45 protein-coding genes (1 of these 45 running past the window's edge) are annotated in these 57,101 nt (G+C 68.4%); 34 read left to right on the top strand and 11 right to left on the bottom strand.

The annotated features are described in order from the left end of the window. From ACE3QP_RS06220 to ACE3QP_RS06140, 17 genes are all read left to right on the top strand, one after another. On the top strand, window positions 1–5,962 hold a 5,962-nt coding region (locus ACE3QP_RS06220), incomplete at its 5' end, for a hypothetical protein (RefSeq protein ID WP_374434468.1). Between the two features lie 199 nt (window positions 5,963–6,161). Further along, a complete protein-coding gene (locus tag ACE3QP_RS06215) occupies window positions 6,162–6,464 on the top strand; it encodes a hypothetical protein (RefSeq protein WP_198111796.1) in 303 nt (100 codons plus the stop codon). Window positions 6,465–6,519: 55 nt separating this feature from the next. Next, complete coding sequence (locus ACE3QP_RS06210) at window positions 6,520–7,056, top strand: hypothetical protein (RefSeq protein WP_374434466.1); 537 nt, start codon at window positions 6,520–6,522, stop codon at window positions 7,054–7,056. Between the two features lie 93 nt (window positions 7,057–7,149). Further along, a complete protein-coding gene (locus ACE3QP_RS06205) occupies window positions 7,150–7,830 on the top strand; it encodes a hypothetical protein (RefSeq protein ID WP_198111794.1) in 681 nt (226 codons plus the stop codon). Beyond that, window positions 7,827–9,617: a type I secretion system permease/ATPase gene (locus tag ACE3QP_RS06200; RefSeq protein WP_374434464.1), complete on the top strand. Its 1,791-nt coding sequence runs from the start codon at window positions 7,827–7,829 to the stop codon at window positions 9,615–9,617. Before ACE3QP_RS06205 ends, ACE3QP_RS06200 begins: the two co-directional genes overlap by 4 nt. Continuing rightward, window positions 9,614–11,359 carry a type I secretion system permease/ATPase gene (locus tag ACE3QP_RS06195; RefSeq protein ID WP_374434462.1) on the top strand — a complete coding sequence of 582 codons (1,746 nt, stop codon included), beginning with the start codon at window positions 9,614–9,616 and terminating at the stop codon, window positions 11,357–11,359. Before ACE3QP_RS06200 ends, ACE3QP_RS06195 begins: the two co-directional genes overlap by 4 nt. Before the next feature lie 5 nt (window positions 11,360–11,364). Next, entirely contained in the window at window positions 11,365–12,714 is a 1,350-nt protein-coding gene (locus ACE3QP_RS06190; protein ID WP_374434460.1) for an HlyD family type I secretion periplasmic adaptor subunit, read from the top strand. 2 nt (window positions 12,715–12,716) lie between these two features. Then, a complete protein-coding gene (locus tag ACE3QP_RS06185) occupies window positions 12,717–14,081 on the top strand; it encodes a TolC family outer membrane protein (RefSeq protein WP_374434458.1) in 1,365 nt (454 codons plus the stop codon). Then, window positions 14,078–14,956, top strand: coding sequence for a peptidylprolyl isomerase (locus ACE3QP_RS06180; RefSeq protein WP_374434456.1), 879 nt, complete (start codon window positions 14,078–14,080; stop codon window positions 14,954–14,956). The genes ACE3QP_RS06185 and ACE3QP_RS06180 overlap by 4 nt, the downstream gene beginning before the upstream one ends. A gap of 5 nt (window positions 14,957–14,961) precedes the next feature. Next, a complete protein-coding gene (locus ACE3QP_RS06175) occupies window positions 14,962–15,756 on the top strand; it encodes an ABC transporter permease (RefSeq protein ID WP_374434455.1) in 795 nt (264 codons plus the stop codon). 2 nt (window positions 15,757–15,758) lie between these two features. Continuing rightward, on the top strand, window positions 15,759–17,015 hold the full coding sequence (locus ACE3QP_RS06170; protein WP_374434452.1) for a polysaccharide ABC transporter ATP-binding protein: 1,257 nt from the start codon (window positions 15,759–15,761) through the stop codon (window positions 17,013–17,015). Beyond that, window positions 17,006–17,992: a hypothetical protein gene (locus ACE3QP_RS06165; protein WP_374434450.1), complete on the top strand. Its 987-nt coding sequence runs from the start codon at window positions 17,006–17,008 to the stop codon at window positions 17,990–17,992. The genes ACE3QP_RS06170 and ACE3QP_RS06165 overlap by 10 nt, the downstream gene beginning before the upstream one ends. Further along, window positions 17,992–19,203 (top strand): glycosyltransferase family 4 protein, encoded by a 1,212-nt coding sequence (locus ACE3QP_RS06160; RefSeq protein WP_374434448.1) that lies wholly within the window; start codon window positions 17,992–17,994, stop codon window positions 19,201–19,203. The genes ACE3QP_RS06165 and ACE3QP_RS06160 overlap by 1 nt, the downstream gene beginning before the upstream one ends. Next, window positions 19,190–20,989 carry a PIG-L family deacetylase gene (locus ACE3QP_RS06155; RefSeq protein ID WP_374434447.1) on the top strand — a complete coding sequence of 600 codons (1,800 nt, stop codon included), beginning with the start codon at window positions 19,190–19,192 and terminating at the stop codon, window positions 20,987–20,989. The genes ACE3QP_RS06160 and ACE3QP_RS06155 overlap by 14 nt, the downstream gene beginning before the upstream one ends. A 6-nt stretch (window positions 20,990–20,995) precedes the next feature. After that, window positions 20,996–23,542: a glycosyltransferase gene (locus ACE3QP_RS06150; RefSeq protein WP_374434445.1), complete on the top strand. Its 2,547-nt coding sequence runs from the start codon at window positions 20,996–20,998 to the stop codon at window positions 23,540–23,542. Between the two features lie 4 nt (window positions 23,543–23,546). Then, window positions 23,547–26,084, top strand: a complete 2,538-nt coding sequence (locus tag ACE3QP_RS06145) for a glycosyltransferase (protein ID WP_374434443.1) — start codon at window positions 23,547–23,549, stop codon at window positions 26,082–26,084. Further along, window positions 26,084–27,325 carry a glycosyltransferase gene (locus ACE3QP_RS06140; protein ID WP_374434441.1) on the top strand — a complete coding sequence of 414 codons (1,242 nt, stop codon included), beginning with the start codon at window positions 26,084–26,086 and terminating at the stop codon, window positions 27,323–27,325. Before ACE3QP_RS06145 ends, ACE3QP_RS06140 begins: the two co-directional genes overlap by 1 nt. Here ACE3QP_RS06140 and ACE3QP_RS06135 read toward each other — a convergent pair. From ACE3QP_RS06135 to ACE3QP_RS06095, 9 genes are all read right to left on the bottom strand, one after another. Further along, window positions 27,304–28,503, bottom strand: coding sequence for an O-antigen ligase family protein (locus tag ACE3QP_RS06135; protein WP_374434440.1), 1,200 nt, complete (start codon window positions 28,501–28,503; stop codon window positions 27,304–27,306). The two genes, ACE3QP_RS06140 and ACE3QP_RS06135, sit on opposite strands and share 22 nt — an antisense overlap. After that, complete coding sequence (locus ACE3QP_RS06130) at window positions 28,500–29,414, bottom strand: hypothetical protein (RefSeq protein WP_374434438.1); 915 nt, start codon at window positions 29,412–29,414, stop codon at window positions 28,500–28,502. Before ACE3QP_RS06130 ends, ACE3QP_RS06135 begins: the two co-directional genes overlap by 4 nt. Window positions 29,415–29,418: 4 nt before the next feature. Continuing rightward, window positions 29,419–30,465, bottom strand: coding sequence for a glycosyltransferase family 2 protein (locus tag ACE3QP_RS06125; protein ID WP_310739923.1), 1,047 nt, complete (start codon window positions 30,463–30,465; stop codon window positions 29,419–29,421). 176 nt (window positions 30,466–30,641) lie between these two features. Next, window positions 30,642–31,730, bottom strand: a complete 1,089-nt coding sequence (locus ACE3QP_RS06120) for a glycosyltransferase family 4 protein (RefSeq protein ID WP_374434436.1) — start codon at window positions 31,728–31,730, stop codon at window positions 30,642–30,644. Then, window positions 31,727–33,631, bottom strand: a complete 1,905-nt coding sequence (gene asnB, locus ACE3QP_RS06115; RefSeq protein WP_374434434.1) for an asparagine synthase (glutamine-hydrolyzing) — start codon at window positions 33,629–33,631, stop codon at window positions 31,727–31,729. The genes ACE3QP_RS06120 and asnB overlap by 4 nt, the downstream gene beginning before the upstream one ends. Before the next feature lie 3 nt (window positions 33,632–33,634). Next, window positions 33,635–34,756 carry a glycosyltransferase gene (locus ACE3QP_RS06110; protein WP_374434432.1) on the bottom strand — a complete coding sequence of 374 codons (1,122 nt, stop codon included), beginning with the start codon at window positions 34,754–34,756 and terminating at the stop codon, window positions 33,635–33,637. Beyond that, a complete protein-coding gene (locus ACE3QP_RS06105) occupies window positions 34,743–35,768 on the bottom strand; it encodes a glycosyltransferase family 4 protein (RefSeq protein ID WP_374434430.1) in 1,026 nt (341 codons plus the stop codon). The genes ACE3QP_RS06110 and ACE3QP_RS06105 overlap by 14 nt, the downstream gene beginning before the upstream one ends. After that, complete coding sequence (locus ACE3QP_RS06100; RefSeq protein ID WP_374434428.1) at window positions 35,756–36,997, bottom strand: hypothetical protein; 1,242 nt, start codon at window positions 36,995–36,997, stop codon at window positions 35,756–35,758. The genes ACE3QP_RS06105 and ACE3QP_RS06100 overlap by 13 nt, the downstream gene beginning before the upstream one ends. Before the next feature lie 16 nt (window positions 36,998–37,013). Continuing rightward, window positions 37,014–38,384: a polysaccharide biosynthesis C-terminal domain-containing protein gene (locus ACE3QP_RS06095; RefSeq protein WP_374434427.1), complete on the bottom strand. Its 1,371-nt coding sequence runs from the start codon at window positions 38,382–38,384 to the stop codon at window positions 37,014–37,016. Between the two features lie 132 nt (window positions 38,385–38,516). Between ACE3QP_RS06095 and ACE3QP_RS06090 the strand changes: the two genes are divergently transcribed. From ACE3QP_RS06090 to ACE3QP_RS06075, 4 genes are read left to right on the top strand one after another with little or no spacing between them, the layout of a single operon-like run. After that, window positions 38,517–40,349 carry an SLBB domain-containing protein gene (locus tag ACE3QP_RS06090; protein ID WP_374434425.1) on the top strand — a complete coding sequence of 611 codons (1,833 nt, stop codon included), beginning with the start codon at window positions 38,517–38,519 and terminating at the stop codon, window positions 40,347–40,349. Next, window positions 40,346–41,392, top strand: a complete 1,047-nt coding sequence (locus tag ACE3QP_RS06085; RefSeq protein ID WP_374434423.1) for a Wzz/FepE/Etk N-terminal domain-containing protein — start codon at window positions 40,346–40,348, stop codon at window positions 41,390–41,392. The genes ACE3QP_RS06090 and ACE3QP_RS06085 overlap by 4 nt, the downstream gene beginning before the upstream one ends. Window positions 41,393–41,395: 3 nt before the next feature. Then, a complete protein-coding gene (locus ACE3QP_RS06080; RefSeq protein WP_374434421.1) occupies window positions 41,396–42,508 on the top strand; it encodes a glycosyltransferase in 1,113 nt (370 codons plus the stop codon). Between the two features lie 28 nt (window positions 42,509–42,536). Then, entirely contained in the window at window positions 42,537–44,036 is a 1,500-nt protein-coding gene (locus tag ACE3QP_RS06075) for a DEAD/DEAH box helicase (protein WP_374434419.1), read from the top strand. Here ACE3QP_RS06075 and ACE3QP_RS06070 read toward each other — a convergent pair. Both ACE3QP_RS06070 and ACE3QP_RS06065 read right to left on the bottom strand, forming a co-directional pair. Beyond that, the gene (locus tag ACE3QP_RS06070) at window positions 44,000–44,761 is read right to left on the bottom strand and encodes an SAM-dependent methyltransferase (protein ID WP_374434418.1); all 762 of its coding nucleotides are present in this window, start codon (window positions 44,759–44,761) and stop codon (window positions 44,000–44,002) included. The genes ACE3QP_RS06075 and ACE3QP_RS06070 overlap by 37 nt on opposite strands. After that, the gene (locus ACE3QP_RS06065; protein WP_374434416.1) at window positions 44,758–45,342 is read right to left on the bottom strand and encodes a Maf family nucleotide pyrophosphatase; all 585 of its coding nucleotides are present in this window, start codon (window positions 45,340–45,342) and stop codon (window positions 44,758–44,760) included. The genes ACE3QP_RS06070 and ACE3QP_RS06065 overlap by 4 nt, the downstream gene beginning before the upstream one ends. Window positions 45,343–45,378: 36 nt before the next feature. Here ACE3QP_RS06065 and ACE3QP_RS06060 point away from each other — a divergent pair, with 36 nt between their 5' ends. The 13 genes from ACE3QP_RS06060 to ACE3QP_RS06000 form a co-directional block, all read left to right on the top strand. Next, window positions 45,379–45,930 carry a DUF177 domain-containing protein gene (locus tag ACE3QP_RS06060; RefSeq protein WP_374434414.1) on the top strand — a complete coding sequence of 184 codons (552 nt, stop codon included), beginning with the start codon at window positions 45,379–45,381 and terminating at the stop codon, window positions 45,928–45,930. A 177-nt stretch (window positions 45,931–46,107) separates the two neighbouring features. Continuing rightward, entirely contained in the window at window positions 46,108–46,293 is a 186-nt protein-coding gene (rpmF, locus tag ACE3QP_RS06055; protein WP_198111764.1) for a 50S ribosomal protein L32, read from the top strand. Between the two features lie 127 nt (window positions 46,294–46,420). After that, window positions 46,421–47,476 (top strand): phosphate acyltransferase PlsX, encoded by a 1,056-nt coding sequence (gene plsX, locus ACE3QP_RS06050; protein WP_374434411.1) that lies wholly within the window; start codon window positions 46,421–46,423, stop codon window positions 47,474–47,476. 11 nt (window positions 47,477–47,487) lie between these two features. Beyond that, on the top strand, window positions 47,488–48,465 hold the full coding sequence (locus ACE3QP_RS06045; RefSeq protein WP_374434475.1) for a beta-ketoacyl-ACP synthase III: 978 nt from the start codon (window positions 47,488–47,490) through the stop codon (window positions 48,463–48,465). 20 nt (window positions 48,466–48,485) lie between these two features. Continuing rightward, the gene (gene fabD, locus ACE3QP_RS06040) at window positions 48,486–49,448 is read left to right on the top strand and encodes an ACP S-malonyltransferase (RefSeq protein WP_374434410.1); all 963 of its coding nucleotides are present in this window, start codon (window positions 48,486–48,488) and stop codon (window positions 49,446–49,448) included. Next, window positions 49,445–50,185 carry a 3-oxoacyl-ACP reductase FabG gene (gene fabG / locus ACE3QP_RS06035; RefSeq protein WP_374434408.1) on the top strand — a complete coding sequence of 247 codons (741 nt, stop codon included), beginning with the start codon at window positions 49,445–49,447 and terminating at the stop codon, window positions 50,183–50,185. Before fabD ends, fabG begins: the two co-directional genes overlap by 4 nt. A gap of 116 nt (window positions 50,186–50,301) precedes the next feature. Beyond that, on the top strand, window positions 50,302–50,541 hold the full coding sequence (gene acpP / locus ACE3QP_RS06030; RefSeq protein WP_058936430.1) for an acyl carrier protein: 240 nt from the start codon (window positions 50,302–50,304) through the stop codon (window positions 50,539–50,541). Window positions 50,542–50,632: 91 nt separating this feature from the next. Then, window positions 50,633–51,877, top strand: a complete 1,245-nt coding sequence (gene fabF / locus ACE3QP_RS06025; RefSeq protein WP_374434406.1) for a beta-ketoacyl-ACP synthase II — start codon at window positions 50,633–50,635, stop codon at window positions 51,875–51,877. Between the two features lie 9 nt (window positions 51,878–51,886). Further along, window positions 51,887–52,210: a hypothetical protein gene (locus ACE3QP_RS06020; protein WP_374434404.1), complete on the top strand. Its 324-nt coding sequence runs from the start codon at window positions 51,887–51,889 to the stop codon at window positions 52,208–52,210. Between the two features lie 105 nt (window positions 52,211–52,315). Beyond that, the gene (locus ACE3QP_RS06015; RefSeq protein WP_374434402.1) at window positions 52,316–53,734 is read left to right on the top strand and encodes a DegQ family serine endoprotease; all 1,419 of its coding nucleotides are present in this window, start codon (window positions 52,316–52,318) and stop codon (window positions 53,732–53,734) included. A gap of 344 nt (window positions 53,735–54,078) precedes the next feature. Next, on the top strand, window positions 54,079–55,887 hold the full coding sequence (gene lepA / locus ACE3QP_RS06010; protein WP_374434399.1) for a translation elongation factor 4: 1,809 nt from the start codon (window positions 54,079–54,081) through the stop codon (window positions 55,885–55,887). Window positions 55,888–55,904: 17 nt separating this feature from the next. Further along, window positions 55,905–56,879 (top strand): signal peptidase I, encoded by a 975-nt coding sequence (gene lepB / locus ACE3QP_RS06005; RefSeq protein WP_374434398.1) that lies wholly within the window; start codon window positions 55,905–55,907, stop codon window positions 56,877–56,879. A gap of 53 nt (window positions 56,880–56,932) precedes the next feature. Then, window positions 56,933–57,101, top strand: partial view of a DUF4845 domain-containing protein gene (locus ACE3QP_RS06000; RefSeq protein ID WP_374434396.1) — the start only. 188 nt of this gene lie beyond the right edge of the window; only the first 169 of its 357 coding nucleotides appear in the window; its start codon is at window positions 56,933–56,935; its stop codon lies beyond the right edge, outside the window.

Below are 57,101 nucleotides of genomic sequence, written 5' to 3'. Positions count from 1 at the left end.
CTACGGCTTCGGCGCTTCCGCCCAGCTGTGGATCTCGGGTAGCAATGTCGACAACATCATCATCGGTGGCTACGACAACGACTACATCGAAGGTCGTGACGGCAGCGACTTGCTGATGGGTGGCAATCTCAATAACCTGCGCAACCCCAACCTCATCAACATCTGGAACAACGGCCGTGATGAGCTGGTCGGTGGCGCTGGTGGCGACAACATCGTCTTCGAAACCGACGGCGGCATCTACGAAGCCGGTACCGTCCAAGACGCCGATGACGGCGAAGACGACACCCTGTGGCTGACCAAGAACGCCTTCGGCACCAAGACCGCTTCGGACGTGACCACTGACGGCACGGTTCGCATCGATCTGGCCGTGGGTCTCAGCGGTGGTCTGGCCAATGCGGCTGGTTATGGTGGCGCCGACAAGAACTATGTCGACGGCAGCTACACCTCCGACCAGACCAACTACAAGGCCGGCTTCAGCCGTGCCCAGGTGCAGGATTTCAACAGCGTGATCGCTACCGGTCTCGGCGCTGTGGACTATCTGGCTGCGGGTGCCAACGATCCGGAACTGCAGTTCAACAACCAGCAGAACCATCTGGCCTTCATCGGCAACCTGGACCTGCGTGGTAACGGCAGCGACAACGTGCTGTACGCCACCGCTGGCGCCGACGTGCTGGAAGGCCGTGCCGGTGACGACGCCCTGTCTGGCGGCGACGGCAACGACGACTTCTACTTCTTCCTGCAAGGCGAAGAAGGCGACGGCGTGGACGTGATCCACCGCCAGACCGACGACGGCCACAACCTGTGGACCGGCGACTACGAGCGTGACTTCAACATCGGCGGCACCAGCACCACCGGCCCGTCGAAGCTGATCGTTGACCTGGGTACCACCAATCTGGCCTCGGCCGATGTGGCCCTGACCTCGTTCACCATCAAGATCGGTGGCACCTCGTTCGCGGTGACCAACACCACCGCCCTGCTGGCCGCCAACAGCGCCGCCGAAGTGGCTGCCCTGGTGAATAGCGCCTACCAAGCCATCGATGCCAAGGTCACCGCCGTGGCCGTCGGCAACACCATCGTCGTGACCGACACCGGTGGCCGTGACATCTCCGACACCGTGGCCGAAGGCTACGCCGTCGGTGGCGTGGTGTCGAACGGTGCCTTCTCGGCCCTGGCGACCTACCAGGCTCCGGGCACCCAGACGACCAAGGACCGCCTGATCTACAAGGCCTACGAAGACCGTCTGGACAACGAAGGTGTGGACGACGACTCCTTCATCGGCAGCACCATCACCCTGGGTTCCGACGCTTACGCCGAAGACCTGGTGATCTGGTTCGGTGACGAAGACGGCAACGGCAAGGCCACCACCCGCATCGCTGAAGACCAGTCCTACGCCCTGACCTTCACCAACCTGACCACGCAAGACAAGGTCACGGTGGAAGTGAACGGCGTCAAGTACTCGCTGCAAGTCGGCGTGGACTTGGACGGCAACATCATCGGGGGCGAAGACGGCGTGGGTGACACCCAAGCCGCCATCCAGGCCGCCTTCCTGACCCGCCTGACCGCCTTCATCAACAGCTTCATGGACGATGACACGTCCGCCGGCGCTGTCGATGCATCGCTGGCTGGCAGCACCATCACCCTGACGCAGCGCACCTATAACGGCGAGCAGACCGTGTTCATGACCCGCCCGGTCGTGACCCTGCAGAACCTGTCGGGTGGCGAGCCCGCCAAGGTTTCCGTTGCCAACACCTCGCAGCACGAGCTGGAACTGCTGGACTTCGACGGCCGCAATGGCGAGCTGAACGAGACCAACGTCCTGTTCGTGGGCCAGGAGTTCGTGAACCGTTCGGAACTGTCGACCGCGCTGAACGCCGGCGGCACCCAGACCGGTTACGAGGCTGTGCTGATCGACGTCGGTGCGGACAACCTGCAAGACGTGGTCTTCGGCACCACCACCGCCATCCCGAACAACACCGCCACCAATGACAACCTCGCCAATGAAGGCGCGGTCGGCAAGGGCTGGTCGGTGCACGGTGATGACTTCATGCTCGGCGGCGCTGGCATCGACACCATCAGCGGTGGCACCGGTGACGACCGCATCGAAGGCTCGATCGGTGGCAATGGCACCACCACCTGGGACGTGCTGGACGGCGGCAAGAACTTCTACTCGGTCCAGGTGCTGGGCGAAGCGCAAGCTCGCGTCTACATCCTGAACAAGTGGGAAGCTGCCAACCCCAGCAAGGTCACCGCGCTGAACAGCATCGGCACCATCACCGCCATCACCCTGCTGAACCAGAACGAAGATGGTTTCGGCGTGATGTCCGGTGTGTTCGACGACACCCTGCAGTTCTCGCAGAGCCGCTTCACCGCTGGCAAGACCAACTTCACCATCACCCTCGACAACTTCACCCTGACCGGTGGCGTGGTTGAGCTGCGCAACGACGGCGCGGGTACCGTGATGGTCGATCTGGACGGTGACGCCACCACCACGGCCGACCGCAGCTGGACGAAGTTCACCAACTTCGAAAACATCCGCACCGTGTCGGGCGTGGGCAATGCTGTGGCCGGCGACGGTCAGGGCACTGACACCCTGGACGTGCAAGCCCTGTCCTCGGCCACCACCGGCGCCAATGGCATCTCGTACAACCTGACCAATGACAACCTCGGCGGCGCCGGTGGTGACAAGGGTTCGGTGATGTACAGCGCCAACGCGCACGCCAGCCTGACCCGTCCGGCCGCCACGGACTTCGAGTCCCTGGTGATCAAGGTTGACGGCGTGGAGAACGTCATCGGTGGCACCGGCGACGACCTGCTGCTGATCGACGAAACGGAAGCCGCCAAGAACAACACCTTCACCGGTGCTCTGGGTGACGACCGCGTCGAGTACCAGAACGCGTTCGCTGGTGAAGCCACTCCTGGCGTTGCCGAGCCGACCGTCACCATCAAGGTTGACAACGTGGCTGCCTCGCTGGGCGGCACCGACACCGTCACCATGACCGGTGGCCGCGTGGGCACGACCGTGGCGACCGACACGCTGAATGGCGTGGAGTTCATCACCCTGGCTCAGCGCACCGCTGCTGGCGTTCGCGAGAACGACGTGCTGGACGTGACGGCCATGACCGCTGGCGCCATCGTGAACTACAACGACGGCACCGTGCGCGCTCTGGACAACTCGCTGCACGTGACGGTTGAAGGCATCGACGAGATCGAAAACATCTGGGCCGATGGCAATGACACCGTGATCGTGGCCGATGCCAACATCATGAGCGGCAACCAGCGCGAAGACACCGCCAACGCCACCGCGTCGACGGATCTGGCCCTGGCCACCTTCATCGACTTCGACACGCTGAACAGCAACAACAGCCGCAAGTCCTTCATCAGCCAGTCGGCTGCTGAAATCGACAACGTCGTCAACCAGAACCAGTTCAAGTTCAACCTGAGCAAGACCGGTTCCGGCGTTGACACCGACACCGTCGACTACAGCACCGCCAACGACAACATCGCTGTCGTGGTTGAGTTGGATGCCACCAAGCCGAACCAGTTCGTCATGGTGGACGGTGATGGCGCGACCTTCTACAGCGGCGGCGCCGGCGATCTGGAAAACGCAACCGACCGCGTGGACCAACTGGTCAGCGTGGAGCGCATCGTCGCCTCGCTGGGCGAGTCGGTGCTGGACCTGACCAGCTCGACCAAGGGCCTGGAAATCAAGTGGAGCGCGTTTGACGTCGCCAACCAAGTGGCTTCCCTGGACCGCGATGTGTACAGCGTGCGCATCTCCGACCTGACCTCGGCCAGCCCGCTGCAGCGCACCTTCGTCGAATACCGCGACGCCGGCCTGAGCGGCACGGTGACCCAGGGTCAAGCGACCTGGAACCGTATCGAAGGTAGCGACAACGCGGAAGTTGTGGTGATGAACAGCGCCCATGCCATGGACGCCGACACCTTCAACCTGCGCGGTGGTGCCAACCAGGTCAAGTACAACGAACTGACCAAGTCGATCACCCTGACCCTGTCGGTGTCCGACTTCGTGGCCGCCACCCCGACCACGACCGGCCTGATCACCGGCACGGTGCAATTCCAAGACGGCACCGGTGCCGGCGTGGAAGGCCCGTACATCGCTGGTTCGCAGACCCACACGATCCGCAGCTACACCGCCAACAACGGTATCGCTGCCGGTTCGCTGCGCGTCGCCGCTTCGCAAGACGCGGAAGACACGCTGAAGATCAACGGTTTGGATTCGAAGGTGTTCCTGCTGTCCGAAGCCGGTACCGTCGACAACCAGATCACGGTCAAGCTGGGTAGCGGCACTGCGGCGAACTCGGTCGTCCTGACCGGTTTCGAACTGGTGTCGGATGCCGATTCGAACGACGTCTACGACTTCGGTTCGCTGATCAATGCGGCCTCGGGTCTGAACTTCGTCGACAGCGGCGTGAACGACCATGACACCGTCAAGGTCGGCAACGACGCCGTGGGCTTCGACGGTACCGACGCCCTGGGCGGCGGTGCAGTCAACGCTGCTGCCACGGAAATCAGCCTGCAGGCCATCCGCGACAACGGCGCCCTGGCCGCCACCGGTTTCGACTTCGACGTGCTGGACATCACCAAGGTGACGGACAACACCGTGACGACGATCTCGGGCGCGACCTCGGGTCTGACCGACTGGACCACTGACGAACTCGTGTTCGGCAAGATCCAGAACATCACCTCGGCGCTCGACTTCGAAGCCGTGGTGCTGACCGAAGCCACCATCACCGAAAACGGCACGACCTTCACCCTGAACACCACCACGAATGCGCTGGTGGCCGGTGCGAAGAGCGTGGCGCTGACGGACGGTGCCAACACCCTGAGCTTCGGCGGCACGGTGCTGGAGCAAGCTGCTGCCCCGAATCATCTGCGTGCCGCGACCGATCTGAACGCCACCAGTGGCGTGACGGTCAACGTGGTGGGCGATGAAGATGTCAACATCACCGGCGGCAATGGCAACGACACCATCACCACCAAGGGTGGCGATGACGTCCTGCGCGGCGGTTCGGGCAACGACACCCTGAACGGTGGCTTCACCGCCGCTGTGGGTGCCAAGTTGGTGGTCACGCTGACCGGCGGCGCTTCGGCGTTCACGGCCAACGGTGACAACATCACCATCGCCGGTGCCACCCTGACCGCTGCTGCCGCTCCGGCCGCGTTTGATCCCTCGGTGATCTCCAACCAGATCCTGACGGGTTCGGATTCCGACCAAGTGGGTGCTGCCTTCGCTTCGCTGTCGCTGTCGACCTGGGTCACGGCTCTGCAAGGCGCTGGTGCCACCGCTGCTGAAGCCGGTGCCTTGGCTTCGGTGACCTACGACGGTGTGGCGAACACCCTGACCTTCCAGTTCAACAACTCGGCTGCCGGTTCGACCCTGGTGGCTGCTGATGTGGACTCGGCAGACCTGACCGGTGGCACGATCACCGCTGTGGAAGCCTTCACGGCCTTCACCGCTGCGATCGAGTCGCAGGACCAGTACGTGTTCGAAGCCACGGCTGCGCTGAACGGTGTTGACACCATCAACAACTTCAACAACGCCAACGCTGCGACCGACGACACGCTGGACTTCCGCGCCTTCCTGGGCGGTGCTTCCAGCCTGGGTGCTGCTGCCAACTTCGTGACGACCGGTCTGGACCTGTCGGGCGCCGCGAACGTGGGTGTGGTGTGGAACAAGGCCTCGCTGAGCGCCAGCGACATTGCCACGGCTGCTGCCGCCGGCAAGATCGCTGTCGAGAACAACGGCAAGGCCGTGGTTCTGGTGAGCGCTGACGCCGACGGTGCTTCCGACGCGACGAACGACGCCTACAAGGTGTACTACATCGAGGACACCAACACCGGCGCCGGTCAGACCTGGGTGGTCACCCTGGTTGCGACGATCAACAGCAACACCGAGTTGAACGCCGCTGACCTGGTGGACGGCACGGACGGCTTCATCTAAGCCAGTCTGCGCAGGGGGAGCGGCTTCGGCCGGTCCTTCAGGCAAGATAGTTCTGAAACCGCCGGGGCAACCCGGCGGTTTTTTCCTTTTTGTGAGACGGGCCCTGGTTCCCGCTCCTGCAGAATGCGCCGCCCTCAAGCGGTGAGTTGACCCGCTGGCAGCCCAATCGGCCCTGCCGGCCTACAAGGTAGAAATAGCAATGGCAAACAAGCAAATCGTTTTCGCCGACCGTCTGGTGGGCCTCTCTCTCCAGAACGGGCTGGTCCGCATGGACCTGGCCGTGAACGCCGGCCAGGTCAAGAACAAGGAAGGCAAGACCGGCCAACGCATGGAAGTCACCACGCAATTGGTGCTGCCGCTGGATGCGTTCGCCAATGCCGTGGCCATGCAGCAGAACGCCCTTAAGCAGGTGGTCAGCCGCGCCCAGCAGGGTGCCGGCAAGGACAAGCCGGAAGCCAAGACCGAGGCTGAGGCTGAGAAGCCTGCCAAGGCCAAGAAGTAATCCGAAGTCAACCGACTGCTGCGCCCCGCCCAACCAGGCGGGGCGCTTTGCCTTCATGCTCAAGCACATCCGACTGCGCTACGACCCGATTGCCGACCGTCTGCTCCTGGATCTCCAGATGGCGACGCCCCAGGGCGGGCTGGAAAGCCATCTGCTGCACTTGACCCGGCGCATCGTTCACCGCTGGCGAGGCGAGCTTCAGGCCATGGTGGATATGTCAGCCGAACTGCCGCAGCGCATGGACCCGGCGGCACGCGCGGCCATTTCGCAGGCCCACCACCAGGCGATGTCTGCGCAGGTGAATGCCAGGACGGAGCCGGCTCCCCCCGCTGAGGCGGAAGTGCAAGGGGAGCCCCCGCGCCTCGTCACACGCATCGGCTGTGGCCGGCACAAGCTGGACGGTCGATGGGTGCTGCAGTTCGAGTGCCAGACAGGTGCACCGCTCACCTTGGTGCTGGGCACCAAGACGCTGCACGGGTTGGTGGACGCACTGTCGCGCCGCGTCCAATCGGCCCAATGGGGCCTGCCGGCCGTCGCCACCGAACGGCAAGCCGTCAGCGCACCGCCTCCGACCGGCGGCGCATTGCACTGAATTCCTGAACAGGGGAGGGCGCGGCCCCTTCAGTTGCAGATACAAACTGAGCTGGACATTTCATATAGGACACCTATATGATCCTGCTCCTATATGAAAAGCCGAATCCGTCTGCAGCTACAAACCAGTGCGTCGCAACACGCGCGCCTGGTGGCCTTGCAGCAGGCGTTCGCGCAGGCCTGTAACGAGCTGGCGCCGATCGTGCAGCAGACGGCCTGTTGGAACCGGGTCGCCCTGCACCACATGGTCTACAAGGCCATGCGCGCGAAGTTCCCCGAACTGGGTTCGCAGATGGTCTGCAATGCCATCTACTCGGTTTCGCGCTCCTGCCGCCTTGTGTACCAACACCCCGGCAGCCCCTTCAATCTCCAGCGCCTGGGCGGCAAGCCCCTGCCGAGGGTGCACTTTCTGCCGCAGTCCCCGGTCTATTTCGATCGCCACACCCTCAGCCTGAAGGGCGGGCAAGTTTCCATGTTCACGCTAGACGGGCGCATGCGCTTCAGCCTGGCGCTCAGTGACGCCGACGAGCGGCGCTTCCGCACCGAAAAGTTGTGCGAAATCGTTCTCAACCAGCAAGGCGGGCAGTTCTGGCTCACCTTCCAGCTCGACGACGGGCAGGCGCCCGAGCTGGGTTCGGCTGAAGAGGAGCTGGACGCCACCCCGGCCGCCCGCGGCAGTGAACTGCCTGAATACATGCTGGTAATCGACGACGCGCCGCACGCCGCCATGCCGACTTCGGTGCCGGCTGTCTCTCTCACCATGACCTCACCATGAGCCTTCCGCAAAAGTCTTCAGCCCCGCCCTCCGAGGCCCCCGTGAAAGACGCCCTGCGCGAGCAACGGCCGTACTTCGCTCAGGCGGCGCGCCTGAGCGCCGTCATTGGCGTGTTCGCCCTGGCGCCGTCCTGGTTCATGTTCGAGGTCTATGGCCGCGTGATGGACAGCCGCAGCTATGCCACGCTGGGCTGGCTGCTGCTTGCTGTCGCCGGCGTGTATGTCGTCATGGAGCTGCTCGAGGTTGCCCGTTCCCGGGCGCTGTTTGCAGCCGCCGAGCGCTTTGACGCGCAGTTGCGCGAACGGGCCTTCAACGCCACCTTCGACGCCAATCTGCGTCGCATGCCCGGTGGCACGCCCCAGGTTCTGGCCGACCTGCGTGCGATCAAGGACTTCATCCCCTCCCTGGTGGTGACGGCCCTCATGGACCTTCCGGCCGCCGTGCTCTGCCTGGTACTGCTGTTCGCGATGAGCCCCTGGCTGGGGGTTCTGGCGGTGGTGGGCATGCTGTTGCAGGCCCTGCTGGGTTGGGTGACGGAGCGCCGCACCATGCCGTTGCTGTCGGAGGCGACGACCGCCTCCATCGAAGCGCAGAACTATGCCGCCGGAGCGATGCGGGGTGCGCAGGTCATTGAGTCCATGGGCATGCTGCGCGCCGTCCATGGCCGATTCATGGAGCGCCAGAAGCGCTTCATCACGCGCCAGGCAGCGGCTTCGGATACCGCGGGCCTGACTTCCATGGCCGCCAAGCTGGTGCAGACCATTCAGGGCTCCCTGCTGCTGGGCGCCGCCTGCTACCTGACGCTGCACAACGGCATCTGGGGCGGGGCCAGCATGATGATCATCGCGTCCATCCTGGGCGGACGGGCGCTGGGTCCGTCGGTGCAGCTGGTGTCGAACTGGCGCGCGGTGGTGAACGTTCGTGACGCCTACAAGCGCTTGAACAGCCTGCTCGTGAAGCTGCCGCCGACAGAGCCGGGCATGCCCCTGCCAGCGCCCAAGGGCGTGCTGACCGTGGAGCAGGTCGTGGCCGCCCCCCCGGGCAGCGCCGTGCCCGTGCTCAAGGGCGTGAGCCTGGTGGCCGTGCCGGGTGAGGTGACGATGATCATCGGCCCTTCGGCTTCCGGCAAGACGACGCTGGCGCGCTTGATCATGGGCCTCTGGCCGGCGTCGGCCGGCAAAGTGCGCCTGGATGGCGCGGACGTCCACGCCTGGCACAAGTCCCAACTCGGACCGTACCTGGGCTACCTGCCGCAGGGAGTGGAGCTGTTCGATGGCACGGTGGCGGAGAACATTGCCCGCTTCGGCAAAGTGGACATGGAAGAAGTGCGGGCGGTTTCGGATCGCGTCGGCATCACCGCGATGATCGAGGCACTTCCAGAGGGCTTCGACACGCGCATCGGCGAGGAAGGCGCCGTCCTCTCCGGGGGGCAGCGCCAGCGTCTGGGCTTGGCCCGAGCGCTTTATGGCAACCCCAAACTCGTGGTCCTGGATGAACCCAATGCCAGCTTGGACGAAGCCGGCGAGAAGTCCTTGCTGGCTTTGCTGATGAACCTGAAGCAGCAAGGCACCACGGTGCTGGCCATTACGCACCGCACCACGCTGCTGCCCGCGGCAGACAAGTTGCTGGTGCTGAATGAAGGTCAGGCGGCGATGTTCGGGCCTCGGGACGAAGTGCTCGCAGCGCTGAAGAAGGCCAACGAGCAGGCGCGCGGCCAGGCCGCGCAACAAGCGCAACAACGCATGCAGGCCGCCCAGCCGGCCGCGATCACGGGGAGCCCCGCATGAATACCGCTGTCGTGAGCGCCGGCGCACCGGCGCCGCAGTCCACGGTCCAAAGCCCGAAGCTCGGCTTCTTTGAGCGCAGCGAGCTTGGGCGCGCGCTATGGCGCTTTCGCCGCGAATTGCTGTGGGTCTGCATCTTCAGCTTTTTCGCCAATCTGCTGTCGCTGACGTCCACCGTGTACATGCTGCAGGTGTACGACCGCGTCATGCTGAGCGGCAATGAGCTGACGCTGGCGGCCCTGAGCCTGCTTGCCCTGCTGTTCTACTTCGTCATGGGTTTCGCAGAGTGGCTGCGCTCGCGCTTGCTGGTGCGGGCTGGAGCCCTGTTCGATGACCGCCTCAACACGCGCGTCTTCAATGCCAGCTTTGAGGCCCGGCTGCGCGGCATGGCCAAGAACCCTCTGCAGGCCCTCGGGGATCTGACCAATCTGCGCCAGTTCATTACCGGCAGCGGTGTATTCGCGGTCATGGATCTGCCCTGGATGCTGGTCTACGTGGCGGTGCTGTTCCTGATGCATCGGTGGCTGGGCTGGGCGGCGCTGGCCTTTTGCGTGCTGCAGCTGGCGATGGCCCTGGTGAGTCATCGCCTGGTCTCGTCGCGCCACAAGAAGGCCCAGGAACTCAGCCTGGAGACGAACGGATTTCTGCAAGCCAAGCTGCGCAATGCCGAGACGGTCGAAGCGCTGGGCATGCTGGGCAATCTGCGCCGTCAGTGGCTGTCGCTGTACGAGCGACAACTCCAGGGGCAGGCGGATGCCCAAGAGCTGCAGCGGCGCATTCAGGCGGTGACCAAGTTCGTGCAGTACTTTCAGCAATCGCTCATCCTGGCCATTGGCGCCGTGCTGGCCCTTCAAGGCAGCATCAGTGCCGGCGCCATGATTGCCTCCAATGCACTGATGACCAATGCGCTGCGCCCGATCAGCATGGTGGTGGGGCTGTGGAAGCAGTACGTTGAGACGGCAGCCGCCTATCGCCGCCTGGAGCAGGTGCTGGCCGATAACCCGGTACGCGAATCGGCGCCGGGAGACCGCAGCCTGCACGGCCAGATCAGCCTGCGCGACCTGAGCGCCAATGCACCCGGTCGCAAGACGCCGATCCTCAAGAACCTGACCATCGATTTCAATCCGGGAGAGGTGGTGGCCATCGTCGGTCCCTCAGGCGCCGGCAAGTCCACTTTGGCCCGCTGCTTGCTCGGCATCTGGCCGGACACGACCGGCGAAGTGCTGCTGGATCAGCGTCCGATTGCCCAATGGTCACGCGAAGACCTGGGGCCGCAGGTGGGTTACCTGCCCCAGGATATCGAAATGTTCGAGGGCACGATTGCCGAGAACATCGCGCGCTTCGAGAAGGTCGACCCGCAACAGATCATCGAAGCGGCGCAGCGCACCGGCATTCACGACATGATTCTGCGCCTGCCCAAGGGCTACGACACCCCGATGGGCGAGGCCGGCGGTCTGCTCTCGGGAGGTCAGCGTCAGCGCATCGGCCTGGCTCGAGCGGTGATCGGTGATCCGGCCATCGTGGTGCTGGATGAACCCAATGCCAATCTGGACGACGTGGGCGAGGCCGCGCTGATCCGGGCTGTCAAGGACCTGAAGGCGCGCGGAAAGACCGTCTTCATGATCGTGCATCAGCAACACATCCTGGCCGCGGCTGACCGCGTGCTCATTCTCGAAAACGGCCAGATCAGCCGTTTCCTCCCGGTGGTCCATCAGCCCGCCCCGCAGAACAACCCGCAAGCCTGAGCATCATGAGCATCAACACCACCGCTGTGGCGGCCAACGCCGCGGACGTTGAAGACGTCGAACTGAAAACCGATACCCGACCGGTCATCCGACTGGGCTTCTGGACCCTCATCGTGGGCTTCGGCCTGTTCCTGGCCTGGGCCGCCTGGGCTCCGCTGGGCGAAGGCGTGGCCGCACAGGCGCAGGTTTCGGTGGAGACGCGCCGCAAGACCATCCAGCACCAGTCTGGCGGCGTGATCCGCGAGCTCAAGGTCAAGGAAGGGCAGGAGGTCAAGGCCGGCGACGTGTTGCTGGAACTCGACGATGGCGCGACCCGCGCCGGCTTCGAGGCGATCCGCCAGAACTACTACGCCCAGCGCGCCCACGAGGGTCGGCTGATGGCCGAGCTGTCTGGCGCGGCCACCATCCAGTTCCACCCTGACTTGCAGAACGCAGCCAAGGATCCGGTGGCTGCGCAGCACATGGCCGTGCAACAGAAGCTGTTCAGCGCTCGCCGTGCGGCGCAGGCGGCTGAGGTGGCTGCTGCGGAACAGGCGATTGCCGGTTTGCAGGGCCAGTTGGCCGGCGTGCAGCAAATGCTGGTGACACGCAAGCAGCAGGCCGAGATTCAGGCGCGCCAATTGGGGAACATCCGTGCCTTGGCCGAGGAGGGCTTTGCGCCGCGCAACCAGGCTCTTCAACTGGAGCAGACGCAGGCCGAGCTGCGCGCCTCGATGACCGAGATGGAATCGCAAATCCAGCGCTTGCACAGCGCGATTGCCGAAACGCGTTTGCGCATTGCCCAACGACAGCAGGAGTATTTGAAGGAATCTTCGAGCCTGCTGGCCGATGTGCGCCGCGAGGTGCAGGCCAATCAGGAGCGCATGGCAGCGGCGTCCAACGAGTTGGGCCGCACGCAGATCAAGGCACCGGTGGCGGGTCAGATCGTTGCCTTGGCGGTGGCGGGCCCGGGTGGTGTGGTGACGCCCGGACAGCGCCTGATGGATGTGCTGCCGCGCGGCGAGGCCCTGCTGCTGGATGCGCGTATCTCGCCCCAGGTGATCGACCGCGTCAAGGCCGGCGATCTGGTCGAGGTGCGTTTCAGCGCCTTTGCGAACTCGCCGCAATTGGTCGTGCACGGCAAGCTGGCCTCACTCTCGGGTGATGCGCTGACCGAGCAGACGGGCAATGGACTCATGACGTACTACTTGGCCCGAATCGAGCTGACGCCCGAAGGCATGAAAGCGCTGGGCGATCGCCAGGTACAACCCGGCATGCAGGCCGAGGTGCTGATCAAGACCGGTGAGCGTTCGCTGCTGACCTACCTGCTGCATCCGCTGTTGAAGCGTGTGGCGGCCTCGATGACCGAGGAATGAGCATGAAGCGCCTTTTTCGCAGTGCCATGGCTGTGGCGGCCTGGCTGGCCCTTTCGCCAGCGGCCCAGGCCATGAGTTTTGGCGAGGCCTTCACCGCCGCACGCCAGAACGATGCCCAGTACCGAGCCGCCGGGCATGAGTTGGAAGCTAACCGATTGGCCGTGCCGGTGGCGCGCGCGGCTCTGATGCCGAACGTGAGCATCAATGCCTCACAGCAGGAGGTCGAAGGCTGGCGCAAGTCCCGCAACGCGAACAACCAGGACATGCGACTGCGACTGGAATACACGTCGCCACAGGCTTCGGTCGGCATGCGCATGCCCATCATCAACCGCGAGCTGGGGCTGCGGGTGGAGCAGGCGGGTGCCCAGGCGGAGTACGCCGAGTACCAGTACCAACTGCGTGGCAACGACCTGGTGGACCGGTTGGCCAACGCCTACCTGACTGTGCTGTTGGTCGAGCAGACCAAGCTCCACGTGGACAAGCTCGTGGAGGCCCTCGCTCAGCAGGTAGCTCAGGCCCAGCAGCGCTTGGCACGTGGTGAGGGCACGCGGGTTGAAGTGGCGCGCGGCCAGGCTGAGTTGGACCTGGCCAAGGTGCGCGTGCTGGAGACGGACGACCAGGTGCTGCTGGCGCGCCGCCAACTGCAACGCCTCACGGGCCAACCGCTGACCCAGGCGCTGCAGATGCCCGCGGCGGTGGATCCGCCACCGCTGGAACCGCAGGGCCTGTTCGCCTGGCTGGAGCTGGCCAACCGCCAGAACCCCGCATTGAAGGCGCGCGAGCAAAGCCTGGAAGTGGCCAAGCTCGGTGTGAAGCGCAACCGCGCCGCCCATTTGCCGCGCCTGGATCTGGTGGCCAGCTACTCGCAGAACGAAAACGAGTCGGTCAGCAATCTGGGTCAGAGCACCACGCAACGCGCCATCGGGGTGCAGCTGAACATTCCGATCTACTCGGGTGGCGGCGTCGAGGCCAGCGTGCGCCAGGCCGTGGCCGATCGCTCGCGCGCTGAAGAGGAGATTCGGTTGGAGCGCGAGAACGTCGAGATCGAGGTGCAGCGCCAGTACCAGCTGACGCAGAACGGTGTGGAGCGCATCAAGGCGCAGGAACGCGCCGTGGCTTCGGCGGAACTCGCCGTGACGGGCATGCGCCGTGCGCTGGAGGGCGGCGTGGGTACGACGGGCGACTTGGCCGATGCGCTGTCACGCAGCTATGCGGCGCAGCGCGAGCTCGCCCAGGCCCGCATTGATTACTTGCTGGCCCGCACCCGCTTGATGCTCAGTGCCGGCTTCGGCATGAGCGAAGTGGCCCAAGAACTTGACCGCCTGCTGGCCCTGGCGCCGGCGGCTTCCACGACGGCTGAGAAATGACGATGCGTCCGATCCTGAACCTTCTTCTGGGTGGCCTGCTGCTGGGCCTGAGCGCCTGTGGCGGCGGTGGCGGCTCCGCGGGTGGCGGCGGCCGCCCCTCGGTCACCAACATCAGCGCCAACCCGGTGCAGTTCGGCCGCACGATGGTGGTCTCGGTCAGCGGCTTCGAACTGGCCGATGGCGCCATCCAGCTCGACGTGAGCGACGGTGGCTGCGAGGAGCTGACCACCGTGACAGGTGGCACGGAGACTCAGCAGCAATTCACCTGCAAGGTGGCCAATCTGGGTGCTCTGCGCCCGAAGGTGCGCGACGCCGACGGCAAGCTGCTGGCCGAATTGAGCCTGAACGTGCCCATGCCCCAGGTGACGATGCGCATGACGCAGGGCACGCGCACCGGCACTTTTGTGGTGGAGCTGGACCCGGGCGCGGCGCGCAGTACGGTGCGCAACTTTCTCGACTACGTCAATGCCGGCTTCTACACCAGCACGCTGATGCACCGTGTTGAACAGGATGTGGTGGCTCAGGGCGGGCTGTACACCAATAACGCCCAGCGTACCGCCAAGACGGCGCTGTTCCCACCCATCAAGCTGCAGGCCGACAACGGGCTCAAGCACCTGAAGTACAGCCTGGCGATGTTCCATGGCGCCGAGCCTGATTCGGCCACCTCCGAGTTCTTCCTGAACCTGAAGGACAACCCGCAGTTCGACTTCGGCGTGCACCCGCAGGGCTACACGGTGTTCGGCAAGGTGATCTCAGGCTTCGAGATCGTCGACGAGTTCAGCAAGCTGCCGGGCCGCACGGTGCCGCTGGAAGAGCCCTTCGCCTTCCTGCCGGATCCGGTGGTGGTGATCACCTCGATCGTGCAGACCCGCTGAGCCGCATGGTGTTGGGTCCCAGCCGCGCGCTGCATTTGGCCTGGCCGCTGGCGCGCCGCGACATCGCGGCGCGCTATCGCGGCAGCATGGCCGGCCTGTTGTGGACCCTGATCGGCCCCCTGGCCATGGTGGCCATTTATGCCGCCGTGTTCCAAGGCGTGTTCAAGGCGCGCTGGCCGGGCAGCGGCGGGGCAGAGACCGATGGTCTGGCCTACGCGCTGCGCCTGTTCGCCGGGCTGATCGTGTTCGGTGCCTTTTCCGAAGTGGCGGGCCGCGCCACGCGGCTGATGCAGGACAACGCCAGTCTGGTCAAACGCGTGGTGTTCCCGCTCGAACTGCTGGCCCTGGCCCTGGTGCTGCAGGTGGCTGTGCACATGGCCGTGCAGCTGGGCCTGCTGACCCTGCTGGCCGTGCTGACGGGGGCGGGCCTGCAGGCTTCGCTGTTGTGGTTGCTGGTGCTGCTGCCCTGGGTGCTGGCGCTGTTGCTGGCCGCGGCCTTGGCGCTGTCGGCGCTGGGCTGCTATTTGCGTGACCTTCAACACTTGGTGCCGCTGGCCATGAGCGGGCTGCTCTTTCTTTCCCCCGTGTTCTATCCACTCGATCAGGCGCCCGAGCTGCTGCGCGGCCTGCTCTGGCTCAACCCGCTGACGGCGCCGATCGAGGCGATGCGCGCGGCCTGGTTCGGGCTGCCGATGAACCTGGAGCTGCTGGGCCTGCAGGCGCTGGCCACCGCGCTGGCGCTGCCGCTCGCCCTGTTGCTGTTCCGCCGCCTGCGCCCCGGCTTTGCGGACCTCGTCTAGCCATGCAGGACACCGGTATCGCCATCGCCCTGTCCGGCGTGGGCAAGAGCTACACCCTGGAGCAGCGCCCCTGGCACCGCTTGTGGCAGCAGTTGCTGGGCCGGCCCATCCATGGCCCGCAACACCATGCCCTGCAGGGCGTGAACCTGGAGCTGCGCCGTGGTGAGGCGCTGGGGCTGATCGGCCGCAACGGCGCGGGCAAGTCGACGCTGCTGCAGCTGGTCTGCGGGGTGCTGGACCCGAGCACCGGCACGCGCAAGGTTGAAGGTCGCATCGCTGCGCTGCTGGAGTTGGGCGCGGGCTTCAACCCCGAGCTCACCGGGCGCGAGAACGTGCGCCTGAACGGACCGCTGCTGGGACTGAGCAGCGCCGAGATGGAGCGCCGCCTGCCCGAGATCATTGAATTCGCCGGCATCGGCGAGTTCGTCGATCAGCCGGTGCGCAGCTACTCCAGCGGCATGTTCGTGCGCCTGGCCTTTTCGATGGCGACCTGTGTCGAGCCGGATGTGCTGGTCATCGACGAGGCCTTGTCCGTCGGTGACGGCGTGTTCGCGCGCCGCTCTTTCGATCGCATCATGGCCTTGAAGGAGCGCGGCGCCACGGTGCTCTTTTGCTCGCATTCGACCTACCACGTCGAGGCGCTTTGCAACCGCGTGCTCTGGCTGGAACAGGGCCGGGTACGCATGCTCGGACCGGCTGCTGAGGTGGTGGCGGCCTACAACGACTACATCGGCGGCGAGACCCATGGCGGCGAGGGCAACCCCCTGCGCACCGGCGGCGTGGCACCCATGCAGGGCGCCGATGAAGTGGCGGGTGCGGGTGCGCACCCGCCGCCCTTCCGCCCGGGTGAGGGGCGCATCCTTTCGCTGCAGGCGCGCGCCGGCCAGCAGGTCGGCCGCCACCTGAAGTTGCACAGCGGCCGCGAGGACCTGGTGCTGGACGTGGCCTTCCAGGTCGACCCCGCACTGCCCGCGCCCAGCGTGCTGATGGCCCTGGCTACGCGCGCCGGTACCCTGGTGGCGAGCGCGGGCACGCACAACGACGGCCTGGTGCTGGAGCGCGACGCGCGCGGCAACGGCCGCGTCAGCCTGACCCTGCCCAAGCTGCCCCTGCTCAAGGGCGAGTACGTCATTGACATCTACCTCGCGTGTGAGCGCGGCCTGCACTACTACGCCACCGCGCCCTGCGCCTTCGAGCTGCAGATGACTCAGGACGGGCTGGAGCAGGGCGTGGTGAACCTTGCGCAGCGATGGAGCTGAGCGTGGCGCCCGAACCGCGCCTGGTGTGGGTGGACACCCGTCATCGCGACGCCGTGCGCGGCCTGTTCGAGGCCGTGTTCGGCCACCCCTTGTCTGCGGCCGAATGGGACTGGAAGTACGGCGAGGGCCGTGGTCAGGCACTGGCCCTGGAGCAGGACGGTGTGCTGACCGCGCACTTCGGCGGCCTGAGCCGGCGCATCGTGCACAAGGGTGAACTGCGCTGGGCCTGCCAGGTTTGCGATGTGGCCGTGGCTGCGCAGGCACGGGGCTCGCTGCGCCGCAAGGGGGCGCTCTACACGCTGGCGGCCGGCTTTCTGGAGGCGCAGATCGGCTGGCAGGCCAAGCACCTGCTGGGTTTCGGTTTCCCCACCAACCGGCACTACGTCGTGGCCGAGCGCCTGGGCCTGTATGGGCCGGTGGACGAGGTGCATGCGGCGCAATGGCCGGCGCAACCGCTCCCCGCTTGGCGCACTCCGCGCCTGCAGGCCTTGGGTGCGGCAGACTTGGCAGGCGCCTGGGGGCCCCAGGTGGACGCACTGTGGGCCCGGATGCGCGCCGGCTTGGCCGAATGCACGCTGGGCGTGCGCGATGCCGACTGGCTGGCCTACCGCTACCTGCGCCACCCGCGCTTCCAGTACCAAGTGCTGGCGGTGCGCACGCGCTGGCGCGGCCGGCTGCTGGGTGTGGTGGTGCTGCGCGCGCATGCCGAACATCTGGAGTGGGTGGACCTGGTGGCCGCGCCGGCCGATTGGCCGCAGTTGCTGCAGGCGGTGCGCGCACAGGCGGCACAGCAAGGCCTGCCGCGCGTCGAGGTCTGGAGCACGCAATCGCAGCTGCCGCGCTGGCAGGCCCTGCAGCCGGCAGAAGTCCGCTCGCTCGGTATCCAGGTGCCTGGCAACACCCATTCGCCCGGCCCGGAGCTGGAAGCCCAGCGCGGGCGCTGGTTCCTGATGGCTGGCGACACCGATTTCCGATGATGAGGATCCTGCACGTCACCCGCGAGCACGGCACCGACCGCCGCTACGGCATCGGCCGCAGCCTCGGCCCGGTGCTGGCTGCGCTGGAGGCGCGTGGCCACGCCGTGCGCTACCTGACGCAGGACGAGCAGAGCGAACGCGGCAAGGCCTGGCAGCGTGAGTGGACGGCGCGTCTGGGAGCCTGGGGCCTGCGCCTGGCCGGCCCACCCGGCCAGGTGCTGAGTGCCGTCTGGCTGGAGCGCTTGAACATGGCCCGCCTGGCGGCCAAGGTGGCGCGCGATTGGCAGGCCGACGTGGTGCATTTGCACGACCCCTGGATGGCCTGGGGCTACCGCTGGGCGCGCCGCTTCGTGCCCGGTGCCACGGCCCGCTGGGGCTTCACCGAGCATGGCTTTGGCTGCTACAGCGACGCCACTGGCGAGGAGGGTGTGCCCTACTCGCCGCGCCTGTTGCAGCGGCACCGGCGCATCGAGGCCGGCGTGCTGGCGCGGGCCGCATTCGTGGTGTGTCCCACGCAAGCCGCACGCGCGCAGTTGGCGCGCGACCTCGCGCTGCCGGAGCTGCCCCCGCATTGGCATGCGGTGCCGCACGCCGCCCCACAGCTCAGCTCCTGGCCGGACCGCGCCGCCGCGCGCCAGCACCTGGGCTGGAGCGCGGAGCCTTGGCAGCTGTTGGCGGTGGGCCGCATCAACCCGGTCAAGCGCTTCGACCTGCTGCTGCAAGCCGTCATCGAGGCCGCGCGCCAGCGCCAGGCGCACGGTCAGTTGCGGCCGCTGCGTCTGACCTTGCTGGGCGAAGGCGATTCCGGCCCGCTGCAGCAGCAGTTGCAGCAGGCCGGGCCGCTGCCCCTGCAGCTGAACGTGCAGGCGGTCGCTGACGTCTCGCCCTTCCTGCATGCGGCCGATGTCTACCTGGGCACGGCGCGCAACGAGTCCTTCGGCCTGGCCAATCTGGAAGCCCTGGCCGCCGGCCTGCCCGCGCTATGCGCAGCCGCCGGCGGCGTGCCCGAGGTCACCGGCGGTGCCGCCTGGCTGCTGCCCCCGCAGGGTGACAGCCTGTTGCCTGCGCTGACCCGCAGCCTGCTCGACCTGCTGGAGCAGCCGGCCCTGCGCGAGTCCCTGGCCCAGGCCGGCCGCCGGCACGCAGCCAGTTGGCCCGACGCGGCGGCCGTGGCCGCACGCTATGAGGAGATCTACCGTGGCCTCTGCTGACGCGGACCTGTGCGCCTTGCCGCGGCCCTTGCCGCTGGAAGCGGCGCGCCGCGTGCTGGTGCTCGCACCGCATCCGGACGACGAGAGCATTGGCTGCGGCGGCCTGCTGGTCCAGCTGGCCGTTCGCGGCGTGCCCACCCAGGTGCTGCTGGTGTCCGATGGCTCCGGCGCGGGCGAGTTGCCACCCGGCACGGCGCAGGCGCGCCAGCAGGAGTTCCGCACCGCGCTTCAGCTGCTGGGCGGCCTGGAAGGCGAGCTGCTCGGCTTGCCCGACGGGGCGCTGGATCGGGTGATCGATCTGCCGACGCAGCTGCGCCGCAGCATCGAGGCCTTCGCGCCCGATTGGGTGTTCGGGCCCTCGGCACGTGACCCGCACCGCGACCACCGTGCCGTGGCCGCTGCGCTGGCCCAGGTGCTGCCCGATTGCCCCAGCGTGCAGGCCGCCTGGAGCTACGAGACCTGGACCGCGCTGCCTGCCAGCCACGTGCTCGACATCGGTGCCGAGCTGCCGACCAAGCTGACCGCGCTGCGCGCGCACCGCACGGCACTGGCCTATGGCAATTACCTGCAGGCCACCGAAGGTCTGGCGCGCTACCGCAGCCTGTTGCTTGGGCGTGCCGATGCGCAGGCCGCCGAAGCCTTCGAACAGATCTTCAGCCGGGCTTCCGAGAGCAAGTCGGCGCCGGAGCCGCTGGCGGCTCTGCCCGCCGCGGCGTGCGACCCAGGGCCGGTCTCGGTGCTGATCCGCAGCATGGACCGCGACAGCCTGCCCCAGGCCCTGGGCTCGCTGGCCGGCCAGGGCGTGGACGAGCTGGAGGTGCTGGTGCTCAATGCCAGCGGCCGCCCGCACCGGCCGCTGGCGGCCGAGCTGCCGGCGGAGCTGAGCGGGCGGGTGCGACTGATCGAGCCGTCCGCCGCGCTGGACCGCGCGGCCGCGGCCAATCGGCTGCTGAAGGAGGCGCGCTTTGACGCGCTGCTGTTCCTGGACGACGACGACGAGCTGCTGCCCGGCCACCTGGGCCGGCTGGCGGCCGCCCTGCGTGCTGCGCCGGCTGCCGCGGCGGCCTATGGCGACGTCGAGTACGGTCGCTGGCAAGCCGGCGACTGGCAGCCCGAGCACCGCTTCGCCGCGCCCTTTGACCGCTGGCGTCTGCTGTTCGAAAACTATCTGCCCATCCACGCAGTGCTGTTCCGCCGCCTGCCCGGGCTGCGCTTTGACGAAGGCTTCCCGGTCTTCGAGGACTGGGACTTCTGGCTGCAGCTGGCCGAGCGCGGGCCCTTCCAGCATGTGCCCGGTGTCGGTGCGCGCTATGTTGCCGGTGCGACGCAGGGTTCCGGCGTGTTCGAGCAGCGCAGCCGCAACGAGGCGCTTCGGCAGACGCTGTACGCCAAGTGGCTGGTGCGCCTAAAGGCGGCCGAGGCCGGCGACCTATTGACCTATGTGCGCGAGCTCTACCAGGCGCACGGACAGTTGCAGGGTGAACTGGTCACTGCCAGCGCCGGCCATGTGGCCACCCGCCAGGTGCTGCAGGCACGCGAGGCCGAGTTGGCCGATTTGCAGCAGGCGCGCACGGATCTGCAGGTCGTGTTGGCCGCACGCGAGCAGGAGATCCGCAACGCGCTGGTGGAGCAGGACAGCCAGCGCGCCGTGCGCGCCGCGCGCGAGACCGAGATTGCCGCGCTGCACGTCCATGCCCAGGCACTGCAGGCCGAACTGAATCAACTCCAGGCGCTCACGCCCTGGCAGTCCTTCCTGGCTGCCTGGCGTCGCACCAAGCCCTCCTGAACTCCCATGGCCGCTGCCACGACGCCGACCTGCGTCTTCACCATCGTCTCGAAGAACTACCTGCACTACGCCCTCAACCTGATGGAGAGCGTGGCGCAGCACCTGCCGGCCGCGCAGCGCGTGGTGGTGCTGTGCGACAGCACCGAGGGCCTGGAGCCGCCCCCCAAAGGCATCGAGTTCCTCGGCATCGAAGACCTGGGCATCGCCCAGGTCGATCGCATGCTGTTCCAGTACACCATTCTGGAACTGAACACGGCCATCAAGCCCTTCGCGTTTCGCAAGCTGTTCGAGCGCGAAGCGCTGGGCTCGATCATCTACTTCGACCCCGACATCCAGCTTTTCAGCAGCGGCGCGCCCCTGCTCGCGCGCCTGCAGCAGGCCGATGTGGTGCTCACGCCCCACCTGGGCGCGCCGCTCGACGATGACCGCCACCCCTCGGATCTGTCGATCCTGCAGAGCGGCACCTACAACCTCGGCTTCCTGGCCCTGCGCCGCAGCGCCGATGCGCGCACGCTGCTGGACTGGTGGAGCGAGAAGCTGCGCCGAGACTGCGTGGTCGACATCCCGCGCGGTCTGTTCACCGACCAGAAGTGGATGGACCTGGTGCCGGGCTTCTTCGAGCGTGTCTGCATCGAACGCCACCCGGGCTGGAACGTCGCCTACTGGAACCTCAAGCACCGCGCGGTGACGCAGGACGGCGAGGGCTTCAAGGTCAACGGCGAGCCGCTGTTCTTCTTCCACTTCTCGGGCTACAGCATTGGCGGCCGCTCCATCAGCAAGCACCAGGACCGCTTCGACCTGGCGCAGTGCAGCGCTGCCACCCAGCAGCTGTTCGCGCAGTACGTGGAGCGTCTGGACCGCTTCGGCCGCAGCCGCTACGCCGCCATGCCGTACGCCTTTGCGCGGCTGGCCAATGGCATCAGCCTGCCCGATGTGGCGCGCAAGGTGCTGCGCCTGGAACTGCTCGATCAGGTGCCGCTGCCAGACCTGCGCACCCCGGACGGCGCCGAGGCACTTTGCGCCGCCCTGCTGGCACCGGTGGATGGACTGCAACCGCCTCTCTCGCGAGTGGCGCTGCAGCTGCACCGGGACCGGGCGGACTTGCAATCGGCTTTTCCGGATGTGCGCGGCGCGCACCGCCAGGCCTACCTGAGCTGGTTTGCCGAGCGCGCGCCCATCGAGGCCGGCCTGCCCGACGCCTGGGTGCAACCGGCCCCCGGCAGCCCGGCCGCCGCGCCTCGGCCCGCCGCCCCGGCGCCGGGCCGGCAGGGCGCCACCCTGTTCCGCACCGCCTACCGCCTGGCCTGGCAGAGCCGCAATCTGCTTCGCCCTTTCACCACCCCGGCGCTGCGCCACAAGGTGCGCAGCTACCTGGTGGGCCGCGCCTTCCCGCCTACGGCCACCGCTCCTGCGGCGGCAGCGGGCGCAGCCAGTGCCGTGCCTGCGGGGCTGAACCTGATCGGCTACGTCAAAGCCGAGAGCGGCGTGGGCGAGTCGGCCCGGGCCACACTGCGCGCGCTGCGCGCCGTGGACTTCCCCCTGGCCGTGCGCAACTTCCAGGCCGGCAATGTCTCGCGCATGGGGGAGCAGGTGGAGGAGAGTGCACCGGGCGCGCAGCCCTTCGCTGCGAGCCTCTTTCACATCAATGCCGACCAGCTGCCGTTGGCGCGCACGGTGATCGGCGAAGCGCTCTTCCAGGTGCCGCGGCGCATCGGCTACTGGGCCTGGGAGTTGGAGAACTTCCCGGCCGAGTGGTGCAACGCCTTTGCCCATGTCGACGAAGTGTGGGTTCCTTCCACCTTCTGCCAGCAGGCCATTGCGCAGCGTGCGCCGGTGCCCGTGCTGGTGATGCCGCATGCCATCGAGATCCCGGCGCAGATCCGGCCCGAGCGGGCCCGCTTCGGTCTGCGCGAGGGCAGCGTGGCCTTCCTGGCCATGGCCGATTTGCTCAGCAGCGCCGCGCGCAAGAACCCGCTGGGCGCCCTGCAGGCCTATGTGAAGGCTTTCGAGGGGCGGCAGGACGATGTGCAGTTGGTGCTCAAGGTCAGCAATGGTGAGCGTGACCCGGCGGCGATGGCCGCTTTGCGCGCCCTGGCCGCGCGCGCGCCGGGCGTGCAGCTCATCGAGGGCTATCTGGATCGCCCCAGTCTCAATGGCTTGATCGAGTCGGTCGACTGTTTTGTCTCGCTGCACCGCTCCGAGGGCTTTGGCCTGGTGCTGGCCGAGGCCATGGCGCGGGGCAAGGTGGTGCTGGCCACGGCCTGGTCCGGCAATATGGACTTCATGACGGCGGAAAACTCGCTGCCGGTGCGCTACGAGCTGGTGCCGCTGCATCAGGATGAAGGCCCCTACCGCCGGGGCGAGCGCTGGGCCGAGCCCGATCTGGATGACGCGGCGGCCAAGTTGCGCCTGGTGGCTGAGGACTCTGCGCGACGGCAGCGTCTGGGTGCGCAGGCGCGCGTGGACTGCGAGCGCCAGCTCGCACCGGCCGTGGTGGGCCGCCGCATGCAGGAACGGCTGCAGGTGCTCTTGAACCTGAGCGAAGGGGCCTGAGCGCATGGTGGATGTGGATGTCTTGATCCGCAGCTGCGGCCGGCCCAGCCTGGCGCGGGCGGTGCAGTCGGCCCTGGAGCAGGCTGGCGTGCGCGTGCAGGTGCGGGTGGTGCCAGCCGGGGGCGAGCCCTTGCAGGACCTGGCCGAGCACCCGCAGGTGCAGGTGCTGCCCGTGCAAGGGCGTCTGAGCCGCTCGGCCGCCGCCAATGCCCTGCTGCAGGCCGTGGAGGCGCCGCTGGCGCTGTTCCTCGACGACGACGACTGGCTGCTGCCCGGGCATCTGCAACGCTTGGCGCAGGCCCTGCAAGCTCAGCCTGAGGCTGTGGCCGCGCACACCGGGGTCGAGGTGCTGAGCGGTGAGCCGCCCCAGCGCGTACATGTCTACGACCAGCCGGTGGACCCCACCCGCATGCAGCTGCAGAACCAGCTGCCCATCCACGCCGTGCTCTTCCGCTGCGCGGCACTGGAGGCTGCGCCGTCGCTGCGCTTTGACGAAAGCCTCGATCATTTCGAGGACTGGGACTTCTGGCTGCGCTTGCTGATGCGGGGCGGCCTGGTGCACGTGCCCGGCGTCAGTGCCGTCTACTGGCTGGACGCGCAGCAGGGCTCGGGCCATGCCACCCAAGGTGCACAACGGGCCCTGCAGCTGGAGGCCTTTGCCGCGCGCCAGCTGTCGCGCTGGTCGCCCGCGCAGCTGCGTGAGCTGATCGAATGGCAGGGCCAGCAGGACGCGCAGCACAGCGCCGCCGAGCAGCGCGGCCAGGCCCTGGCTGCGGAGTTGCAGGCGCTGGCGCAAAGCAGTGCGGCCCGCATTGATGAGCTGGCCGCCGAGTTGGACAGCGAGCGGCGCGAGCTCAGTGCGCACCGCCGCGAGCTGCAGACCCTGCAGACCCTGCGCGAGCGCCAGCTGGCTGAGATTGCCGGGCTGAGCCGTGAGCTGGGCCAGGCGCAGCAGCAGCGCGACGCCTTGCTGAACTCCACGTCCTGGCGCCTCACCCGGCCTCTGCGTGCCGTGGGCAAAACCTTGCACTGGCTGCGCAGCGGGCGCGCGCGCCACCTGCTTGGGGGCCTGCGCCAGCGCGCCGCCAGTGCCTGGCGCCGCCATGGGCTGTGGGGCAATCTGCGCCGCATCCCGCATTACCTTCGCCTGCTGCCGCGCCTGGTGCGCGACTACTCGCAGCCCGCCGGCGTGGTGGCTGCCAACCCTTTTGCCGTGGCTGCGCCCGTACGCCCGCCGCTGCGTCTGCACCCCCAGCTGGTGGCAGATGAGCGCGTGCTGGCGGAGGTCCGCGTCTCAGTGGTCATCCCGGTGCTGAACGGTGGGCCGGAGCTGCTGCTGTTGGTGCGCAAGTTGCTGGGGCAGCAGGGGCTGGGCGGGATTGAGGTTGTGGTGGTGGATTCGGGTTCCAGCGACGGCATCCCGGAACGCATCGAAGCCCTGGGTGTGCGCTTGGTGCGCATTCGCCCCGAAGAGTTCAGCCACAGCCATGCGCGCAATCTGGGTGCCGAGCACGCCACCGGCACGCATCTGTTCTTCATGGTGCAGGACGCCTACCCGATCGGCGACCGCTGGCTCTACGGCATCGTGCGCTACCTGCTGGACCATGCCGAGCAGGGCGTGGTGGCGGCCTCCTGCGCCGAGTACAGCCGCGCCGACAGCGATGCGATGTACGACTGCAGCGTCAACACGCACTACCGCTTCCTGGGCTGCCTGGACGAAGACCGCATCGGTCACTTCATCGGCGACGACCACATGAGCCTGCGCTCGATGGGCCAGCTCAGCGACGTGTCCTGCCTGATCTCGCGCGCCCTGTTCCAGCAGTACCGCTACCGCGGCGATTTCGCCGAGGACCTGGACCTGGGCATCCGCCTCATCAAGGCCGGGCACAAGGTGGCCATGCTGGCCTCGCTGAAGGTCGTGCACTCGCACAACCGCCCTGCTTGGTATTACCTGAAGCGCACCTTCGTGGACGTGGTTTTTCTGGTCGATCTGTTCGAGGACTTCGAGCGCCCCGGCTGCCGCTCGCTGCGCGGGCTGATCGAGGGGATCGAGCTCGTGGCCCAGCGCCTGGCGGCTTGGCTGCCCGAGCTGCAGGGGCTGCCCGACGGTCAGTCCCCCAGCGAGGCGCTGCGCACCTGGCTGCAGGGCGCCCGCCATTGGCTGCCGCGGCCGCAGCAGGATTGGCAGGCCCTGGACGACGCGCGTGTGGATGGTTTCGTGCGCCAGCTGCTGGCCGAGCACCGCCAGCAGCCTGCTGCCAAGGAAGCGGACCGCGAGCGCCTGCAGGAGCGCCAGCGTTTCGTGGACATGTTCATGTCGCGCCTGGAGCACTTCGGCCACTTCGCCGCGCCGATCTACACCGCTGCCGACGCCCGCGTGCGCGAGGAGTACGCCGCCGCTGCACTCAAGACCTTTGCTGCCAGCGTCGGTGCGGCGCTGGCTTTCTGGGTGCTGGACCGCCGCGCGACGCCGGGCTCCGCTTCGGATGCTGAACGAGCCTGGGCCGAGCAGCTGTTCTCGCAATTGAAGGCAGGCGTTTGATGCGCATCCTTTTCGTTCTGCATCAGTTCTTTCCTGAATTCCAGGGTGGCACGGAACGCGTGGCCCTGAACCTGGCCCGGATGGCCCAGCGTGCCGGTCACCATGTGCAGGTGCTCGCCTGCCGTGTGGCGCCGGCACCGGCCACACCCCATGCGAGCCTGCCAGGCGTGCAGACCCTGGTTGTGGAAGGTGTGCCCGTGCTGCTGCTCGACCGCCGCCGCCTGCCGGCCACGGCCGACCTTGGCTTCGAGGTGGACGAGCCGCTGTGCGCCGAGCTGCAGACCTGGCTGGCTGAACAGCGTTTTGACCTCGTGCACGCCTTGCATGGCATGCGCATGGCCACCGCGCTGGCGGCGGTGCAGCGCTGTGGCCTGCCCCTGGTCTGGACGCTGACCGACTTCTTCCAGGCCTGCTACCGGGTCAACCTCATCGACAGGGAGGGTCGCCCCTGCGCCACCGGCCCAGAGGGCGGCGCCGCCTGTGCCCAGCGCTGCGCCACGCCGGCCTGGACGCCCCAGGGCCTGGCCGACCGCCACGCCCGCGCGCACGCCATGCTGGCCTATGCGCAGGTGCGCGTGCTGCCCTCGGCCTTCGTGCAGCGCCAGATCGCGCAGGCCTTCCCAGGTCTGGAATGCCTGGTGCTGCCACATGGCGTGGATCTGCTCGCCATGGCCCATACGCCGCCTGTGCCGCGGCGCGATGAACGCCTGAGCCTGGGTTTCATCGGCAGCCTCCAAAAGCCCAAGGGCGTGCAGCTGCTGCTGGCCGCGCTGGCCTTGCGGCCGGATGCGCCGCTGCGCCTCAGCGTGGCCGGTGCCTTCCATGGCGATACGGCATTCGAAGCCGACCTGCGCGCCCGGGCCGCGGCAGACCCGCGCATCGAGTTGCTGGGCCCGCTGAACGCTGCGGGCGTGCGCCGTCTCCTGCAGGAGCTCGATCTCTTGTGTTTGCCCTCGCTGGTGCCCGAGACCTATTCCCTGGTGCTGCATGAGGCCGCCGCGGCGGGCGTGCCGGCCCTGGTGTCAGACCGTGGCGCGCCGGCCGAGCTGGTACGTGAGCAAGGAGGTGGCGAGGTGGTGAGCTTGGACGAACCAGCCGCCTGGGCCGCCGCCTTCGATGCCTGCCTGGCCCAACCCGAGCGCCTGCCCGCGTGGCGGCGTGCGGTGCGCCTGCCCATGCGCATCGAGGAAGAGGCCTTCTTGTACGAGTCCCTCTACCGTCAGGCGGCAGGGCGCGCCTGAGCGGCGTTGCGGCTGGCCCATGCCAGCGCTGCCAGCATCAGCAGCGGCACGGCAAAGCGCCCGTCGCGCAGGATCACGTTGAACAAGCCTGCCGCCGCCATCGCGGCCCAGACCAGCAGGGCAGCGTGCGAGCCCGGGCCTGCGCGCCAAGACTGGCGCAGCACCACCCACCACCATCCCAGCAGCAGCGCCAGGCCGAAGACCCCGCCCTGGGCCAGTACCAAGAGGTAGTCGTTGTGCGGGGTGCTGTTTTCGATCAGCAGGTAATGCGTGTGGGGTACGCGCTGGAACCATTCGCCCTGCCAGCTGGCCAGGCCATGACCGAGCAGTGGCTTCTCTTTGATCATGGCCACGCTGGTCTCGATCATCAGCACGCGCAGGCCCCAGCTGGTAGGGGCGGTGGGGTCGAGCTGGTAATGCTGCAGCTCGTGCAGTCCCTCGGCAAAGCGGGCCCGTACGCCCGGCGCCGCCTGCCAGGCCAGGGTGCAGGCGGCCAGGAAGGCGGCCACGAAGCCCAGGCGCAGGCGCAGGCTGGGCAGGCGCTGCCAGCCCAGCAGGCCCAGCAGCAGGGGCAGCACCACCATGCCGCTGCGGCGGTCCTGCAGCACCACGCCCAGCAACGCCAGCAAGCCCGCCAGCGCCCAGGCCCAGCGTGTCCGCGGCGTGCTGCTGCACAGGGCCTGATCGATCGCCAGCGCGCAGCCGATGGCCAGCAACAGCGAGGTCAGGATGCGGGCATTGCCGTCGGCTTCGAACGTGGTGACCCAGATGCCGCTGCCGGCCCCGGGCATGCCGAACACGGCGCCCCAGGCCACGCAGGCGCCGAGCAGCGCGCAGGCCGCGCACAGATGCGCCAGCAGGCGACGCGCCCAGGGCCCGGGCAGGCCATGGGCCAGGACGGGGGCGAGCAGCAGCAGGCTGTATTGCCCGAGCTGATTGACGATCTGCTTCTGCGGCGCCGAGCTCCAGGCGGAGGAAACCAGGCAGCCCAGCCAGAACAGCAGCGCCGCCTGCAAGGGGCGATCCTGGCGCAGCAGCTGCGCCAGGCCGGTAGCGCCCAGGCGCCAGATCGACCAGCCCAGCAGGATCAGCAGCAGCGGGTACTTGAGCCCGATGGGCAGGAACAGCACCCAGGCCGCCAGGCCGGCTGCCACGCCGCTGAGCAGGTCGAGCTTCATGCCAGCCGCCGCGAGAACAGGCCGGCGCCGCAGCCGCGCAGCAGCGCCCCCAGCTTGGCCAGCTTTTGCGGCTCGGCCATCAGGATGCCCACCGCCTCGTAGCCCAGGCGCAGCAGGCACAGCCAGGCAAAGCCGGGCTCCCGCCACAGGCTGTGCCGCGCCAGCCAGAGCGTGTTGCGGGCGATCAGGTAGCGGCGCGCCGGGGAGTGCCCGCCCGCCTGCAACTGCACGCCAAAGAGCTTGTAGGCCCGGCGCTCACCGATGCGGTGACCGAAGCTGTGGCCGCCATGCAGCATCACCTTCAAGCCGGCGCGGTGCGCGCGCAGGCAGTACTCGGTGTCCACATGGTCGATGCGCAGGCCTTCGTCGTAAGGCCCGAGGCGTTGCAGCGCGGCCAGGCGCCAGACCGACATCGAGTTGATGACGAAGGCCACCGCATGCAGGCCTTCGACCTCGCGCGGCAGGTAGCGCAGGCGCCAGCGGCTTTCGAACTGCAGGTGCTTGCCACGCAGGCCGGTGGCGCGGTCGCGGTAGGCCGGGGCCACAGCGGCCACCTGCGCGTCGGCCAGCAGCGCCTGCACCGCAGGGTCGGCCAGCAGGGCGGGCAGCACGTCGACCTCCGAGTCCTCGTCCACGAACACGATCTGCTCGATGTCCGGCCGTTCGGCCCGCAGGCGTTCGACGGCGCGGTTGTAGGCGCCGGCCAGGCCGCCGCGGTTGGCGTTGGCGATGCGCAGCAGATGGGGGTGCGCGGGCAGCAAGGCCAGGGCAGGGTGGCCGGCCGGCGCGTTGTCCACCAGCACCACGGCGCCCAACTGGGCGAGCAGGCGCTCGACGATGGGCCCGGGCTGGCTTTGCAGGTGGTAGACGACGAGGACCGCGGCGGTCGCGCCGGCCACCGGATCCTTCACGGGATCAGAGGCGGTTGATCAGCGCGGCCAGCGTGATGCCGATGTTGCCGAGCCGGGTCTGGCGGTGGATACCGCTGCGGCGCAGGCCGGCCAGGCGCGCACCGACCCAGCGCTTGCGCACGGCGATGAACTCATCGAGCACCTGCTGGTTCTCGGGCGTCATCAGGTGGCGCACGCGCTCCAGCGCGACCAGATTGCAGTCCACCCAGCCGCGGAAGCGACCCTGCAGCAGCTGCTTGATGCGCTTGAGCTGGGCCTTGGGGCTGATGTTCGAGCCGAACTGGTTGCCGCCATGTTGGCGGTAGCGCACCGTGGGGTGTTCGTCGTAATGCACCTGGCCGCCGCAGCTGCTCACCAGCATGTAGGCCCACCAGTCATGCGTCACGGCCTCGACGTTCTCACCCGCGGTGCGCAGCAGCTCGCGCGCGGCGCGGTTGAAAACCATGGTGTTGCCGCCGGCAATGCTCTGAACGAGCGCGTTCTTGAAGCTGGGTGGGCGCTGGAACAGCGGCGAGTAGCCGATGTGCTGGTTGCGTGCATCCACCAGCAGGGTGCGCGAACCGTACAGCGCCGGGATGTGGTCGGGCACCGTCTTGAGCCAAGCCACCGCGCGCTCCAGCTTGTCGGCCTCCCAGATGTCGTCCTGGTCGGCGTAGGCGAAGTAGTCGGCCTCGATGTCGGCGCGGCAGGTCAGCGAGAGGAAGTTCGCCGTCGAGCCCTCGGCCGGGCCGGCGTGGATGGAGATGCGGTCCTCGCCCCAGTGCGATTGGTAGTACTCGAGGATGTCGTGCGTGTAGTCGTTCGAGCCGTCGTCCGACGCCCAGATCGACCAGCTCGGGTGGCTCTGGGTGGCGATGGAGTTCAGCTGCTCGGCCAGGAAATGCTGCGCCTGCATGGTGCACAGCAGCACCGCGACCTTGGGGGCCGGAGGGTGCTGGCGGTGCAACAGGGATTTGAGCGAGACGAGCGGGATGACGCGCCGGAACTCTTCCCACGGGGAGAGCAGCTCCGCGACGGTCTGGCGTCGCGCGGCGGCATCGGCTCGTTGCACCAACTCAGGCGCCCGAGTTTTTTCTACTTGCCCTGACATGGCGCGGGAGTTTAGCGGCAGGGCTGCCGGCCGATGTGATGGCCAACACAAACCGACGATTCTCTGAGTCTGGTTACGGCTTGATACCCCTGGGCCTGCGGGGCGGTCGGCCAAAAGTCACGGCCTTTGCGGGTGAATCAGCGCAGCAGCTCGGCGTAAGCCGCAAACACCCGCTGCTCGTCGAATTCCCGTTCCACCAGGGTACGGCCGGCCTGGCCCAGGTCCTGCAGGCGCTCGGGCGGGCAGGCGAGGACGTCGCGCAGGGCCTGCGTCAAGGCGGCGCTGTTGCGTGGCGCGCACAGCCAGCCGTTCAGGCCGGGCCGCACCACGTCCCGGCAGCCGGGTACATCGGTGGCCAGCAGGGGCTTGGCCATGGCGGCCGCCTCCAGCAGGCTGCGCGGCACGCCCTCGCGGTAGGAGGGCAGCACCACGCAGTCGGCGCACGCCAGTTCGGGCCGCACGTCGTCCACCTGCTCGATGTGCTGCACCCAGCCGGCCTGCAGCCAGGCCTGCAGCTCGGCGGCTGAAACCGCCGTGGGGTTGGCGGCGCGCGAGGAACCCAGCAGCACGAAATCGCAGTCTGGCCGCTCCTGCTTCAGCACGCGGGCGGCGGCCACGAACTCGTGCACGCCCTTGTCGCGCAGCAGGCGCGCCACCATCAGGAAGCGCCGGGCCGGGCCGTGGCGCGGCGCTGGCTGGAAGCGCTGCAGGTCCACGCCCGAGCCGGGCAGGCGCCGTGTGCGTTCGGCCGCCACCAACCCCAGCTGAACAAAGACCGCGCGGTCGTCCTCGTTTTGAAACAGCACGCAGGCGGCCCGGCCCAGGGCCGGGCGGTAGAGCGGCTTCACCAGCTGGGTCAGCGCACCCGGTTCGATGAAGAGCCGCCCCAGGCCCGAGACATTGGGCAGGAAGCGTGCGCCACGCGGCAGCGCCAGGCCACCGTACAGATTGCCCTTGGGCGTGAAGCTCAGCAATGCCTGCACTTGCAGCCGGCGCAGCAGGCCACGCAGCTGCCACAGCGAAGCCAGCTCCTGCAAGGGCCGTGTACCGCCCGCCGCCAGCTCCCAGGGGTGGAAGGCGAAGCCGGCGTCAGTCAGCCGGGTCTCGTAGCCGTCGGCCGGGGCGATGAAGACGACCTCATGCCCGAGTTCGCGCAGATGGCGGGCCAGGCCCAGGCGGAAGTTCTGCAGATACCAGGCCGAGTTCGCCAGGATCGCCAGCCTCATCGCATCCACCGTTCATGCCAGGCGTTGAACATCAGCACGTCCCAGAGCCGGTACTGCCAGTTGCGCCGGCCGCTCAGGTGCTCCTGCCAATGGCGCTGCACCCGCTCGGCATCCAGCAGACCGGTCTGGCGCAGCCGCGTCGGTTCCAGCAGGGCCTCCGCCCAGTCGCGCAGCGGGCCGCGCAGCCAGGCGTCCAGCGGCACGGCAAAGCCCTGCTTGGGTCGCTCGATCAACGTACGCGGCACCTGGCGGTAGAGCAGCTGGCGCAGCACCCATTTGCTCTGACCCTCGCGCAGCTTCAGGTTCAGCGGCAGTTGCCAGGCGAACTCGACGATGCGGTGGTCCAGCAGGGGCACGCGGGTTTCGAGGCCCACGGCCATGGCGGCGCGGTCCACCTTCACCAGGATGTCGTCGGGCAGATAGCTCATCTGGTCGGCCAGGGCCATGCGGTCCACCGCCTCGGGCAGGGCGGGCAGTCGACCGGGGTCCAACCAGCTCGCCCCTTCCTGCGCGCCCAGCACCAGGGCGCCGGGGTCGGGCCAGTGCGAGACCAGGGCGCGGTACATGGCCATCGCGTCGGCCGCGGGCAGCACGGCCTCGGCCGCCTTGTGGAGCTGGTCGCCCAGATTGGCGCGGCCCAGCCACCGGCCCAGGCGGTCCAGCCGCGCCGGCGGCTGGCCGAGCACGCAGCGCGCCGCCCAGCGCCGCAAGCCCAAGGGCAGGCGCGCCAAATGGCGCCAGACCCGCGCCGCCAGCACATAGCGGTTGTAGCCGGCGAAGAGCTCGTCGCCGCCGTCGCCCGAGAGCGCCACGCGCACCTCGCGCTGCGCCAGGCGCGCCACCAGATGGGTGGGGATCTGCGAGGAGTCGGCAAAGGGTTCGTCGTAGAGCTGGGGCAGCTGCGGGATCAAGGCCAGGGCGTCGGCGCTGCCGACATAGAACTCGGTGTGCGTGGTGCCCAGATGCGCCGCCACGGCCTTGGCGTGCTCGGCCTCGTTCAGATGGGCCTGCTCGAAGCCGATGGCGAAGCTGTGCACCGGCCGGTCGGACAGGGCCTGCAGGCGCGCCACCACGGTGGAGGAATCCACCCCGCCGGACAGAAAGGCGCCGAGCGGAACATCGGCCACGCGCTGGCCCATCAGCGCCTGGTCCAGCAGCTCGCCCAGGCGCTGCACCGCGTCTTCTGGAGCCCAGTCCCGCGCGCCGGCACTGGCGATGGCCGGCAGGTCCCAGTAGCAGCCGGACTGCGGCGCCTGGCCGGCGCGCAGGCTCAGCCAATGCGCCGGCGCCAGCTTGTGCAGGCCCTGGTGGATGCAATGCGTGCCCGGCACGACGTTGTGGCGCATGTAGAGCGCCAGCGCGCCGCGGTCGATCTCGCCCCGCCAGTCTGGGTGCTCGCGCAGGGCCTTGAGCTCGGAGCCGAACACGAAGTCGCCGCCGGGCAGATGGCCGTAGTACAGCGGCTTCTCGCCCAGGCGGTCGCGCGCGAGCTGCAGGGTCTGCTGCTCACGGTCCCAGAGCGCGATCGCGAACATGCCGACCAGGCGCGGCAGCGTGCCCTGCAGACCCCAATGCGCCACCGCCGCCAGCAGGGTCTCGGTGTCCGAGTGGCCGCGCCAATCCTGCGCCGGCAGCTCGCGGCGCAGATCCAGGTGGTTGTAGATCTCGCCATTGAATGCCAGCACATAGCGGCCACAGCGCGAGACCATGGGCTGATGCCCGGCGGGCGAGAGATCGACGATGGCCAGTCGACGGTGCCCCAGGGCCATGCCCTGCTCCAGCCACAGGCCTTCGCTGTCCGGCCCGCGATGGGTCAGCGTGGCCGTCATGCGGGCCAGCGCGGCCTGCAGCTCGGGCTCGGGGCGGGCTTGTTGGGTCAGGAAGCCGGTCAGGCCGCACATGCGTCAAAGACTTTCGTAAAGCGCCAGATAGCGCGGCCACACGGCCTGTTGCGGAAACTCGGCTTGGACCTTGGCGCGCAGGCGCTCGCCCAGGGCCTGGCGGGCCGCGGCGCCGGCCTGGGCCCAGCGCAGCAGGGCCTGTGCCAAGGCCTCGGGGTCTTGCGGTGGCGCCAGGCATTCCGGCGGCAGCAGCTCGGCGGCATCGCCGCAGCGGGTGCTGACACAGGCGCGCGCACAGGCCATGGCCTCGCCCAGCACATTGGGGAAGCCCTCGGCGCGCGAGCTCAGGCAGAACAGATCCAGGGCGGAGAGCACGGCCGGGATGTCTGCGCGGTTGTCCAGGCGCAGCACGGGCAGCTTCAAGCGGGCGATCTCAGCCCCCAGCGCGGCGTCCTGCGGGATTCCGCTGCCCACCAGCACGAAGCGCGCCGCGGGCCAGGCTTGATGCAGGCGCGCGGCGGCTTGCAGGAAGTTGGCATGGTCCTTTTGCGGGTCCAGCCGGGCCACGAGACCGACCAAGAGTTCGTCGTCGGCCACGCCCCATTCCCGCCGCAGCGCCTGCCGCGCCTGGGCGTCTGGGCGGAAAGTCTGGGTGTCGAAGCCGTTCGGGATCCAGTGAAAGCACGCGGCGCGGTAGCCCTGGGCGGCGTGGACGGTGAGGGCGCTGCGCGCATTCGTGACGATGGCCGCCGGCCGGCCGGATAGCCAGGCGCAGAGCCTGACGACGAGCCGCGTGCCGGGGCGGATGTCAGTCGCGCCCAGCCCCGTCTGGCGCACGTTCCACACCAGGCGCCGGATGCCGGCCGGCCGCGCCAGCAGGGCGCCGAGCAGGTCGGCGTGGTACATCCAGGTCTGCAGCAGCGCGCCCTGGCGGCGCGCGCGCAGCCAGCTCCACAGGCCCAGCAGGCGCCACGGCCGGCGGCCCGAGAGCCCGAGCGACTGCACTGAAAAGCCTGCCGCGCGCAGGCGCTCGCCCACCGGCCCCAGCCCGCCCAGGGACAGCACTTCCTGCGCGATCTCCGGGTTCTGTGCCCGCGCGCTGTGCAGCAGACGTTCCAGCGCCGTTTCCGCACCACCTTGACCCAGGCCGCTGATCAAGTGCAGCACCCGCTCAACGCGCGCCATGGGCCTCCCTCAGCGCGGTCAGCAGCGCCGTGCCGATGCGTTCGCGCGCGTAATGCTGCTCGGCCACCTGGCGGCCCATTCGGCCCAGCGCGGCGCGCTGCTCGGCATCGCGCAGCAGGCCGTCCAGCGCCTGCACCCATTCATCCGCATGGCGCGGCCCCAGGCCCAGCGCGCCCAGCGCCAGCACCTCGGCGTTCATGCCCACCGGCGACACCACCGCCGGCAGGCCGCAGGCCATGTAGCTCAGCATCTTGAAACTGCACTTGCCGCGCGCCCAGGGGCTGTCGTCCAGCGGCATCAGGCCGATGTGGAAGCCCTGCAGCTCCGCCACCTCGGTGGCGGCGTTCCAGCGGCGGAACTCCACTTGCTCGGGCGGCAGGGTGCGCCAGGGCGGGGCGGCATCGGCCACCACGCGCAGGCGGGCCTCGGGGTGGCGGCGAAGCACCTGCTGCAGCGCATCCTCCAGCGCCAGCAGGTAGGCAAAGCCGCTTGAGCTGCCGCTCCAGCCGATCACCAGCGGGCCTTCGGCCGGCGGCGCCGGGCAAAAGCGCGTGGTGTCGATGGCCGTGGGCAACACCCGCACCGGCCCGAAGCGCCCGAAGTGCTCGGCCAGAAACTGGTTGCCGCAAAGCGTCAGCGCGGCACGGCGGGCGATGGCGTTAGCGCTCCCGCCGCGCGGGCCCAGAAAGATCGCGTCGTCCACATCGAACACAAAGGGAGCGCGCAGGGCGCGCTCGGCGCTGTGCAGGGTGGCGATCAGATGGCGCTGCAAAAAACACAGGTCCGCGTCATGCGTTTGGCGTGCGCGCCGCCAGGAGTCGGCCAACGCGCGCAGGCCCCAGGCCGGGCGGCGCCAGGCCTGCGGTGGCGGGTAGGCGCCATGGCGAGCGGGCAGCTCGCGTGCCTCCAGCCCCTGCGCGCGCAGCCAGGCTTCATGCTGGCGCCAGCGAAAGCGCGAGCTGGGCACGTCCTGGCCCTGCGTCAGCGCGAGGACCGACCTCAAGCCGGACATGGCTGCTCCCGCCGTCCGCTGAGCAGCGGTGGCAGCGCCCAGGCCACCAGGGCCAGCTTGGCCAGGAAGTTCAGCTGGGGCAGGAAGTTGTCCAGAAAGACCGAGAGCACCACGGCCGCGGCCAGGTTCGCTGCCAGCAGCTGCTGCAGCAGGCTGCCGCCCTGGCGGGCACGCTGGTGGTGCTGGCCGGCCCACAGGCCATAGGCCCAGAGCCCGGCCAGCGCGCCCGCCCAGCCATAGCCCGGCAGCAGGGAGAAGTAGATCGAGTACACATTGCCCAGGCGCTCGCCCTCGCCGAAGGGCAGGTACTCCTGGTGCAGCGGGCCGGGTTCGCAAAGCCCCAGGTGTTGCAGCGCCAGGCAGGGCACGCGCAGCGGGTCCCAGCTGGGCACCAGCAGCTGCGGTTGCTCCCACCAGGCCGAGAACAGGATGGGACCCTGCAGCAGGTAGTCCGCCAGGTTCTTGCCCACCAGGGTGGCGATCTCGGCCGGGTCGCCGGCGAGGTCGATGCCTTCCTTGCCCACCAGCACCGCACCGGCGGCGAACAGCGCCAGACCGATGCCCATCAGCGCGAGCAGGCCGCGCAGGCGCAGGCGCTCGGGCTGCAGCAGGCGCAGGTACAGCAGCACCAGCACCAGCAGCACCAGGGGCGCGCGCCCATTGGCCAGCAGATTGCCCGCCACCCAGGGCAGGGCCAGCAGGGCCACCACCATCCAGCTCAGGGCGCGCTGCAGCGCGCCCAAGGCCAACATGGGCACCAGGATCAAACCCAGCACCAGGTAATTGCCGGCCAGCGGGCCCAGCGTGGCCTCCCCGCTGACGGCCTGAACGCGCAGCTGGAAGGCCAGGGCGAGCAGGTCGTTGCTGCCGCCCATTGCGCCAATTGCTTGCATCTCGGCCCAGGCCAGCGGCAGGCCCAGGGCGTGCAGGGCCAGGCACAGCCAGGCCAGCCGGCGCCAGAACGCGGGCGCCAGCGGTGCTGCGGGGGCCTGCGCCGGCACCACTGCCGCGCCCTGCCAGGCGCCCAGAGCAAAACAGGCCGCACCGGCGAGATAAAGCAGCAGGGCCGGTGCCGCCACCGCGTGATAGCCCCAGGCCTGCGCGGCAGCGATCAGCAGCAGCACCACGCCCCAGACCGCCGGAAAGCCGACCGCCGGATGCAGGGCATCGCGCGTCAGCCGGCCCATCAGCCAGGCCAGCAGCAGCAGGTTCAGGCCGATCAGGGCCATGTCGGGGTGGGCGGGTTCAAGGGGCCGGGATTCTCGTTGCTGCCCGAAGGAGCTGACGCAGGCCGGCGGCATCCAGCAGCCAGGCCAGGCCGGCGAACAGCAGCAGGCCGAGCGGCAGTTGCAGCGCCAGCGGCCAGCCCGGCAGGGCGCGCAGCAGCGCCGCCGCCGCCAAGGTGCACGCCAACACCCGCAGGCCCGCGCCGCCCAGTGCCGGCAGCAGGCCGCTCTGCCGCGCCCGGGCGTAGGAGAGCGTGGCGCCCAGCAGCAGCGCCCCCAGCAGGGCCCAGGCGGCACCCAGGACACCCAGCCGCGGCACCAGCAGCAGGTGCCCGGCCACGCTCAAGGCCGCCACCAGGGCCGTGCTAGCCAGCGCCAGGTGGGTGCGCTGCTGCAGCTGGAAGGGCAGGTCGAACAGAAAGAGGCGCAGGCCGGCCAGTGCAGCGGCCGTGGCCAGCCAGGGCATCAGCGCCGCCGCAGCCGGCGCCAGCGCGGGGCCGAATACCAGCGCGGCCAGCCCCGGCGCAGCGCCCCAGACCAGGGCCAGGAAGGCGCCGGCCAGCAGCAGTTGCAGATTCGCCATGCGCGCCAGCAGATGGTTGGCCTGCGCGGGCTCGGCTTCATAAGCCTGCACCGCCTTCGGAAAACCGGCCAGATAGACCACCGAGAGCAGCACGCCCAGGGTCTGCTGCATCAGATCGGCAGCCGCTGCGTAGCCGGCTAGCGCGGCCGGGCCCTGCAGGCTGTGCAGGATCAGGCGGTCGGCGCTGTCCGTCAGCGCCAGCGCGGCAAACCCCAGCAACTGCGGGCCGCCGTACTGCCACACCGGCCCTAGCAGGGTGGCCTGTGCGGGTGCGGTGCTGCGCAGGCTGGGCCCGGCCAGCCAGGCGGCCAGCCAGGCCGCAGCCGCAAACGCCATCAGCACCCCCGGCGCGGCCGGCGCCAGCCCGGCCAGGGCGATGAAGGCCAGGGCGCGCAGCAGGCTCAGGCGCCCGTAGCGCAGGGGGTCCCCGCTGGCATTGGCGCGTTGCAGCTGGAAATTGAACAGGCCCATGCCGGCCACGCCCAGCGCAATCGCCAACGCTTCTGCCGTGCGTTCGGGCCGCCACAGCGCCACGCCACCGGCGGCCAGCAGGGGCAGCAGGGCCAGCAGCGCCCACAGGCGCAGCAAGGTGGAATCCAGCGCAGGCCCCAGGCTGTGCAGGCGGCCGTAAGCGGTGTGCGCCCACTGGAAGAGCAGCAGGGCGGCGCTGCCCACCAGGGTCTGGCCCAGCGCCCAGCGCCCATAGTCCTCGGCACTCAGCCAGCGGCTCAAAAGCGCCAGCGTGGCCAGGGCCAGCAGGCCGTTGAGGGCGCGCACGCCCAGATAGAGCAGGGTGTGCTTGAGCATGGGGGCCGCCATTCTGGAGGAGGTGAGGCGTCGGCCTGGGGCAAACCCGCTGCATAGAATTCCGCGCCTCTGTCAGGCCGCCATCGGGGCGGCCTTGTTTTTGTCGCGCTCACTGAAGGACATCACGCTGCCATGCTGAACAAAGGCCTTGCTGCGCTGCTCATTGCCTGCGGCCTGATCGCATCGGCTGGCGCCCAGAGCACGCCCGAAGCCGCGCGCGACGCCACCTCGCTGGGCCCGGTGCGCCTGGTTCAGCCGCCACGCGCGCCCCTGCCGCCGGCTCTGGCCGCTTCGCAGCCCGGCGAGCGCCGTGCCGAGCTACCGCGTTCCTTCAGCCCCTTTGAGCACTACGTCTCGCGCCTGGCCGACGGCCCCCGCGTGCCCGAGGAACCCCAGCCCGAGCCCACGGTGCGGCGCTTCGGCGCCGACCTGCTCTGGGCCGCGCCGGCGCCCGAGCGCGACGGCGCGGTACCCGACGACTACGTGCTGGGCCCGGGCGACGAGCTGCTGCTCGACCTGTGGGGTTCGGTGGAAGCCAGCCTGCGCTTGCGCGTCGGGCCGGGCGGCAGCGTCAGCATCCCGCGCGTCGGTGCCGTGTCGGTGGCGGGCCGCCGCTTTGGCGAACTGGCGCCGCTGCTGCGCCAGCGCGTGGCGCAAAGCTTCAAGCAGTTCGATCTGGCCCTGGGCATGGGCGAGCTGCGCAGCGTGCGCGTGCTCGTCACCGGCTATGTGCAGCGCCCGGGCCAGCACAGCCTCTCCGCCCTGGCGGGCTTGAGCCAGGCGCTGGCCGCTGCGGGTGGCCCCAGTGCCGTGGGCAGCCTGCGCCGCATCGAGCACCGCCGCGCCGGCAGCCTGCTGGCCAGCGTGGACCTGTACGAGCTGCTGCTCAAGGGCCAGGGCGCGGCCGAGCGGCGCATCCAGGCGGGTGACGTCATCCATGTGCCGGCGGCCGGGCCGCAGGTGGGGGTGATCGGCGCCGTGCAGCACCCGGGGGTGTTCGAGCTCAAGGGTGAGGAGACGGTGGCCGACCTGATCGCCATGGCCGGCGGCCTGGCTCCGGTGGCGAACCGCCAGCGCGCCGTGCTGCTGGCCTTGGACGGCGAGCAGCCGGTGCGCGAGCTGGAGCTGGCCCAGGCCGGCCAGCAGCGCCTGCAGGCCGGCGAGGTGCTGCGCCTGCACAGCCTGGCCGAGCTGAACCGCCCCAGCCAGGCCCTGCACAAGCGCGTGCGCGTCGAAGGCGAGGTGCTGCGCCCCGGCGACTATGTGCTGCCGGCTAGCGCCACCCTGCGCGAGGCCCTGGCCGCTGCCGGCGGCCCCAGTCCCGAGGCCTATCTGTTCGGCACCGAACTGCGCCGCGAGACCGTGCGGCGCCGCCAAATGGAGGGCTACGACCGCGCGCTGCGCGAGCTGGAAACCGAATTCACCCGCGCCGCGGTGACGCGCAAGGAGCGCCCGCCACCCGAGGGCACGCCCGATTCCCGCGTGGCGCATCTGCGCCTGATCGAGCGCCTGCGCCAGGTGCAGCCCAGCGGCCGCGTGGTGCTGCAGTTGGCGCCCGAGGCCCGCGAGCTGCCGGCGCTGCCGCTCGAGGACGGCGACCAGCTCATCGTCCCCGGCCGCCGCCAGGCCATCAGCGTGTACGGCTCGGTCTTCAATGGCGGCAGCTTCGAGTACCGCGAGGGCACGGATCTGGCGCATTACCTGCAACGCGCTGGCGGCCCCACGCGCGGGGCGGACAAGGACAGCCTGTTCGTGCTGCGCGCCGATGGCTCGGTGGCCAGCACGCGGCTGCAAAGCTTCTGGCAGCGCGAGGGCCTGCAGCGCCTGCCGGCCCTGCCAGGCGACACCCTGTTCGTGCCAGAAGACCTGGATCGTTTGCGCCTGAGCCAGGAACTGAAAGACTGGGCGCAGATCCTGGCCCAGTTCGGCCTCGGCGCCGTGGCCCTGAAGAACCTGACCCAATGAGCGCCACCCCGCTGCAATTGCTGTGGAGCGAGGCGCGCCTGATCGTCGTTGGCGCGCTGGTGGCCGGTGTGCTGGCGGTCGCCGGCAGCTTCCTGGTGCCGCCCAGCTTCACCGCCCGCGCCGTGGTGCTGCCGCCCGCACCCGCCTCGGCCATCGCCAGCGGCGCTCTGGCCTCGCTCGGCGCCCTGGCCGGGCTGGCCACGCAGGCCGGCGGCCGCAGCCCGGATCAATTCCTGGCCCTGTTGCAAAGCCGTACCGTGGCCGATCGCATGCTCGACCAGTTCGAGCTGCAGAAGCTCTACGACAAGGAGCTGCGCGAGGACGCGCGCAAACGCTTCTGGCAGAACCTGCGCGTGCAGCTGAACCGGCGCGATGGGCTGATCAGCATCGAAGTCGACGACCACGACCCCCAGCGCGCCGCCGCCATGGCCGCGGCCATGGTGGAGCAGCTGCGCCGCATGGCCAGCGAGGTGGCCGTGACCGAGGCCGCGCAGCGCCGCAAGTTTTTTGAGGAGCGCCGCGCCGAAGCCGCCGCCCAGCTGCAGCAGGCCCAGGCTGCCTTGCAGCGCAGCGGCCTGGCGCCGGAAAGCCTGAAGACCGAGCCCAAGGCCACCGCCGAGGTCTACGCCAAGCTGCGCGCCGAGCTGACCGCCGCCGAGGTGCGCCTGCGCGTGCTGCAGACCACCCTGGCCGATCAGGCCCCCGAGGTACGCCAGCAGCGCTCGGCCATCGCCGGCCTGCAGGCCCAGTTGCAGCGCCTGGAGACCGGCGGCGTGGCCGAGGCCGAGGGTGGCTATGTGACCCGCTACCGCGAGTTCAAGTACCAGGAAGCCTTGTTCGAGCAGTACGCGCGTCAGTACGAACTGGCGCGGGTGGACGAGGGCCGCGAGGGCGGACTGCTGCAGGTCATCGACGCGCCGCAGGTGCCGGAGCGCAAGTCCAGCCCCAAGCGCGCCTTCATCGGCGTGGGCGTGAGCACGGCCGTGGGCCTGGCGCTGGCCATCTACGTGCTGCTGCGCGGCCCGCGCCGTCGCCCGGCCTGAGCGATGGAAGCACTGCTGGCCGCTGCCGCTCTCGGTCTGCTGGTGGCTGCCCTGGGGGCGCTGCTGATCGTGCGCTCGGCCCGCCTGCATGCCTGGTGGTCGGCCGACCACGACTTCAGCGGCCCGCAGAAATTCCACGGCCGCGCAGTGCCGCGCATCGGCGGGCTGGCGCTGTGGGCCGGTTTTGTGGCGGCCTCCGCGGTCTGGTTGCCGCAGCGCCCTGAACACCTGCCTTTGCTGGGCGGGTTGCTGCTGTTCTCCCTGCCGGTGCTCGGTGGAGGCTTGTGGGAAGACCTGACCAAGCGCATCAGCCCGCGCCGCCGCATGGCCCTGCTGGCGGTGGGCGCCCTGGCTGCGGCCTGGGGCCTGGAGGCCACCATCAGCCGTACCGACATCCCGGGCCTGGACTGGATCGCCGCCTGGCCGGCCGGCGCCGTGCTGCTGGCCCTCTTCGTGGTGCTGGGCGTCAGCAATGCCGTCAACATCATCGATGGCTTCAACGGCCTGGCCTCGATGTGCAGCGTCATCATGCTGGCGGGCCTGGGCGCCGTGGCGCTGCAGGTGGGGGATGGGGCGATCGCCGGCGCGGCCCTGCTGCTGCTGGCCGCCACGCTGGGCCTGTTCCTGCTGAATTACCCGCTCGGTCTGATCTTCCTGGGCGACGGCGGTGCGTATTTCCTGGGTTTCATGCTCAGCGAGCTCGGCATCTTGCTGCTGGTGCGCAACCCGCAGGTCTCGCCTCTGTTTCCGCTGCTGCTGTGCGGCTACCCGGTGGTCGAGACCCTGTTCTCCATGTACCGCCGGCGCGTGCTGCGCGGCCGGCCCATGGCCGCGCCCGATGGCGTGCACCTGCACAGCCTCATCTACCGCCGCCTGGTGCGCTGGGCCGTGGGCAGCCGCGATGCCCGCGAGTTGCTGCGGCGCAACTCCCTGACTGCCCCCTATTTATGGGTGGCCTGCGCGCTCGCGGTGCTGCCGGCGGTGCTGTTCTGGCGCTCCAGCGCGGCCCTAGGCATCTGCCTGCTGCTCTATGCCGGGGCCTATGTGAGCCTGTACTGGCGCATCGTGCGTTTCCGGGCGCCGCGCTGGCTGGTCCGACGGCCGGTGCTGGCCTGAAACACCGGCCGGGCGACAATGTCCGGCTATGACCCAAGAAGCAAACCCGGCGCCCCAGCGCTTTGACACGCTGCCGCTGGACCCCAAGCTGCTGCGCGCGGTGGCCGATTCCGGCTACACCGCCATGACCCCGATCCAGGCCAAGGCCATCCCCATCGTGCTGGATGGGCGCGATGTGATGGGTGCGGCCCAGACCGGTACCGGCAAGACCGCGGCGTTCTCGATCCCGCTGCTGCAGCGCATGCTCAAGCACGAGAACAGCAGCATGTCCCCGGCCCGCCACCCGGTGCGCGCTGTGGTGCTGGCGCCCACTCGCGAGCTGGCCGACCAGGTGGCGCAGAACGTGCTGTCCTACGCCAAGCACACGAACCTGCGCGTGGCCTGCGTGTTCGGCGGCGTCGACATCAAGCCCCAGGCGGCGCAGTTGCGCGGCGGTGTGGAAGTGCTGATTGCGACACCGGGTCGTCTGCTCGATCACATCGAGATGAAGAACTGCGCCTTGCACCAGGTCGAGTACGTGGTGCTGGACGAAGCCGACCGCATGCTCGACATCGGCTTCCTGCCGGACCTGCAGCGCATCCTCAGCTTCCTGCCCAAGAACCGCCAGACCCTGCTGTTCTCGGCCACCTTCTCGCCCGAGATCAAGCGCCTGGCCTCCAGCTACCTGCAGAACCCCGAGCTGGTGGAGGTGGCGCGCCCGAACGCCACGGCCACCAATGTCGAGCAGCGCTTCTACAGCGTGGGCGACGACAAGAAGCGTGCGCTGCTGCTGCAGCTGTGGCGCGAGCGCGGTGCCAAGCAGGCCATTGTGTTCATGAACAGCAAGCTCGGTGCTGCGCGGCTGACGCGTGCCTTGGAGCGTGACGGCATCAAAGCCAGCGCGCTGCACGGTGACAAGAGCCAGGACGAGCGCCTGAAGACCCTGGCCTCGTTCAAGGCTGGCGAGGTCGATCTTCTGATCGCCACCGACGTGGCGGGCCGCGGCCTGGACATCGCCGAACTGCCCCTGGTCTTCAATTTCGACGTGCCCTTCAATGCCGAGGACTATGTGCACCGCATCGGCCGCACCGGCCGGGCCGGTGCACTGGGCGTGGCCATCACCTTTATCTCGCCCAGCGATGCCCGTCTGGTGACTGACATTGAGAAGCTGATCAAGCGCGAGATCAAGCCCGAAAGCGTCAACGTGGCCGACGAGGAGCGCCCGCGCCGCCCGCGCAGCGATTGGAGCGAACGTCCAGAACGCGCCGAGCGCCCGGAACGGACCGAACGCGCGGAGCGTCCGGAACGTTCCGAGCGCCGCGACGAGTACCGCGCCGCGCCGCGCCGCACCCCGGCGGATCCCTTCTTCGACAAGCCGTACGAGCCCAGCGCGAGCGCCGAACCGCCGGCCTGGGAGCGCGCGGCGGCTACGGCCATCAAGCCCAGCGGCCCCTCGCGCTACATCAAGCCCAAGCGTCAGGTCGCGGCCCTGTTTGCGCCGCCGGCTCCGGTTCAGCCCGAGGCCAGCCAGGAAAAGATGGCCGGTTGATCGGCCGGCAGGGTCGAGGGCTGGCGCTTCCAGTCCGCGACCCGCGCCGTGCGCGTCCATGCCAAAGGCGTGCACAGCGAGGCGCTGACCGACAGCAGGGTCTCGCCCTGCAAGGCCTGCAGCAGGCCGTCCAGCAGGGCCTGGTTGCGGTAGGGCGTCTCGATTGCCAGCTGGGTCTGCTGCTCGCGCTTGGAGCGCTGCTCCAGCTCCTTCACCCGCGCCAAGCGCGCTGCCGCCTCCTGCGGCAGGTAGCCGACAAAGGCAAAGCTCTGCCCCTGCAAGCCGCTGGCGGCTAGGGCCAGCACCAGGCTGCTCGAACCCGACAGGGTCACCACACCGAAACCCTCGCGATGCGCGGCGGCTACGAGTTGGCTGCCCGGGTCCGCCACTGCGGGCAGCCCCGCTTCGGAGAGCAGGCCCAGATCCTGCCCGGCGCGCAGCGGCGTCAGCAGCGGCTTCCAGTCGGGCGACGGACCCTTGCCACCCTTGGGGGGGCGCGGCAGCTCCTGGATCTGCAGCGATTGCAGCGGCTGCGCCAGCGGGAAGACCGCGTCGACGCGCTTCAGAAAGGCGCGTGCGGTCTTGGCGTTCTCGACCACCCAATGACTCAGGCGCGCGGCCTCGCGCAGGGTGCTGCGCGGCAGCAGGTCGTCGAGTGGCGCCGGTTCACCGGCGATGCCGAAATCCAGCGTGTTCGGAACGAGGAAGAGGCGGGCGCTGCTCATGCCGCGTCCAAGGGGTCGATGCCGGCCTCGCGCAGCAAGCGGCCGAGCGCGATCAGGGGCAGGCCGATCAGCGCGGTCGGGTCGTCGGACTCGATCGCATCGAGCAGCGCGATGCCCAGGCCCTCGCTCTTGGCACTGCCGGCGCAGTCGATGGCGGGTTCGAGCGTGAGGTAGCGCGCGATCGCCGCGAGCGAGAGCGTGCGAAAGCGCACCCGCACCGGCACCAGCAGGCTGCGCTGCGAGCCGGGGCCGACCAGGGCCAGGCCGGTCTGGAACACCACGGTGCGGCCGCTCAGGCGCGCCAGCTGCGCCTGGGCACGGGCGATGTCGCCGGGCTTGCCGATCGGCTCGCCGTCCAGGTCGGCCACCTGATCGGAGCCGATCACCCAGGCGTCGGGATGCAGGGCTGCTACGGCCTGCGCCTTGGCCAGGGCCAGGCGCTGGGCCAGTGCCGCCGGGGCTTCGCCGGGCAGCGGGGTTTCGTCGGTGTGCGGGGCCTGCACCGTGAAGGGCAGGTGCAGTCGCTCCAGCAACTCGCGCCGGTAGCGGGAGGTCGAAGCCAGGATCAAGGGGGCGGTCATGGCGGCATTTTTTCACCCCCACCTAAACTTCGCCCCATGCGAGCCGAATCGAACTGGAAACCCGAGCGCCTGGACATCGAGGCCTTTGCCAAGCAAGACGGTGCGGTGCAGGGCGAGTGGCCAGCGGGCAGCCTGGCGCGGTGGGCTGAATCCAACCTGACCGACCCGGACCTGGCGCCCGTGCGCTGGCAATTGCAGGGCGAGCGCCGCGAGCCCCTGGGTGGCAAACCCGAGATCTGGTTGCATCTGCAGGCGCAGGCTCAAGCGCATCTGAGCTGTCAGCGCTGCCTGCAGCCGGCGGCGTTTCCACTCGAGATCGAGCGCAGCTTCCGTTTCGTGCAGGACGAGGCCACCGCCCTGGCGGAAGACGCGGACGCCGAGGAGGACCTGCTGGTGCTGAGCCGCAGCTTCGACGCGCGCGAGCTGATCGAGGACGAGCTGCTGCTGGCCCTGCCCCTGGTGCCCATGCACGAGGACTGCGAGCACCCGGCGCAGGGCTCGGTCGATGTCGAGGCGTTGCCTGAGGAAGCCGAGCGCCCCAACCCATTCGCGGTGCTGGCCAGCCTGCGCAAGGGCGAGGGCGAGTGAGTCGATCCGCGGTTCAGCTTGCCCGGGCTTCGAATTTCTGGCTAGAATCGCGGGCTTTTGTCGCTGCCGCTCTTTGACGAGGTGCTGGCAGATTGGGCGTTCAGGTACTGGCACAGCCGGAGCCGAACGCCGCCCGGGCTGGGCATCAGGTCCGCCCGTCACAGCATTGGAGCAATCATGGCCGTTCAACAAAACAAGAAGTCGCCTTCCAAGCGCGGCATGCACCGTTCGCACAACGCCCTGGTGAACCCGGGCACCGCCATCGAGCCGACCACCGGCGAAGTGCATCTGCGTCACCACATCAGCCCGACCGGCTTCTACCGCGGTCGCAAGGTGCTGAAGACCAAGGCCGACGCCTCCTGAGGATCCCCGCCGGGACGAGCGCGCGCATGCGTGTCACCCCGGCCCACGGTCCGAACCCCACCACGCCCGACGCCCCTGCAAAGGGTCGGCGGGCGTTGTGCTTTGCGCTTCATGAGGCTTGATTCATATGCAACGCGTGCGCCTGGCCGTTGATTGCATGGGCGGCGATCACGGCCCTTCGATCACCCTGCCGGCCTGCCAGGCCTTTCTGGCCAATCACCCCCATGCCGAATTGCTGCTGGTCGGTCAGCCCGAGGCCCTGGCGGCCGCGCGGGACTGGCCGCGCTGCCGCGTGGTCGCCGCCAGCGAAGTGGTCAGCATGGACGACCCCGTCGAGGTGGCGCTGCGCCGCAAGAAGGATTCGTCGATGCGGGTGGCGATCAGCCAGCTGAAGGCCGACGAACAGGGGCAGACGGCGGCTGATGCCTGCGTCTCGGCCGGCAACACCGGCGCGCTGATGGCATTGGCGCGCTACCTGCTCAAGACCATGGACGGCATCGACCGCCCGGCCATTGCCGCCTCGCTGCCCAACCAGAAGGGTGGCTTCACCACCGTGCTGGATCTGGGTGCCAATGTGGACTGCGGTCCCGAGCATCTGCTGCAGTTCGCTGTCATGGGCTCGGCCCTGGTCACTGCCGTCACCGAAAACCCGACCCCCAGCGTCGGCCTGCTCAACGTCGGCGAGGAAATGATCAAGGGCAGCGAAGTCATCAAGCGCACCGGCGAGCTGCTGCGCGCCGCCGATGCCGCCGGCCAGATCCGTTTCCACGGCAATGTGGAAGGCAACGACATCTTCAAGGGCACGACCGACATCGTGGTCTGCGACGGCTTCGTCGGCAATGTGCTGCTCAAGGCCGCTGAGGGCCTGGGCAGCATGATCTCGACGCAGCTCAAGGGTGAGTTCGGCGCCAGCTGGAGCACCAAGCTGCGCGGCCTGGTGGCTTGGCCGGTGCTGCAGCGCTTCCGTGCGCGCGTGGACCACCGCCGCTACAACGGCGCAGCCCTGCTGGGCCTGCGCGGCCTGGTGTTCAAGAGCCATGGTTCGGCCGATGCCTTCGCGTTCGAGCGCGCGCTCGAGCGCGCCCACGAGTCGGCCCGTCACAACCTGCTCGATGGCGTGCACGATCGCGTGGCCGCCGCCATGGGCAGCCTGGCTGCTCCTCTTCCTACGACCCCCGCATGACCACAGCCACTCTGCCGCGCTTCTCGCGCATCCTGGGTACCGGCAGCCATCTGCCGGCGCGTCGCGTCTCCAATGCAGACCTGGCCGCGCAGTTGGCGGCCGATGGGGTCGAGACCTCGGACGCCTGGATCACCGAGCGCACCGGCATCAAGGCCCGCTACTTCGCCGGGCCGGACGAAAGCACCAGCGACCTGGCCCTGCCCGCCGCCCGCCGTGCCCTCGAGGCCGCCGGCATCGCGGCGGCGCAGCTTGATCTGATCATCGTCGCCACCACGACGCCGGACATGGTGTTCCCGTCCACCGCCTGCCTGTTGCAGGCCAAGCTGGGCGTGGCCGGCTGCGCCGCTTTTGATCTGCAGGCGGTCTGCTCGGGCTTCCTGTACGCGCTTTCTGTGGCGGACGCCATGATCCGCGCCGGCCAGGCCCGCCATGCGCTGGTGATCGGCGCCGAGGTGTTTTCGCGTCTGCTGGACTTCAAGGACCGCACGACCTGCGTGCTGTTCGGTGATGGCGCCGGCGCCGTGGTGCTGGGCGCCTCCGACGAGCCCGGCATCCGCGCCACCGCCCTGCATGCCGATGGTGCCCAGGCCGAAGTGCTGTGCGTGCCTGGCGCCGTGCACGGTGGTAGCGTGGTCGGCCACCCGGTGGTGCGCATGGACGGCCAGGCGGTGTTCAAGCTCGCCGTCTCGGCGCTGGACAAAGTGGCGCGCGAGGTCATCGAGCGTTCTGGCATCCCGGCTGCACAAATTGACTGGCTCATTCCGCACCAGGCCAATCTGCGCATCATGAAGGGCACGGCCAAGAAGCTCGGCCTGCCCGAGGAGCGCATGGTGGTGACCGTGCAGGAGCATGGCAACACCTCGGCGGCTTCGGTGCCGCTGGCACTGGATGAGGCCATCCGGGCGGGTCAGATCCAGCGCGGCCAGAACCTGCTGCTCGAAGGCGTGGGCGGCGGCTTCACCTGGGGCGCGGCCCTGATCACCTACTAAGAACAAGAACGGAGCTTGAGATGAGCACTCCCTTTGCATTCGTCTTTCCGGGCCAGGGCTCGCAGGCCGTCGGCATGCTCGACGCCTGGGGTGACCACCCGGCCGTGCGAAATACCCTGGCCGAGGCCAGCGAGGCCCTGGACCTCGACATGGCCGCCCTGATCCAGCAAGGCCCGAAGGAGCAGCTGGACCTGACCACGAACACCCAGCCGGTGATGCTGACGGCCGGCATTGCCTGCTACCGCGCCTGGTTGCAGGAAACCGGCCTGACGCCGGCGGCCGCCGCCGGCCACAGCCTGGGTGAGTACAGCGCCCTGGTCGCGGCCGGTGTGCTGACGCTGTCCCAGGCCCTGCCTCTGGTGCGCCTGCGCGCCCAGGCCATGCAGGAAGCCGTGCCGGTCGGGCAGGGCGGCATGGCTGCCATCCTGGGCCTGGACGCCGAGGCCGTGAAAGCCGGTTGCGCCGCTGCGCGCGAAGCCTCCGGCGAGGTCGTTGAGGCGGTCAATTTCAATGACCCGAAGCAGACCGTGATCGCCGGCAGCAAGGCCGGCGTCGAGAAGGGCATGGAAGTGCTGAAGGCGGCTGGCGCCAAGCGCGCGCTGCCGCTGCCGGTTTCGGCGCCCTTCCACAGCAGCCTGATGAAACCCGCCGCCGAGCGCCTGCGCGTGGCGCTGGAGGCGATCGAGTTCAAGGCGCCCGCCTTCGCAGTCGTCAACAACGTCGATGTCGCCACGCCCGCCACGGCGGCCGAGCTGCGTGACGCTCTCTACCGCCAGGCCTACCAGCCGGTCCGCTGGGTCGAACTGGTGCAGGCGCTCAAGGCCAGGGGCCTGAGCCATGTGATCGAGTGCGGCCCGGGCAAGGTGCTGGCCGGCATGGTCAAGCGCATCGACGCCGGCCTGTTGACCACCACGATCCTTGACCCCGCCAGCCTGGCCGAGGCCCGTGCCCTGTTGGATCAGACCCCGGGAGCCCCCGCATGACGACGACACCAAAATCCATCGCGCTGGTCACCGGCGCCAGCCGCGGCATCGGCGCCGCCATCGCCCAGACCCTGGCCGAGCAAGGCCACAAGGTCATCGGCACGGCCACCACGGTCGAGGGAGCAGCCCGCATCGGCGAGGCGCTGTCCCCATGGGGTGGCCGTGGCGTGGCGCTGAACGTCAACGACGCGGCGGCCTGCGAGGCGCTGGTTGACGCGCTCGTCAAGGAGGAGGGCGGTCTGCACGTGCTCGTCAACAACGCCGGCATCACCAAGGACACCCTGGCCCTGCGCATGAAGGACGAGGATTGGGATGCGGTGCTGGACACCAATCTGAAGGCCGTATTCCGCCTCTGCCGGCTGGCCATCAAGCCCATGATGAAACAGCGCATGGGCCGCATCGTCAGCATCACCTCGGTTGTCGGCGCCTCCGGCAACCCGGGTCAGGCGAATTACGCCGCCGCCAAGGCCGGCCTGGCCGGCATGAGCCGCGCGCTGGCCCGCGAGGTGGGCAGTCGGGGCATCACGGTCAACTGCGTGGCACCCGGCTTCATCGCCACCGACATGACGGCGGCGCTGCCCGAAGCCCAGCAACATGCCCTGCTGGCACAGATTCCGCTGGCGCGCCTGGGCGAGGCCAAGGAGGTCGCCGCGGCGGTGGCCTTCCTGGCTGGCCCTGGCGGCGGCTACGTGACGGGCAGCGAGCTGCACGTCAACGGTGGCATGTACATGTGCTGAAGTGCACTCCCCGGGCCACCAGGCTCGGGTTCACCCGCGCGCCCCAAAATTAGGGGTGTCGCCCTAAGCCCGTAGAATGGCGGGCTGTTTCTTTGCAAAACCCTCCCGGAGGAGTCATGAGCGATATCGAAGCCCGCGTCAAGAAAATCATTGCCGAGCAGCTCGGCGTGCCTGAGGCGGACGTCACCAACGAAAAGGCTTTCGTGGCCGATCTGGGCGCCGACTCGCTCGACACCGTGGAGCTGGTGATGGCTCTCGAAGACGAGTTCGGCATCGAGATTCCGGACGAAGAGGCCGAGAAGATCACCACGGTGCAACTGGCGATCGACTACGCCGTCAAGCACCAGAAGGCCTGATTTCAGGTTTTCCGCTGCGGGCAGACTGGGTCTGGCCCGCAACCCTGGGGCCGCAAGGCCCCTTTGACCATCTGCATTGCTGCTGAATCGCATGAGCCGTCGTCGCGTCGTTGTCACCGGTCTGGGACTGATCACTCCGGTGGGCAACACCGTTGCCGAGAGCTGGGCCAATATCCTGGCCGGGCGCTCGGGCATCGCCACCGTTACCCGTTTCGATGCGAGCAATCTGGCCTGCCAGTTCGCTGGCGAGGTCAAGGGCTTCCAGATCGAGGAGTACATCTCGGCCAAAGAAGCCCGCAGCATGGATACCTTCATCCACTACGGGCTGGCCGCCGGCCTGCAGGCGATCAAGGACGCTGGCCTGGCCACGGGTGAGGCCTTGACCGAAGCCCAGGCCGAACGCATCGGCGTGATGGTGGGCTCGGGCATTGGTGGGCTGCCCAATATCGAAGAAACGCACAGCGAAATGCTGAACCGCGGCCCGCGTCGTGTGTCGCCGTTCTTCGTGCCGGCCTCGATCATCAACATGATCTCCGGCCACCTGTCCATCCAGACCGGCTTCCAGGGCCCGAACCTGGCTGTGGTAACAGCCTGCACCACGGGTCTGCACAGCATCGGCATGGCGGCGCGCCTGATCCAGTACGGCGATGCCGACGTGATGGTGGCCGGCGGTGCCGAGTCCACGATCTCGCCGCTCGGCATCGGTGGTTTCGCGGCGGCGCGTGCCCTCTCCACCCGCAACGACGACCCGGCCACGGCCTCGCGCCCCTGGGACAAGGGCCGCGATGGCTTCGTTCTGGGTGAGGGCGCCGGCGTCATGGTGCTGGAGTCGTTGGAGCATGCACAGGCGCGCGGTGCGCGCATCTATGCGGAGCTGGTCGGCTTCGGCATGGGCGCTGATGCCTACCACATGACCGCGCCGAACGTGGACGGCCCGCGCCGCTCCATGCAGGCGGCGCTGCGCGACGCCGGCTTGAACCCCGATGCCGTGCAGTACCTGAATGCCCATGGCACTTCGACGCCGCTGGGCGATGCGAACGAGACCAACGCGATCAAGATGGCCTTTGGCGAGCAGGCGCGCAAGATGGCGATCAGCTCCACGAAGTCGATGACCGGTCACCTACTTGGTGGCGCCGGGGGCATCGAGTCGGTGTTCACCGTGCTGGCGATCCGCGACCAGATCGCGCCGCCGACCATCAACCTGCACGAAGCCGACCCCGAGTGCGATCTCGATTACTGCGCCAACCAGGCGCGTGAGATGCGCATTGACGTCGCCGCCAAGAACAACTTCGGTTTCGGCGGCACCAACGGCACCCTGCTGTTCAAGCGTTTCTAAGGCCATTCGATGGCCGGCCGCCCTCTGCCCGGGCTGCGCTGGCCCCTGCTGCCGCAGGGGGAGTGGTACTGGCTGTGTTGCGAGCGCGGTGATTGGCAATTGCGCGGCCGTGCGGAGGAGGTGCAGGCTCTGGCGCGTGTCGACGTGGTTCTGGACCACAGCGACCGTTTGTACGTGCGCCTGCGCTGGCCTCGTGGCCCGGGGCTGAAAAGCTGGCTCTGGCCAGTGCAGTGCCATGTCTGGCTGACCCGCGCGCAGCAGCCCTCGCAATGGTCGCTGCTGCGTGCCCAGCTCTGGCCCAGTCGGCGCCGGCATTGGCTGGGGGCGCCTTGAAATTCGACAGCACCGCCGTCAACTTGCGCATGACGAGTGGGCGTTGAGGCCCCCGTGCCGGCATCATGTCCGCGCATTTCCTCCCTTGACTTTGCTCTTGCCACCATGAAGCAGCTCGCCTTACGCACCAGTCTTGCCGCTTTTGCTCTCGCCCTGGGCCTGCAAACACTTCCCAGTCCTGCCCTTGCCCAGCATGCCGGCCTACCGGACTTCACCGAACTGGTGGAGAAAGTTGGGCCCGCCGTGGTCAACATCCGTACCGCGGAGCGTGTCCGCAGTGCGCAGGGCCCCGAGCTGGATGCGCAGATGTTGGAATTTCTGCGTCGCTACGGCATTCCCATGCCGCGGCGTCAAGGCCCGCGTGGCGGCGATGAGGACGAGGGCCCGCAGCGCCGCGGGGTCGGCTCCGGATTCGTGCTGGGGGCCGACGGGGTGGTGCTGACCAATGCCCATGTGGTCGACGGCGCCGACGAAGTCATCGTGACCTTGACCGACAAGCGCGAGTTCAAGGCCAAGGTGCTGGGCACCGACCGTCGCACCGACGTGGCAGTTCTGAAGATCGAGGCCACGGGCCTGCCGACCGTCAAGCTCGGCGAGGTGGGCAAGCTCAGGGTGGGCGAATGGGTGCTGGCCATCGGCTCGCCCTTCGGCTTCGACAACACGGTGACCGCGGGCATCGTCAGCGCCAAGGCGCGTGATACCGGGGACTTCCTGCCCTTCATCCAGACCGATGTGGCCATCAACCCGGGCAATTCCGGTGGCCCCCTGTTGAACATGCGGGGTGAGGTGGTCGGCATCAACTCGCAGATCTACAGCCAGTCGGGTGGCTTCATGGGCATCTCGTTCGCCATCCCGATCGATGAGGCGATGCGGGTGGCAGATCAGCTGCGCACCAGCGGTCGTGTGGTGCGTGGGCGCATCGGTGTCGGCATCGACGCCGTCAGCCGTGATGTGGCCGAAGCGATCGGCCTGCAGCGCGCCTACGGGGCCCTCGTGCGCAACGTCGAGGCCGGCGGGCCGGCGGAGAAGGCCGGCATCGAGGGCGGCGACGTGATCACCAAGTTCGATGGCAAGGCGATCGAGCGCTCCACCGACCTGCCGCGTCTGGTCGGCGCGGTGCGGCCCGGCAGCAAGGCCAGCCTGCAGGTGTTCCGCCGCGGCGCCTTCAAGGACTTGCAAGTGGTGGTCGCGGAGCTCAAGGAAGGCAATCCACGTGGCACGCCTGAGGCCGGTGAAGGCCCCCGTGTGGGCTCGGCCTTTGGTTTGAGTCTGTCCGATCTCACGGAGGCCCAGCGCAAGGAAATGCGCCTGCGCAATGGTGTGCGGGTGGATGGAGCCGAAGGGGCCGCGGCCCGCGCCGGACTGCGTGAGGGGGATGTGATCCTGTCCGTCGACAACGCCGAGGTGAGTAGCGCCCGGCAACTGCAGACCCTGCTGGGCAAGCTGGAGAAAGCCAAAGTGGTCAGCCTCGTGGTGCGGCGGGGTGATGTGACCAGCATCGTGCTAATCCGGCCGTCGCGCTAATCATTCCAACTGATTGAGTAAAGAATGGGCGCCAGTGAGCTGGCGCCCATCGGTTCTGGCGACAAAAGACCTGTTGATAAGCTGTGAATAAATACCCTGTTGGCGACCTGCAACGGGGTTCATGCGGACCTGCGGGGAGTGGTCGCCTCGGGCCTTTTGGCTACAATGGCCTCCCCAACAAGCAGTTGCCATATGTTTTGTTGGAAGGCGCGTCTGCCCCTTGGACGTGCCTTTTTTTTAGCTTCGGCACGGTCCCGTCGGGACCTTCACGTCGCCTCGCGACATGAGCCTACGCTGCAAGCCCTGCGGGCTTGTGACTCCGAAGCGCGGCATAGACGACCCCAATGGATCACATCCGCAATTTTTCGATCATTGCCCACATCGACCACGGCAAGAGCACGCTGGCCGATCGGATCATTCAGCGCTGCGGCGGCCTGGCCGACCGCGAAATGGAGGCCCAGGTGCTCGACTCGATGGACATCGAGCGCGAGCGCGGAATCACCATCAAGGCGCAGACCGCGGCCCTGAAATACAAGGCGCGCGACGGCAAGGTCTACAACCTGAACCTGATCGACACCCCGGGGCATGTCGACTTCAGCTACGAGGTCAGCCGCTCGCTGTCGGCCTGCGAAGGTGCGCTGCTGGTGGTCGATGCCAGCCAAGGCGTCGAGGCCCAGACCGTGGCCAACTGCTACACCGCCCTGGACCTGGGCGTCGAAGTGGTGCCGGTGCTGAACAAGATGGACCTGCCGCAGGCGGATCCGGAAAACGCCAAAGCGGAAATCGAGGACGTGATCGGCATCGATGCCGCCGACGCGATTCCCTGCTCGGCCAAGTCCGGCATGGGCATCGACGAGATCCTCGAGGCGGTCATCGCCCGCATGCCGCCGCCCAAGGGCGTGGTGGAGGCGCCGCTGCGCGCCATGATCATCGACTCCTGGTTCGACAACTATGTCGGCGTGGTGATGCTGGTGCGGGTGGTGGATGGCACGCTGAAGAAGGGCGAGCGCATCCGCATGATGGCCACCAATGCCGTCTATCCGGCCGACCAGCTCGGCGTGTTCACGCCCAAGAGCGAGAGCCGCGACCAGCTGAATGCGGGCGAGGTCGGGTTCATCATCGCCGGCATCAAGGAGCTGGCGGCGGCCAAGGTGGGCGACACCATCACCCTGGAAAAGAAGCTGCCAAACAACCTCGGCCCGGCCGAACAGGCGCTGCCCGGCTTCAAGGAAATCCAGCCACAGGTGTTCGCCGGCCTCTATCCAACCGAGGCCAGTGAGTACGACCAGCTGCGGGACGCGCTGGAAAAGTTGCATCTGAACGACTCCTCGCTGCGCTTCGAGCCCGAGGTGTCGCAGGCCCTGGGCTTTGGCTTCCGCTGCGGTTTCCTGGGTCTGCTGCACATGGAGATCGTCCAGGAACGCCTGGAGCGCGAGTTCGACCAGGACCTGATCACGACCGCGCCATCGGTGGTCTACGAAGTCGTGCTGGGTGATGGCGAGGTCATCCTGGTCGAGAACCCGAGCAAGATGCCCGAGCCGGGCAAGATCGCAGAGATCCGCGAGCCCATCGTCACCGTGCATCTGTACCAACCGCAGGAATATGTGGGCGCGGTGATGACGCTGGCAAACCAGAAGCGCGGCGTGCAGATCCAGATGAGCTACCACGGCAAGCAGGTGCACCTCACCTACGAGATGCCGCTGGCGGAAATCGTTCTGGACTTCTTCGACAAGTTGAAATCCGTCAGCCGCGGCTACGCCTCGATGGACTACGAGTTCAAGGAGTACCGCGCCTCCGACGTCGTCAAGGTGGACATGCTGATCAATGGCGACCGCATCGACGCGCTGGCCATCATCGTGCACCGCAGCCAGAGCCAGTACCGGGGCCGTCAGGTCGCGGCCAAGATGCGCGAGATCATTCCGCGCCAGATGTACGACGTCTCCATCCAGGCGGCCATCGGCGTCAAGATCATTGCCCGCGAGGACATCAAGGCCCTGCGCAAGAACGTGCTGGCCAAGTGCTACGGCGGTGACATCACGCGCAAGCGCAAGCTGCTCGAAAAGCAGAAGGCCGGCAAGAAGCGCATGAAGCAGATCGGCTCCGTCGAGGTGCCGCAAGAGGCCTTCCTGGCCATCCTTCAGGTGGAAGAGTGAATACCTTGGAATCCCGCTTGAGCGCCCTGACCGGACTGCTGTACGCCGTCCTGGTGGCCTACCTGGCCGGCTGGTATCTGGACAAATGGACGGGCAACTTCTCGCTGCTGCTGTTCCTGATGTCGGTCGTGACCTTCTTCTACTGGGTGGCGGAGCGCTGGCACTTCCTGCCGCGCCGTCAAGCTGCGGCAAGTGAACTGCTCAGGCAGGATCAGGAGCGCCGCGCCAAACTGGAGGCGCAGGGCATCAAGGTCGACAACCAGGATGTCCAGGCCGCGCAGCAGGCGGTGCTGCGCCAACCCTGGTGGCTGGACTGGACGGCCGGCCTGTTCCCGGTCATCTTGCTGGTCTTCGGCCTGCGCTCCTTCCTGTTCGAGCCCTTCAAGATTCCGTCCGGCTCGATGGTGCCTACCTTGCTGGTGGGGGACCTGATCCTGGTGAACAAGTTCCATTACGGCATTCGGCTGCCAGTGCTCAACAAGAAGATCATCGAGAACCATCCGGTGCAGCGCGGCGATGTGATGGTGTTCCGCTACCCCGAAGACCCGCGCATGGACTACATCAAGCGGGTGGTCGGTGTGCCGGGTGACGAGGTGGCCTGGCGCAACCAGCGCTTGTTCGTGAACGGCCAGGAAGTGCCGACCGAGGCCCAGGGCCCGTATTTCGATCAGGACAGCCTGCGCGAGCGTCCGCTCTACAAGGAAAAGCTCGGCGCGGTGGAGCACCAGATGCTGGTGGATCGCATGCAGCCGCTGCGCTTCTACATGGATAGCGCCAGAGGGCCGTTCCCGCATGCGGACCAATGCAGCTACACCATCGAAGGAGTGAGCTGCAAGGTGCCTGCCGGCCACTACTTCATGCTGGGTGACAACCGCGACAACTCGCGCGACAGCCGCTTCTGGGGTTTCGTCCCGGATGAGAACATTGTGGGCAAGGCGGTGGTGATCTGGATGAACTTCAGCGACCCGAAGCGCATCGGTCGTTTTCACTGAGCCAGCGTTTTTTGCGCTACCTTCTCCCTTCCAAACCTGACGGAGCGAACGAGATGCGGCGAACCCCTCGAACCCAGCGTGGAGTCACCCTGTTCGGCTTGTTGTTCTGGGGAATTTTTTTGGCCTTCGCTGGCGTGGTGGGCGCCAAGGTCTTTCCAACGCTGATCGAGTACTGGGATACCAAGCGTGCCGTTACGAAGGTGGCGCAGGAAAGCCCGGCAA

Source organism: Inhella sp., assembly GCF_041912635.1.
Taxonomy (GTDB): domain Bacteria; phylum Pseudomonadota; class Gammaproteobacteria; order Burkholderiales; family Burkholderiaceae_C; genus Inhella.
Note: the sequence above shows the minus strand (reverse complement) of the source record. Positions and strands in the feature narration are given on the sequence as shown.

Bases quoted from the DNA above. Each gene is read 5' to 3' on its own strand.
- ACE3QP_RS06095 (WP_374434427.1), bottom strand. From the start codon at position 38,384: ATGCTCAAGCACACCCTGCTCTATCTGGGCGTGCGCGCCCTCAACGGC.
- ACE3QP_RS06070 (WP_374434418.1), bottom strand. From the start codon at position 44,761: ATGAGCAGCGCCCGCCTCTTCCTCGTTCCGAACACGCTGGATTTCGGC.
- ACE3QP_RS06190 (WP_374434460.1), top strand. From the start codon at position 11,365: ATGAGCATCAACACCACCGCTGTGGCGGCCAACGCCGCGGACGTTGAA.
- asnB (WP_374434434.1), bottom strand. From the start codon at position 33,631: ATGTGCGGCCTGACCGGCTTCCTGACCCAACAAGCCCGCCCCGAGCCC.
- fabF (WP_374434406.1), top strand. From the start codon at position 50,633: ATGAGCCGTCGTCGCGTCGTTGTCACCGGTCTGGGACTGATCACTCCG.
- ACE3QP_RS06140 (WP_374434441.1), top strand. From the start codon at position 26,084: ATGCGCATCCTTTTCGTTCTGCATCAGTTCTTTCCTGAATTCCAGGGT.
- ACE3QP_RS06110 (WP_374434432.1), bottom strand. From the start codon at position 34,756: ATGGCGCGCGTTGAGCGGGTGCTGCACTTGATCAGCGGCCTGGGTCAA.
- ACE3QP_RS06180 (WP_374434456.1), top strand. From the start codon at position 14,078: ATGACGATGCGTCCGATCCTGAACCTTCTTCTGGGTGGCCTGCTGCTG.
- ACE3QP_RS06015 (WP_374434402.1), top strand. From the start codon at position 52,316: ATGAAGCAGCTCGCCTTACGCACCAGTCTTGCCGCTTTTGCTCTCGCC.
- ACE3QP_RS06205 (WP_198111794.1), top strand. From the start codon at position 7,150: ATGAAAAGCCGAATCCGTCTGCAGCTACAAACCAGTGCGTCGCAACAC.
- ACE3QP_RS06210 (WP_374434466.1), top strand. From the start codon at position 6,520: ATGCTCAAGCACATCCGACTGCGCTACGACCCGATTGCCGACCGTCTG.
- ACE3QP_RS06175 (WP_374434455.1), top strand. From the start codon at position 14,962: ATGGTGTTGGGTCCCAGCCGCGCGCTGCATTTGGCCTGGCCGCTGGCG.
- ACE3QP_RS06105 (WP_374434430.1), bottom strand. From the start codon at position 35,768: ATGTCCGGCTTGAGGTCGGTCCTCGCGCTGACGCAGGGCCAGGACGTG.
- ACE3QP_RS06080 (WP_374434421.1), top strand. From the start codon at position 41,396: ATGGAAGCACTGCTGGCCGCTGCCGCTCTCGGTCTGCTGGTGGCTGCC.
- ACE3QP_RS06185 (WP_374434458.1), top strand. From the start codon at position 12,717: ATGAAGCGCCTTTTTCGCAGTGCCATGGCTGTGGCGGCCTGGCTGGCC.
- ACE3QP_RS06150 (WP_374434445.1), top strand. From the start codon at position 20,996: ATGGCCGCTGCCACGACGCCGACCTGCGTCTTCACCATCGTCTCGAAG.
- ACE3QP_RS06020 (WP_374434404.1), top strand. From the start codon at position 51,887: ATGGCCGGCCGCCCTCTGCCCGGGCTGCGCTGGCCCCTGCTGCCGCAG.
- ACE3QP_RS06120 (WP_374434436.1), bottom strand. From the start codon at position 31,730: ATGAGGCTGGCGATCCTGGCGAACTCGGCCTGGTATCTGCAGAACTTC.
- plsX (WP_374434411.1), top strand. From the start codon at position 46,421: ATGCAACGCGTGCGCCTGGCCGTTGATTGCATGGGCGGCGATCACGGC.
- ACE3QP_RS06135 (WP_374434440.1), bottom strand. From the start codon at position 28,503: ATGAAGCTCGACCTGCTCAGCGGCGTGGCAGCCGGCCTGGCGGCCTGG.
- ACE3QP_RS06195 (WP_374434462.1), top strand. From the start codon at position 9,614: ATGAATACCGCTGTCGTGAGCGCCGGCGCACCGGCGCCGCAGTCCACG.
- ACE3QP_RS06075 (WP_374434419.1), top strand. From the start codon at position 42,537: ATGACCCAAGAAGCAAACCCGGCGCCCCAGCGCTTTGACACGCTGCCG.
- fabG (WP_374434408.1), top strand. From the start codon at position 49,445: ATGACGACGACACCAAAATCCATCGCGCTGGTCACCGGCGCCAGCCGC.
- ACE3QP_RS06065 (WP_374434416.1), bottom strand. From the start codon at position 45,342: ATGACCGCCCCCTTGATCCTGGCTTCGACCTCCCGCTACCGGCGCGAG.
- ACE3QP_RS06145 (WP_374434443.1), top strand. From the start codon at position 23,547: ATGGTGGATGTGGATGTCTTGATCCGCAGCTGCGGCCGGCCCAGCCTG.
- lepA (WP_374434399.1), top strand. From the start codon at position 54,079: ATGGATCACATCCGCAATTTTTCGATCATTGCCCACATCGACCACGGC.
- fabD (WP_374434410.1), top strand. From the start codon at position 48,486: ATGAGCACTCCCTTTGCATTCGTCTTTCCGGGCCAGGGCTCGCAGGCC.
- ACE3QP_RS06200 (WP_374434464.1), top strand. From the start codon at position 7,827: ATGAGCCTTCCGCAAAAGTCTTCAGCCCCGCCCTCCGAGGCCCCCGTG.
- ACE3QP_RS06160 (WP_374434448.1), top strand. From the start codon at position 17,992: ATGAGGATCCTGCACGTCACCCGCGAGCACGGCACCGACCGCCGCTAC.
- ACE3QP_RS06165 (WP_374434450.1), top strand. From the start codon at position 17,006: ATGGAGCTGAGCGTGGCGCCCGAACCGCGCCTGGTGTGGGTGGACACC.
- acpP (WP_058936430.1), top strand. From the start codon at position 50,302: ATGAGCGATATCGAAGCCCGCGTCAAGAAAATCATTGCCGAGCAGCTC.
- ACE3QP_RS06100 (WP_374434428.1), bottom strand. From the start codon at position 36,997: ATGGCCCTGATCGGCCTGAACCTGCTGCTGCTGGCCTGGCTGATGGGC.
- ACE3QP_RS06085 (WP_374434423.1), top strand. From the start codon at position 40,346: ATGAGCGCCACCCCGCTGCAATTGCTGTGGAGCGAGGCGCGCCTGATC.
- ACE3QP_RS06060 (WP_374434414.1), top strand. From the start codon at position 45,379: ATGCGAGCCGAATCGAACTGGAAACCCGAGCGCCTGGACATCGAGGCC.
- ACE3QP_RS06170 (WP_374434452.1), top strand. From the start codon at position 15,759: ATGCAGGACACCGGTATCGCCATCGCCCTGTCCGGCGTGGGCAAGAGC.
- rpmF (WP_198111764.1), top strand. From the start codon at position 46,108: ATGGCCGTTCAACAAAACAAGAAGTCGCCTTCCAAGCGCGGCATGCAC.
- ACE3QP_RS06215 (WP_198111796.1), top strand. From the start codon at position 6,162: ATGGCAAACAAGCAAATCGTTTTCGCCGACCGTCTGGTGGGCCTCTCT.
- ACE3QP_RS06090 (WP_374434425.1), top strand. From the start codon at position 38,517: ATGCTGAACAAAGGCCTTGCTGCGCTGCTCATTGCCTGCGGCCTGATC.